Annotated in this window: 59 protein-coding genes, 1 tRNA gene and 1 pseudogene (1 of these 61 cut by a window edge); 6 read left to right on the top strand and 55 right to left on the bottom strand. The window is 34.9% G+C overall.

The window, feature by feature from the left end; translation table 11 throughout:
- Positions 1 to 320 precede the first annotated feature (320 nt).
- The 35 genes and pseudogenes from AC25Y5_RS02305 to AC25Y5_RS02135 all read right to left on the bottom strand — a co-directional run bounded on the left by AC25Y5_RS02305 (position 321) and on the right by AC25Y5_RS02135 (position 35,572).
- A complete protein-coding gene (locus tag AC25Y5_RS02305) occupies positions 321 to 1,103 on the bottom strand; it encodes a dioxygenase family protein (RefSeq protein ID WP_488138895.1) in 783 nt (260 codons plus the stop codon).
- Positions 1,104 to 1,620: 517 nt separating this feature from the next.
- On the bottom strand, positions 1,621 to 1,812 hold the full coding sequence (locus tag AC25Y5_RS02300) for a hypothetical protein (RefSeq protein ID WP_488138894.1): 192 nt from the start codon (positions 1,810 to 1,812) through the stop codon (positions 1,621 to 1,623).
- Between the two features lie 753 nt (positions 1,813 to 2,565).
- Positions 2,566 to 2,721 carry a hypothetical protein gene (locus tag AC25Y5_RS02295; protein WP_488138893.1) on the bottom strand — a complete coding sequence of 52 codons (156 nt, stop codon included), beginning with the start codon at positions 2,719 to 2,721 and terminating at the stop codon, positions 2,566 to 2,568.
- 375 nt (positions 2,722 to 3,096) lie between these two features.
- On the bottom strand, positions 3,097 to 3,297 hold the full coding sequence (locus tag AC25Y5_RS02290) for a cold-shock protein (RefSeq protein ID WP_025783429.1): 201 nt from the start codon (positions 3,295 to 3,297) through the stop codon (positions 3,097 to 3,099).
- Positions 3,298 to 3,832: 535 nt separating this feature from the next.
- A complete protein-coding gene (locus AC25Y5_RS02285) occupies positions 3,833 to 4,384 on the bottom strand; it encodes a tyrosine-type recombinase/integrase (RefSeq protein ID WP_488138892.1) in 552 nt (183 codons plus the stop codon).
- 72 nt (positions 4,385 to 4,456) lie between these two features.
- Positions 4,457 to 5,248, bottom strand: coding sequence for a tyrosine-type recombinase/integrase (locus AC25Y5_RS02280; RefSeq protein WP_488138891.1), 792 nt, complete (start codon positions 5,246 to 5,248; stop codon positions 4,457 to 4,459).
- A 457-nt stretch (positions 5,249 to 5,705) separates the two neighbouring features.
- Positions 5,706 to 5,963, bottom strand: a complete 258-nt coding sequence (locus AC25Y5_RS02275) for a DUF2651 family protein (RefSeq protein WP_488138890.1) — start codon at positions 5,961 to 5,963, stop codon at positions 5,706 to 5,708.
- 729 nt (positions 5,964 to 6,692) lie between these two features.
- Complete coding sequence (locus AC25Y5_RS02270) at positions 6,693 to 6,968, bottom strand: hypothetical protein (RefSeq protein WP_488138889.1); 276 nt, start codon at positions 6,966 to 6,968, stop codon at positions 6,693 to 6,695.
- 435 nt (positions 6,969 to 7,403) lie between these two features.
- Positions 7,404 to 8,152: pseudogene (locus AC25Y5_RS02265) on the bottom strand (isocitrate/isopropylmalate family dehydrogenase); the annotation flags it as partial.
- A 49-nt stretch (positions 8,153 to 8,201) separates the two neighbouring features.
- Entirely contained in the window at positions 8,202 to 8,963 is a 762-nt protein-coding gene (locus AC25Y5_RS02260) for an SDR family oxidoreductase (protein ID WP_488138888.1), read from the bottom strand.
- A 122-nt stretch (positions 8,964 to 9,085) separates the two neighbouring features.
- Entirely contained in the window at positions 9,086 to 9,295 is a 210-nt protein-coding gene (locus AC25Y5_RS02255) for a hypothetical protein (RefSeq protein ID WP_488138927.1), read from the bottom strand.
- Positions 9,237 to 9,503: a nitronate monooxygenase gene (locus AC25Y5_RS02250; protein ID WP_488138887.1), complete on the bottom strand. Its 267-nt coding sequence runs from the start codon at positions 9,501 to 9,503 to the stop codon at positions 9,237 to 9,239. Before AC25Y5_RS02250 ends, AC25Y5_RS02255 begins: the two co-directional genes overlap by 59 nt.
- On the bottom strand, positions 9,467 to 9,859 hold the full coding sequence (locus tag AC25Y5_RS02245) for an NAD(P)H-dependent flavin oxidoreductase (RefSeq protein ID WP_488138926.1): 393 nt from the start codon (positions 9,857 to 9,859) through the stop codon (positions 9,467 to 9,469). Before AC25Y5_RS02245 ends, AC25Y5_RS02250 begins: the two co-directional genes overlap by 37 nt.
- A gap of 472 nt (positions 9,860 to 10,331) precedes the next feature.
- Positions 10,332 to 11,837 carry a tripartite tricarboxylate transporter permease gene (locus AC25Y5_RS02240; RefSeq protein WP_488138886.1) on the bottom strand — a complete coding sequence of 502 codons (1,506 nt, stop codon included), beginning with the start codon at positions 11,835 to 11,837 and terminating at the stop codon, positions 10,332 to 10,334.
- A gap of 62 nt (positions 11,838 to 11,899) precedes the next feature.
- On the bottom strand, positions 11,900 to 12,361 hold the full coding sequence (locus AC25Y5_RS02235) for a tripartite tricarboxylate transporter TctB family protein (RefSeq protein WP_488138885.1): 462 nt from the start codon (positions 12,359 to 12,361) through the stop codon (positions 11,900 to 11,902).
- Between the two features lie 133 nt (positions 12,362 to 12,494).
- Entirely contained in the window at positions 12,495 to 13,511 is a 1,017-nt protein-coding gene (locus AC25Y5_RS02230; RefSeq protein WP_488138884.1) for a Bug family tripartite tricarboxylate transporter substrate binding protein, read from the bottom strand.
- Between the two features lie 78 nt (positions 13,512 to 13,589).
- Complete coding sequence (locus AC25Y5_RS02225; protein ID WP_488138883.1) at positions 13,590 to 15,764, bottom strand: acetate--CoA ligase family protein; 2,175 nt, start codon at positions 15,762 to 15,764, stop codon at positions 13,590 to 13,592.
- 79 nt (positions 15,765 to 15,843) lie between these two features.
- Positions 15,844 to 16,248, bottom strand: a complete 405-nt coding sequence (locus AC25Y5_RS02220) for a MaoC/PaaZ C-terminal domain-containing protein (RefSeq protein ID WP_488138882.1) — start codon at positions 16,246 to 16,248, stop codon at positions 15,844 to 15,846.
- Between the two features lie 12 nt (positions 16,249 to 16,260).
- Positions 16,261 to 17,046 (bottom strand): OB-fold domain-containing protein, encoded by a 786-nt coding sequence (locus AC25Y5_RS02215; RefSeq protein WP_488138881.1) that lies wholly within the window; start codon positions 17,044 to 17,046, stop codon positions 16,261 to 16,263.
- Positions 17,047 to 17,169: 123 nt separating this feature from the next.
- Complete coding sequence (locus tag AC25Y5_RS02210; protein WP_488138880.1) at positions 17,170 to 18,321, bottom strand: thiolase family protein; 1,152 nt, start codon at positions 18,319 to 18,321, stop codon at positions 17,170 to 17,172.
- Between the two features lie 54 nt (positions 18,322 to 18,375).
- Positions 18,376 to 19,548 carry an acyl-CoA dehydrogenase family protein gene (locus AC25Y5_RS02205; protein ID WP_488138879.1) on the bottom strand — a complete coding sequence of 391 codons (1,173 nt, stop codon included), beginning with the start codon at positions 19,546 to 19,548 and terminating at the stop codon, positions 18,376 to 18,378.
- A 99-nt stretch (positions 19,549 to 19,647) separates the two neighbouring features.
- Positions 19,648 to 20,820, bottom strand: a complete 1,173-nt coding sequence (locus AC25Y5_RS02200) for an acyl-CoA dehydrogenase family protein (RefSeq protein WP_488138878.1) — start codon at positions 20,818 to 20,820, stop codon at positions 19,648 to 19,650.
- Positions 20,820 to 22,367, bottom strand: coding sequence for an acyl-CoA synthetase (locus AC25Y5_RS02195; RefSeq protein WP_488138877.1), 1,548 nt, complete (start codon positions 22,365 to 22,367; stop codon positions 20,820 to 20,822). Before AC25Y5_RS02195 ends, AC25Y5_RS02200 begins: the two co-directional genes overlap by 1 nt.
- A 22-nt stretch (positions 22,368 to 22,389) precedes the next feature.
- Positions 22,390 to 23,175, bottom strand: coding sequence for an enoyl-CoA hydratase/isomerase family protein (locus AC25Y5_RS02190; protein ID WP_488138876.1), 786 nt, complete (start codon positions 23,173 to 23,175; stop codon positions 22,390 to 22,392).
- A 14-nt stretch (positions 23,176 to 23,189) separates the two neighbouring features.
- A complete protein-coding gene (lpdA, locus tag AC25Y5_RS02185; protein ID WP_488138875.1) occupies positions 23,190 to 24,896 on the bottom strand; it encodes a dihydrolipoyl dehydrogenase in 1,707 nt (568 codons plus the stop codon).
- Positions 24,897 to 24,913: 17 nt separating this feature from the next.
- Positions 24,914 to 25,924: a dihydrolipoamide acetyltransferase family protein gene (locus AC25Y5_RS02180; RefSeq protein WP_488138874.1), complete on the bottom strand. Its 1,011-nt coding sequence runs from the start codon at positions 25,922 to 25,924 to the stop codon at positions 24,914 to 24,916.
- Positions 25,925 to 25,941: 17 nt separating this feature from the next.
- Positions 25,942 to 26,940 carry an alpha-ketoacid dehydrogenase subunit beta gene (locus AC25Y5_RS02175; RefSeq protein WP_488138873.1) on the bottom strand — a complete coding sequence of 333 codons (999 nt, stop codon included), beginning with the start codon at positions 26,938 to 26,940 and terminating at the stop codon, positions 25,942 to 25,944.
- 14 nt (positions 26,941 to 26,954) lie between these two features.
- Positions 26,955 to 27,917, bottom strand: coding sequence for a thiamine pyrophosphate-dependent dehydrogenase E1 component subunit alpha (locus AC25Y5_RS02170; RefSeq protein ID WP_488138872.1), 963 nt, complete (start codon positions 27,915 to 27,917; stop codon positions 26,955 to 26,957).
- A 30-nt stretch (positions 27,918 to 27,947) separates the two neighbouring features.
- Entirely contained in the window at positions 27,948 to 28,538 is a 591-nt protein-coding gene (locus AC25Y5_RS02165; RefSeq protein ID WP_488138871.1) for a TetR/AcrR family transcriptional regulator, read from the bottom strand.
- A 1,287-nt stretch (positions 28,539 to 29,825) separates the two neighbouring features.
- Positions 29,826 to 29,899 (bottom strand) — tRNA-Arg (locus AC25Y5_RS02160).
- A gap of 548 nt (positions 29,900 to 30,447) precedes the next feature.
- Entirely contained in the window at positions 30,448 to 30,882 is a 435-nt protein-coding gene (locus AC25Y5_RS02155) for a hypothetical protein (RefSeq protein ID WP_488138870.1), read from the bottom strand.
- Between the two features lie 266 nt (positions 30,883 to 31,148).
- A complete protein-coding gene (locus AC25Y5_RS02150) occupies positions 31,149 to 32,705 on the bottom strand; it encodes a P-loop ATPase, Sll1717 family (protein ID WP_488138869.1) in 1,557 nt (518 codons plus the stop codon).
- A gap of 628 nt (positions 32,706 to 33,333) precedes the next feature.
- On the bottom strand, positions 33,334 to 33,978 hold the full coding sequence (locus AC25Y5_RS02145; protein ID WP_488138868.1) for a hypothetical protein: 645 nt from the start codon (positions 33,976 to 33,978) through the stop codon (positions 33,334 to 33,336).
- A gap of 464 nt (positions 33,979 to 34,442) precedes the next feature.
- Positions 34,443 to 35,006, bottom strand: coding sequence for an HNH endonuclease (locus AC25Y5_RS02140; RefSeq protein WP_488138867.1), 564 nt, complete (start codon positions 35,004 to 35,006; stop codon positions 34,443 to 34,445).
- The gene (locus AC25Y5_RS02135) at positions 35,003 to 35,572 is read right to left on the bottom strand and encodes a recombinase family protein (RefSeq protein ID WP_488138866.1); all 570 of its coding nucleotides are present in this window, start codon (positions 35,570 to 35,572) and stop codon (positions 35,003 to 35,005) included. The genes AC25Y5_RS02140 and AC25Y5_RS02135 overlap by 4 nt, the downstream gene beginning before the upstream one ends.
- A 605-nt stretch (positions 35,573 to 36,177) precedes the next feature.
- Between AC25Y5_RS02135 and AC25Y5_RS02130 the strand changes: the two genes are divergently transcribed.
- The 5 genes from AC25Y5_RS02130 to AC25Y5_RS02110 all read left to right on the top strand — a co-directional run bounded on the left by AC25Y5_RS02130 (position 36,178) and on the right by AC25Y5_RS02110 (position 39,689).
- Complete coding sequence (locus AC25Y5_RS02130) at positions 36,178 to 36,453, top strand: DUF3986 family protein (RefSeq protein WP_488138865.1); 276 nt, start codon at positions 36,178 to 36,180, stop codon at positions 36,451 to 36,453.
- Positions 36,454 to 36,600: 147 nt separating this feature from the next.
- Positions 36,601 to 36,747 carry a hypothetical protein gene (locus AC25Y5_RS02125; protein ID WP_172372269.1) on the top strand — a complete coding sequence of 49 codons (147 nt, stop codon included), beginning with the start codon at positions 36,601 to 36,603 and terminating at the stop codon, positions 36,745 to 36,747.
- Positions 36,748 to 37,560: 813 nt separating this feature from the next.
- A complete protein-coding gene (locus AC25Y5_RS02120; RefSeq protein WP_488138864.1) occupies positions 37,561 to 37,878 on the top strand; it encodes a hypothetical protein in 318 nt (105 codons plus the stop codon).
- Positions 37,879 to 38,403: 525 nt separating this feature from the next.
- Entirely contained in the window at positions 38,404 to 38,958 is a 555-nt protein-coding gene (locus tag AC25Y5_RS02115; protein ID WP_488138863.1) for a hypothetical protein, read from the top strand.
- 542 nt (positions 38,959 to 39,500) lie between these two features.
- Positions 39,501 to 39,689, top strand: coding sequence for a hypothetical protein (locus tag AC25Y5_RS02110; protein ID WP_488138862.1), 189 nt, complete (start codon positions 39,501 to 39,503; stop codon positions 39,687 to 39,689).
- A gap of 92 nt (positions 39,690 to 39,781) precedes the next feature.
- On the opposite strand, the gene AC25Y5_RS02105 is transcribed toward AC25Y5_RS02110, so the two are convergent.
- Complete coding sequence (locus AC25Y5_RS02105; RefSeq protein ID WP_488138861.1) at positions 39,782 to 40,015, bottom strand: hypothetical protein; 234 nt, start codon at positions 40,013 to 40,015, stop codon at positions 39,782 to 39,784.
- Between the two features lie 355 nt (positions 40,016 to 40,370).
- Here AC25Y5_RS02105 and AC25Y5_RS02100 point away from each other — a divergent pair, with 355 nt between their 5' ends.
- The gene (locus AC25Y5_RS02100; RefSeq protein ID WP_488138860.1) at positions 40,371 to 40,535 is read left to right on the top strand and encodes a Spo0E family sporulation regulatory protein-aspartic acid phosphatase; all 165 of its coding nucleotides are present in this window, start codon (positions 40,371 to 40,373) and stop codon (positions 40,533 to 40,535) included.
- Between the two features lie 195 nt (positions 40,536 to 40,730).
- On the opposite strand, the gene AC25Y5_RS02095 is transcribed toward AC25Y5_RS02100, so the two are convergent.
- The 19 genes from AC25Y5_RS02095 to AC25Y5_RS02005 all read right to left on the bottom strand — a co-directional run.
- A complete protein-coding gene (locus AC25Y5_RS02095; RefSeq protein WP_488138859.1) occupies positions 40,731 to 41,513 on the bottom strand; it encodes a hypothetical protein in 783 nt (260 codons plus the stop codon).
- Positions 41,514 to 41,880: 367 nt separating this feature from the next.
- Positions 41,881 to 42,285, bottom strand: a complete 405-nt coding sequence (locus AC25Y5_RS02090; RefSeq protein ID WP_488138858.1) for a hypothetical protein — start codon at positions 42,283 to 42,285, stop codon at positions 41,881 to 41,883.
- 421 nt (positions 42,286 to 42,706) lie between these two features.
- A complete protein-coding gene (locus AC25Y5_RS02085) occupies positions 42,707 to 43,837 on the bottom strand; it encodes an HNH endonuclease (RefSeq protein ID WP_488138857.1) in 1,131 nt (376 codons plus the stop codon).
- Positions 43,838 to 44,304: 467 nt separating this feature from the next.
- Positions 44,305 to 45,786 carry a TOTE conflict system archaeo-eukaryotic primase domain-containing protein gene (locus tag AC25Y5_RS02080; RefSeq protein ID WP_488138856.1) on the bottom strand — a complete coding sequence of 494 codons (1,482 nt, stop codon included), beginning with the start codon at positions 45,784 to 45,786 and terminating at the stop codon, positions 44,305 to 44,307.
- Between the two features lie 199 nt (positions 45,787 to 45,985).
- The gene (locus AC25Y5_RS02075) at positions 45,986 to 46,783 is read right to left on the bottom strand and encodes a hypothetical protein (RefSeq protein WP_488138855.1); all 798 of its coding nucleotides are present in this window, start codon (positions 46,781 to 46,783) and stop codon (positions 45,986 to 45,988) included.
- A gap of 789 nt (positions 46,784 to 47,572) precedes the next feature.
- Complete coding sequence (locus AC25Y5_RS02070; protein ID WP_488138854.1) at positions 47,573 to 48,142, bottom strand: hypothetical protein; 570 nt, start codon at positions 48,140 to 48,142, stop codon at positions 47,573 to 47,575.
- Positions 48,143 to 48,271: 129 nt separating this feature from the next.
- Positions 48,272 to 48,733 (bottom strand): DUF2691 family protein, encoded by a 462-nt coding sequence (locus tag AC25Y5_RS02065; protein WP_488138853.1) that lies wholly within the window; start codon positions 48,731 to 48,733, stop codon positions 48,272 to 48,274.
- An 89-nt stretch (positions 48,734 to 48,822) separates the two neighbouring features.
- Positions 48,823 to 49,593, bottom strand: a complete 771-nt coding sequence (locus tag AC25Y5_RS02060; RefSeq protein WP_488138852.1) for an alpha/beta hydrolase — start codon at positions 49,591 to 49,593, stop codon at positions 48,823 to 48,825.
- A gap of 132 nt (positions 49,594 to 49,725) precedes the next feature.
- Positions 49,726 to 50,019 carry a barstar family protein gene (locus AC25Y5_RS02055; RefSeq protein WP_488138925.1) on the bottom strand — a complete coding sequence of 98 codons (294 nt, stop codon included), beginning with the start codon at positions 50,017 to 50,019 and terminating at the stop codon, positions 49,726 to 49,728.
- 212 nt (positions 50,020 to 50,231) lie between these two features.
- Positions 50,232 to 50,627 (bottom strand): hypothetical protein, encoded by a 396-nt coding sequence (locus tag AC25Y5_RS02050; RefSeq protein WP_488138851.1) that lies wholly within the window; start codon positions 50,625 to 50,627, stop codon positions 50,232 to 50,234.
- A gap of 122 nt (positions 50,628 to 50,749) precedes the next feature.
- Complete coding sequence (locus AC25Y5_RS02045; protein WP_488138850.1) at positions 50,750 to 50,962, bottom strand: hypothetical protein; 213 nt, start codon at positions 50,960 to 50,962, stop codon at positions 50,750 to 50,752.
- A 208-nt stretch (positions 50,963 to 51,170) separates the two neighbouring features.
- Complete coding sequence (locus AC25Y5_RS02040; RefSeq protein ID WP_488138849.1) at positions 51,171 to 51,365, bottom strand: hypothetical protein; 195 nt, start codon at positions 51,363 to 51,365, stop codon at positions 51,171 to 51,173.
- 533 nt (positions 51,366 to 51,898) lie between these two features.
- Positions 51,899 to 52,216: a colicin immunity domain-containing protein gene (locus AC25Y5_RS02035; RefSeq protein WP_488138848.1), complete on the bottom strand. Its 318-nt coding sequence runs from the start codon at positions 52,214 to 52,216 to the stop codon at positions 51,899 to 51,901.
- Positions 52,217 to 52,490: 274 nt separating this feature from the next.
- Complete coding sequence (locus AC25Y5_RS02030; protein ID WP_488138847.1) at positions 52,491 to 52,793, bottom strand: hypothetical protein; 303 nt, start codon at positions 52,791 to 52,793, stop codon at positions 52,491 to 52,493.
- A gap of 121 nt (positions 52,794 to 52,914) precedes the next feature.
- Complete coding sequence (locus tag AC25Y5_RS02025) at positions 52,915 to 53,730, bottom strand: hypothetical protein (RefSeq protein WP_488138846.1); 816 nt, start codon at positions 53,728 to 53,730, stop codon at positions 52,915 to 52,917.
- A 58-nt stretch (positions 53,731 to 53,788) separates the two neighbouring features.
- Positions 53,789 to 54,172 carry a hypothetical protein gene (locus tag AC25Y5_RS02020; RefSeq protein WP_488138845.1) on the bottom strand — a complete coding sequence of 128 codons (384 nt, stop codon included), beginning with the start codon at positions 54,170 to 54,172 and terminating at the stop codon, positions 53,789 to 53,791.
- A gap of 925 nt (positions 54,173 to 55,097) precedes the next feature.
- Entirely contained in the window at positions 55,098 to 56,072 is a 975-nt protein-coding gene (locus AC25Y5_RS02015; protein ID WP_488138844.1) for a tyrosine-type recombinase/integrase, read from the bottom strand.
- A 624-nt stretch (positions 56,073 to 56,696) separates the two neighbouring features.
- The gene (locus AC25Y5_RS02010) at positions 56,697 to 57,191 is read right to left on the bottom strand and encodes a metallophosphoesterase (RefSeq protein WP_488138843.1); all 495 of its coding nucleotides are present in this window, start codon (positions 57,189 to 57,191) and stop codon (positions 56,697 to 56,699) included.
- On the bottom strand, positions 57,188 to 57,671 hold the 3' portion of the coding sequence (locus AC25Y5_RS02005; RefSeq protein WP_488138842.1) for an XTP/dITP diphosphatase. Its footprint extends 131 nt past the window's final position; the window shows 484 of its 615 coding nt (coding positions 132–615); its start codon lies beyond the right edge, outside the window — the gene reads right to left on this strand; it ends in the stop codon at positions 57,188 to 57,190. Before AC25Y5_RS02005 ends, AC25Y5_RS02010 begins: the two co-directional genes overlap by 4 nt.

The following is a 57,671-nucleotide window of genomic DNA, read 5'->3' as shown; positions in this document are numbered from 1 at the left end:
ATCTTTAGGTCTGAGTAACATCTATTCATAGACACATTAGTACTAAACTGGATTTTTATAAGTCACTTGTAAACTACTTGTCACTAAAGGTATTGGGATACTGTAAGTTTCAATTGACCAAACTTTAAATAAAACTCGTATATAACTTCCCCATTATCCAGCACACAGCGATAGTTAAACTGATCCAGTTTTGACGGAAAACTACAAGCGTACTGAATACTGCGGAATATGCAAGTATTCCTAAGCTGCTGGTTTTATAATTTCCTGAGCGCAAAAAATTTCAGAGGCATAGTACAATGCCCCTGAATCAGAATTCCATCTTATTCCGTGCGCATAACGAAGTTTAAAGAAGCCTCTACATGACTACCTTTATCTTCAAACTTTGTCAGAAGATCTAAGCGAACACCATCCGCCACGTCATTTTCAAGCCATTCATCATCCTCCGAGAACACTTGAGTAATAAGCGTTTCGTGGCCGTCTGCTTCAAACATTAAATGAAGATGTGCAGGTCGCATCGGATGCTTGTCCGTGTATTCCAAGAATTCTCCCGTTGGACCATTCGTTGGAATCGGGTAAGGTAATGGAACAATGGATTTTACTTCAAAATCGCCATTTTTATCTGTAAAGAAATGGCCTCTTAAATTATATTTTGGTGCATCAGAGTCAAAAGCCGAATACTTCGCAGATGCATCGTTTTGCCACATTTCAATACGTGTATTCGCAAGCTTTTTGCCATTAACATTACTGACATTCCCTTTAAAATATAGGACTTCTCCTGCTTCGTCAGGACGCTGTGTCAAAACAACTGGCATTCCTGGTTCCGCTACTAGTAAAGGGGATCCTTCGATGAAGTAAGGACCCAAGAGAGAAGGTTGAGTTCCGGGCTTCTCTGTATACATTGCTCTTAGTACATGGGTTTCTAAGAATACATCCGCATAAAGCGGAAGTTCTCCGGCTCGTCCGAGTCGATCGGCCCAGTTTACAAAATTTGTATACTCTTCGTGATCTAATTTGGCTTCTTCAAAAAAGCCTTGGATATGTTTGATAAATAAATCGAAAACCTCTACTACGCGTTCATTTTTTTTAGTCGCTTCTTTTTGCATTATTAAACTCCCCCTAAATAAATTGTCTGAATAACATTTTTCACTCGTATTCTCGCAAAAGCTGTCAGCATAAAATTGGTGAAGATTGCAGCTCCCAATTTAAAAAATGCTTTCATGATATATTTTGAGACCTTAGAAAAGTCCGAATATTCACTTTGCAATTATATCATAATCTTACAACCAACGTAAATCAATATACGTTTAGGTCTAACTAACTGATTTAGTTCGACCCATTAGTATCAAGAAAATCTTTACCAAAATGATAGATCACATTTCCAGCTACTTAACTCTGAATAAAAAGATGCATTAATCCACATTCTCCACTACTACTGAAATACCTTGTCCGACACCTATACACATAGCAGCTAAGCCTAATTTTCATTATGCCACATTTCAACTCTTGTATTTGCAAGTTTTTGACCGTTTACACTACTAATATTTTCTTTGAAAATTAATACTTCGGCTTTTTCATCTGGACGTTGTGTCAATACCAAAGGATGTCCCTGTTGACCTTCAATTAGAGGCGATCCTTCAACAAAATATGACCCAGAGATGGTTGTGTTCCAGGCTTATCAGTATACATTGCTCTTAATACGTGCATTTCAAGAAAAACATCAGCATAAAGTGGGAGTTCACCCGCCCGTCCTAATCGATCCGCCCAATTGACGAAATTTATATACTCTTCATGATTTAAGTTTGATTCTTTCAAAAAACTTTGAACATGATTGATAATAAATTAAAGACATCTTCTACTCGCTCATTTTTTTTAGTAAGTTGTTGTTAAATTATAAATTCCCCCCTTGATGATGAATTAAAAGATTTTTTACAGTAGGTTGTTAATTTTCATGATGAAGCCTCCCTAGTCTTGTATCTTGTAACTACTTTGAAGTTTTATGCCAATATTTTAGAGTGAATCCAGATTTTCAAGCGCACTAACCACGGTCGGGAATATCTTCAGTTTTGAATCCTCTCCCGAGAACGTATGGAATATTACGAGCAATTAAAAATATTAAAAATGAATCGTTAAGAATCAGTTGTCCAATACAAAGAGTTTGTTCGTAAATAAATCATCCGAACGGGCTGCGTCGGCCTGCCTCTCACGTCAAAAATATCAGATAAATCAACTGCGACGGAAAGCGCCTGCTTTTTTTTGACACAAAAAAGCCTCCTAACTACGTAGTGGAATCGGTGATAATACGGATGTTGACCGTATCACTGACCGTATTACTCTACGAGTTAAAAGGCGTTCATATCGGGCTGTATCGCCCTATTCTGGAATGTCCCAGGAGGATGTGTAAATGTGTTGATAAACCTTGTGGCTATCACATTTCTAAATACCATGTGTTGTGTTTGATAAGAAACCAAGATTTACAACACTCTAATATGCGAGACAGAAAATCAATTACATTTTCCGTTAATCACCATCCTGATTTAACCAAGTATTCAGCCATCCAATTTCCTCTTACTGTAAACTCTGTTCTTCCTTCTTTTCTCTATCTACTACATTGTGCCAATTTGCTTCTTCCCATTCTAAGTGGGCTTCCCACTCACGCATTACTTTAATTGCCTTTTCTGTTTCTAATTGCTGTCTAAATTTGAATGGTATTATTTTCCCCATATTTACCATCACTTCCGATCTAATCTGTTCCTTCTATAATAAAGGTTTCAACCGGAAGAATCAAAAAAGCCTAAACTGGTTAAGTCTGGGCAAACTTGATATTACATCTGAATTTCGCTTCTTATATATTTCTATTCCTTCGTTCAGTAACGCACCCGTTTGTTGAATATCGATATGTTATTTTTCCCACCTTTTGGACATTGCATATCCAGAAGGGTAAAACGGTACATCTTTTTTACAAACGTTACTTTATTTTAAGCTTACACTTAAAATAAGCGCAGATTATCGATCAAAGTGACACAGATTACTAATAATAAAAACTAATTTAACCTCATAAAAAAAGACCCTACATGTAGGGTCTTTTTCTAGCTGCTATTAAGCTTTTTGAACGTTTGTAGCTTGTAGGCCACGTTGCCCTTGTTCAATTTCAAACGTTACACTTTGACCTTCGTCTAAAGATTTGAAACCTTCGCTTTGGATTGCTGAGAAATGTACGAATACGTCTTCTCCTGCTTCACGCTCGATGAATCCAAAACCTTTTTCTGCATTAAACCATTTAACTGTACCTTGTTCCATTATTGTTGCCTCCTAGTGCGGTTATCCACACAATGTGTTACTACCCTTGCTCAAATACCTTAGACGAAAAACAAAATTCTCAATCTGAAAAAGAACAAAAATAACTCTTTCTAAGAATAACAGATATATGATGAAATAGATAGCAAATCGATTATATAGTGACCTACGTAGACGAAAGTTCGACTCATTGAGATTATTTGTAATTTCTGTAGCTACCGAATAATAATTCTGTATACCCCTTATTACCATATTGAATAGCCAAACATTTTCAGGTGATTGGTGTTTCTGAATCGTCTTTATTGCTTGTTTTAGCTTTATCTGTGCATTTTCGAGTGACTTCTTTGTCATGTGTTATCGAGCAACATAAAGAGTTCTTTTATTCGTCTGCTTCCGAGGGGTAGCCGGATCGCCCCGCCGAACACACGAATAAACGCTATTAATACGCATTGATTAAGCGTTTAATAGCGGCTTTGTTTCGTAAGCTTATATTCGTTCATGAACACACATAGACATGCTGTAATCGCCCTGTTTGCGGTCAGAACAAGCCTAGACCACGGACAGACTCGCGTATCTCTTCATCACGTATTCCTATGTAACGACGTGTGATTCGCTGCGATGAATGATTAAGTATTTCCGATAATGTCACGATGTCTTTCGTCTTCTTATAGTAGAAATAGCCGAATGTTTTACGTAGAGAATGCGTTCCGATAAAATCCCAGCCTAGCAAATCAGCGGCCTTAGCGAGCGCCCTATATCCTTGTGTAGTCGATATGTGCCCACCCTTGGCCGACGCGAATAGGTAGCCCTCCGACGGCTGTCCGTCTAGGTAGTCGGTTATCTCCGGCATGATGTCATCAAGATAGACCTCGCGCATCTTCTTCGTCTTACCTTCCTTGACGAGAACGGTACTACGCCCCTTAACATCTTCGATACGCATCTGTACGATATCGCCTATTCGTAGCCCCGTTGTTATTCCGAGTTTGAAAAGAAGAACGTTGCGATCCGCTGTCAACGGTGAAGCTAGAATTATTGCCTTGATGAATTTCTCGATATCCTCGGTCGTTCTAATCGGCTGTACTTTTTGCATGAATTTCGCTCCTCTTTAGATGTACGGTTATGCCTTTTTATTGACTATACCATACATCAAAATGGAACGCAACTACGTCCGCTTATAATAATTCAGACGCTTCGCTATTGCGTTGGACTTCGGCGCATTAGGATTAATAATACCCTCGCCCTGCTGCGTGATAAATACGTAATCATTAACTACGCCCTTCTCTTCTCGGATGATCCGATTCTGCTCGAATAGTACCTCGAGTATTTTCTGTATCCGTCCGTCAAATGGAAGTAGAATGACTTTGCGATTCTTTAATAACGCACCTTCAATCCGCAGCAAACGATTCTCTAAGTCTATATGGCGTTCTTCAAGCGCAGACAAAGTGGCAAGCCTTATTCCAGTCTGATAGATTAATAGAATAGCCGAAGCGTCCCTCAAGTCGAGCAATCGTAAAATATTAAAAACGTCTTCTTCCGTAGCACCTTCTTTTACTTCTTCATCCACGCGTATTTGTATATTCTTCCAAAACATATCCGCCAACCATCCGTTATTAAAGCATTTCCCTAAGAACGCACAAAGACATTTTAATCGGATACGCTTCGTGGCCGGCTTAACGTTCATGGATGCTAGCCAATCGTAGATAGAATCTGCGTCAATAGCGAGCAGATACTCAACGTCCGTCTTAACGATATAGTCCATTACATACGTTTCATAATCGTGGATAGTACGTTCACGCAACCCACTGGCGCGCATTTGGCGAATAATGATTTCTAGCGCCTTTTCAATTGATAACGCGGATTTACGATTTATCGTTGATGCGGTCTCGATACCCTCCACGTCAAACATTTCGGGTAAATCCACGTCAACCGTCAAACCTTTCCGCTTTTTAGACAACAAAAAAACCTCCTAACGTAGAGTTAGAAGGCAGGCGTCCATAATTCGCAGTGTGACCGCTCATAGACCGCTTCTTTAACTTCGCTAGAAGGTTGATACGACGCGCTTTACAGGCGCTTTTTTAATGTCCCAGGAGGACGTTTTTAAGAGCCTTTAAATCCTTATACACCAGTGTTTCTTCTATTCAATGTGTATAAATTGCGTACAGACTTAATATTCATTAAATGTCATTTGAATGGAGGATGAATTTTCAATGTCGGGATGCTTTAGTAACTCCATCATCCAATAGCATCTAGAAATGAGTTAAAATCGAATTCCAAGCCATGTTCAAACATGCAGCCAGCTGTTTTGAATTATATGAAGAAAACTTCTGAATCAAGTTCCTGCAAGCGTTAATCTATTTTCCGGCTATTCTTGATCAACTCCTGTATTAATCATTTTTCTTCACCCATTCATTTCATACCCTTTTTATTAACTTCATAATGATACTTATGGTGACTGATAATATTGTTAAATTTATCACCCAAATGAAAAAGGTCTCATTAAAAAAAGTAAAAGTTAGTGCGGTGAAAACAATAAGGGTTAGTAATGGAATTACGAACCATTTTTTTATTATTATAAAACCAACAATTGAGATAACTGCAACAATTACAGAACAGATTAATAAAATCAAATGAAATTCCAACAGTCTCACCCCCTTTATACATTCTAGCATTATATTCATCCCTGTAAGTTCACGCTCTAAAACAACAATATTTACGAAAGCAGCCTAAATTAAATGCTTCAGTATGATTCAAAGGACCTCTGTGGTTTTTGTTATTTTCATGTGATTTTTAAAGTTAGTCTAAAATCACCTTCTCAATCGAGTAGGTGGCTGTTTATTTTCTGTAAGACCTGTTCAGTTTGTCCGCTTGCTAATTGTTGTTGTTCATCATTTCGCTCCTTACATGTTAATCGCCGGGGGGTCCGGAAATTTATTCGAATTTGCTTTATACTACGTTTGTATTCAAAAGGCCTTTAAGAGAATAGAAATTACTGTGATTATTTGGCGGTAAATAAGAAGGAGGTCTCTTCTATCTGTAAGAAATCGGAAGATAGAGGGGAGGGGGATTCTATGATTTTAGGATTTATCGCAATATAATTCAGCAAAATCGCCATGGTTCAATATAGCGACTAACGGTAAAGTTGATATCGATATAGAACAAGGGGCTATCCAAAAAGTCGCATAGACTTCCGAAGGAATGTACAAAATGGTGGATGAATGGTTAAGTTCCGTGTGAGTTTTTGTTATTTATTTTAGATCACATGAAAATGCAAAACGGTCATCTTCTCAATTAGAGTTGATGACTGTTTTTTTCTTCATTTTTTCATTCTTTAACTTCTCTACAAGCTAGTTACTTTTTTCATGTCTTTGGTTTCTTCTATATGAAGGCTCGATTGAAAACTAGCATATTGAACTTGTTCGAATAACTGGTACTGGCTCAAAGCTTTTTTTACCACTAGAAGTGATTAGATATTCAGTACTTATTTCCCCATCTATTTCAATTTTCTCCCCTACACTGTAATTAGCTAAACCTTCACTGATAATCGGAATGAGTTTAATTACGTCTCCCTTAAATTTTATACTTTCATCGCTTATAATAAATAAAATATTCATAGTCTTTTGTAGCGTATTATCAAGATAAGATCTTTTAGTATAAATTTCGCCTCGTACTCTCATGATTTATCACTCCTATTATTGGCAGATTGTTATAAAAGAGAGTTGTCCCCTATTCGTAACCATATCACCGTCCTAAAACCGGAATCTTGCAATATTTCTTCTCAAAGTTTGACAACATTTTTCCCTTAACGCATACAATACTTTTGCCGTACTGACCGCTAATGTCCTCATTAAATTGCTTTATAAAAGTTCGAATGATAATATTTTTCATGCTATCTTTTTCTGGTTTTCCGGAAAACTCATCTTGATTGGACAATGCTTCTGGTGTAGCACTAATAAACACCTTATTAGATAACCTGAAAAACTATACCTGTATGCGGTGTGGGATAAGATGTATGAATCATGTAAATAAAACACATGGTCATGATGAGAGTAAAACGTAATATAGTCTAACCACTCCCAACTATATTCTTTAGCTATCCCTATCTGAATAGCTTCTGTGGAAAGTAGTTCGACAAATCGATTCCCTAATTGTGAAGTTGAAGCTGCCCCACCTAAATCTGATGTAAGACTATCTTTTTCTACTAGAATTTCTTATATTCTAGATAAAATGGCTTCACCCCATTTATCTCCTCCAAAGAAGTCCATCATTTGACTAATCGACTAGATTGCAGCAATTGGACTCGCAATCCCTTTTCCAGAAATATCTGGAGCGAATCCGTATATCGGTTCAAACATCGAAGGATATTCGCACCCGTCGCTAAGCCCATTCCACCTGTAATTGCGGCACCAATATCTGTCAAAATACCTCCAAAAAGATTGGAAGTAACGACGACTTCAAAACGTTCAGGCTCTGTAACAAAGTAGAAACCAGCCGCACCTGCATACTCGCCTTCACTGTTTTCACGAGTAAACAGAAAACTGATTTCCTTCAACGGCGTGATTATTGGGAACAATAGCGTAATCTGTCAGACATTAAGATACTAATCAAATTCTTTACTAATTCTGAGTAATAGATCCCATAATGAGATATGATCAGGTACTCCTGGATAACCTACAGCACCCAGGTAGATGGCATCGAACTCCCTAAGTTGTTCGATACCGTCATCCGCCATCATCTTACCGTGTTCCAAATAATACTCGCATCCCCATGGAAACTCTGTGAAAGAAAAAGAGATTGTTGGATCTACTTTCTCAATGTCTTTTAATACTTTTACACCTTCAAAAACGACTTCTGGACCTATTCAATCTCCTGGTTTTAGAGCAATATTAAATGTTTTTATAACTTCCTCCTTATGCTTTTGGACCGCCCGCAACATATAGTACTTGACCTGATAAAAAAGAAGATTTTTTGCTTGCAAAGAAACATACTGCATGAGCGACATCCTTTGGTACCCCTACACGTTTCACAGGTATCTGTCTGCTTTTTACTTCTGTTAATTGTTCAAAGTTAATGCCATTTCTTTCAGCAACAGATCTCGTCATCTCTGTCGCAATGAATCCCGGAGCAACCGCGTTAACGGTAATATTATATCGACCTAGTTCCAATGCTAATGTTTTTGTAAACTCTTGAATTCCAGCTTTCGCAGCTGCATTTTTAGCTTGTCCTCGATTTCCTAAAGCGGATGCCGAGGATAAATTAACAATGCGACCGTAAGCGTTTTTCACCATGATTTCTTGAGCATATTTACTGCAAAGGAAAGCCCCTTTCAAATGGACATCCATCACTTGCTCCCAATCATTCGTACTCATCTTATATATCAAATTATCTCGGATGATTCCAGCGTTATTAACTAAAATATCCACTTTTTCATGAGTTTCTTTTATGGAATTAAATACTTTCGCCACATCAAATTCATTTGTAATATCTATATTAAACTTTTCGAAAGAGATATGTAATTCTGTAAATTCATTACAAACTTCATTTAAGGCAGAAATGTCTGAATCCAAGAGACAAACGAGTGCTCCGGCAAGACCTAATTCTTTCGCTATTTCTAGACCTATACCTCTTCCTGCTCCAGTAATAACAGCAATTTGATTGTCGAAATTAGTCAAACGTTAACACCTATTTCTCAATTATTTTTATTGGATAAATGAAGTAAACGACATTCATAATCTCCTACAATCTCTTCCATGATTTCAGCGACACTCTTTATTTCATCAATAAGATCAATCGTTCATCCGAACGCAATAACACCGCTTTTCAGACTTCCTGTTTCGATGAGTTCTTTGTAAGATTCTCCGCTTATATATGGAAATATTTCATCAAAAGATGCACCTCGCGCATCGATATCTGCAAGTCCAATCGTATGCTCTGTTTTCATTACTCTAGCTGTTTTTGCTATTGATTTCTTTATCAGTACCGTGACGGTTTCTTGCAGTTTCAATAAATAATCTTTCACATTTTGATGAAGTTTTTTTAGACATAAGAAATCGAGTTCCCTTTTGGACGCCTTCTGCACCTAGTGCGAGTGCTGCTAACACAGATCTTCCGCTTGAGAATCCACCAGGTGCAATGACCGGGAATGAGAGTGATTGTCTTGCCTTTTGAACAAGCGTTAAACTTGTTGTATCTTCTTTCCATGTCCACCACATTCATAACCATTAACAACGACTGCGTCGCATCCTAATATTTCAGACTTTTTGGCAAAACGAACGGAAGGAGCAACGTGGATTACTTTAATTCTGTTTGCATTTAACTGTTTCATATATTGTTCAGGATTATTTCCAGATGTGTATACGACTGAAATGCCAGCTTCAATAGCCCCTTCAATAAATTCATCCATTGCTTTTCGAATCCCAATATCGACCCAAAAAAGTTTATTTGTAAGCCTTCTTGTCGTTTTAATATCTTCCATCATTTCTTCTTTCGAGTTGTAACTACCTGCAGTGATCAAACCTATTCCACCCGCATTCGAAACGGCAGAAACTAAAGTGGAAGTGCCTAGAATTTGCAGAAAAAGGAGATAATAAGTTCAAAATAATAGATGCAGGAAAAATCACGATTTATATGAAAGAAGAGTTACTATAGTACGAATATTTGCTGGTATTATACCCGGTGTACTTCTTCAGTCGGAATGCCAAAGACAAAACGGTCTGGATGAGGTAAACCTTAAATATTGATCTTTTAATTAGAGGGGATTCCCCACCATGCTAAGGGCAATAGAGAATACCTGATTCTTTCATTTAGGCACCCACATCCCCTGCTGTAAAGTAAATATAGTATTAAGATACAACCTTATAAGATTATAATGAAAAGGTTTCGAACCAGTACTGAACCTAGATAAGTACTGTTTGACAGATTCCCTTTCTTGGTTTAAAAGCTTGTGTACTTCGTGATATTCAAGGGAGTTCCGAAAAGTTTGTTGAAACCATAATAACCATAAATGAATAAAATCTTGAAATCTGAATACAAATTTCCAACTACATCTCAATATCATTGGCAAGTAAATACCTTTTCTTACGTCTCGATGATATTATGCTAATAATAAAAATGAGTATACAAACGGTGACAATTACACCTGAAATCGGACGAGTAAAAAAGATCATGAACCCATTTTGAGAGGTTGCCAATGATTGAAATAATGCCGCCTCCATTTGCGAACCTAAAACAAAAGTTAAAATTGTAGCTGCTATTGGAATATCCAGTTTTTTCATTAAAAAACCAATAATTCCAAACAGTATCATTACTCCAACATCCCACAAACTATTCTTTATGCTGTAAACACCAACTATAGAAATAATAAGTATTAGTGGATATAAAAGCTTATAAGGGACCAACGCTATTTTTGCCCAAACTTTTGCTAAAGGTAAATTAAATATCAATAATATTATATTACCAATAAACATACTTGCAATAATGGCCCAAACAAAATTTGGATCATTTTTAAAAAGAGCTGGACCAGGCGTTAGGCCATGCATAATAAATGCACCAAATAGAACTGCTATTGTAGGTGATGTTGGAAGTCCCAATGTAAATAATGGAATCATGGCAGCACCACTATGCGCATTATTTGCTGCTTCGGGCCCAGCTACCCCTTCTATGGCCCCTTTTCCAAAACGAGTAGGGTCCTTTGCCATTTTCTTTTCCGTAGAATAGGATATTAGTGAGGAAATTACCGCATTTGCACCCGGAATTAATCCAAGAAAAAATCCTATCCCAGTTCCTCTACCAATTGACATCAAGGTTGGATTCCATTCCTCTTTTTCTGGTAAAAGCTTCTTAATTTTTGCAGGTTTTTCTGTTTTCGTTTTACTTTCCGCATTAATAAGAATCTCGGAAATACCGAAAAGGCCCATAGCTATTACAGCAAAATCAAGCCCTTCCATTAACTCGGGTTGTCCAAAGTTAAATCTTAATGCACCCGATACCGGATCCATTCCTATCAAAGATAAAATTAAACCAAAAATGGCTGCAATCAATCCACGTATCAAAGACGATCCCATCAATCCAACCAACATCATTAAGCCTAGCAGCATTAGTGAAAAAAATTCTGGGGGACCAAACTTCAATGCAAATTCAGCTAGTACTGGAGCAACAAATGTCAAACCTATTAGTGCAAAGATTCCCCCTATGAATGATCCGATGGCAGCAACCCCTAAAGCAGTGCCTGCACGTCCTTGTTTGGCTAACGGATGTCCATCTAAACAGGTAATTACAGAAGCAGACTCTCCAGGAGTATTAATTAAAACAGATGTGATAGTCCCTCCATACATGGCTCCATAGTAGATTCCAGATAGCATGATTATCGCCGAAACTGGTTCCATTCCAAAAGTAAGAGGAATCAATATTGCTGTCCCGGCAACTGGTCCTAACCCGGGAAGTACGCCAACCAACATACCTACGGAAACTCCAATAAAGCAGTACATTAAATTCCAACCGGTGAGAGCACTTTCAAAGCCATTAAACAATGAAACCAATGCATCCAAATTTATTCCCCCTTTGCACATCTATGACATTTACTAAATATTATTTATAACTATTTCCTTTACTAAAATCCCAATATATTTAAAGGTAACGGAATACTTAGGGCTGAACCAAATACCAAAAATAAGATTAGTGATACTCCTAATGAAATACTGAGATTTGAGTACCATTTATACTCTTTAAATAATAAAACAAACAAAAACAGTGTAGCAGAGATCACAAACCCTAAAAAAGGAAGCAGGATTAGTATTCCAATCATCGAAACTAGAATAAACAAGATTTTCTTTAAGCCATCTTTTGAAGAAGTTGATTTATCGTCCTCTTCATCTTTTTTAGCCGCCTTTAAAGATTCAAAAATATAGAAGACAGATAAGACAAATAAAATGCCACTTAACCATGTTGGAAAAAAACCTGGTCCTGGACCAAAATCTCCTGAGTAGGGAAACGCAAGTGATTGATAGAGAAAAACGAGGGAAAATATCAGTATCACAATTGCTGCCCAAAAACCTCCATTAAGTTTTCTCATTAGACTGCACCTACCTCTCTTAACAAAACGACTAATTTTTCTTTCCAAAAATAATCGATAGATATTCTTTATTTAAGCATCAATAGAAGGAAAATATCCCTTCTATTGATGTTCTATTAATTAATACTCTGTCTCACTCGATTAATCCAGATTTCTTCATTATTTCCCCTGAAAGTTGATGGCTTTCTTCAATAATCTCCTTAAATTCTTCTGGTCCAGCATAAGATAAATCAGTATATAAAGCATTAAACTTCTTTATTACTTCTTCGTCTTCCATAGCCTGTTTAAACGCATCATGGACAATAGTTATAATCTCTTTAGGTGTCCCTTTTGGTGCTAATAGGCCAATAAATGAATCAATACCCGTATCAAGCCCCTCATCAGCCAATAGTGGTAAATCTTCAAAGTCTTCCGTTTTATTAGTTCCAAAGATGGCAAGTGGCCGCACTTTCCCAGCCTCTATCTGTGGTATAGCATCATATGTCTGAAGGCTAACTCCCTTTACATGCCCTCCTAATAGAGATGTCATTGTTGGAGTGCTGCCGTCGAAATGTGCAATCTTCATTTCCGTATCCAAAGCCTGATTTACTGCTTCTATGTTAATATGTGTAATTCCGCCTACTCCATTTGAACCGAAAGTAAATTTACCAGGATTTTGTTTAATATAATCAATCAATTCCTCATATGTCTGCCAAGGTGCATCATCTTTTACAAGTAATAAACTTGGCACGGAAGTAAATTGAATGATTGGTTCAAAATCCTCTATACTATATGGAGTTTTTTCATAGTGTGTCTGCAAAGCAAGGTTTGATATCGATGCAAATCCTAAAGTATAGCCATCAGGTTCTGCTTGTGCCACGGCAGATAATCCAATTGTTCCTGCTCCTCCTGGTTTATTCTCTATTATTACTTCAACGTTTTTTGGAAGATACTTCAATACAGCATCAGCTAAAGTACGTGCTTGGGTATCAGTTCCTCCACCTGGTGCATATGCAACAATTATTTTGATCATCTTTTTAGGATAGTCCCCCCCAGAACTAGCTGATGCTTCATTCGCACTGCTAGTAGATGTTGTATTTCCACACCCAGTTAATAGCAGTAATATAGAGAGTAAACTAGCAAGCATAAAACACAATTTTTTCCTATTCAAAAAAATCACCCCTACTGATATTTTTTTTTGAAACGGTACACCTGAATGTACTTCATATATTCATCTTCTCGTTTTTACCTAGATGTTGAGATAAATAGGATTCTTTGTGCTGTCATTTAATCTATTAAGTTCTTCATACGATTTTTTCGTTATTGCCAGACCATCTAAAATCCAATATTGTCCTGTTTCAAGATTAATAGCCAGTGGATTAATTTCTAATTCAACCATTTCCTCCTCATGCTTTAAGAAGAAGTTGCTTAAATTAAGTATGATATCGGCTAAGTAGCTAATATCAATTTTTGGTTTTCCACGATATCCTTCAAGTAATATACTGCTTTTTAGGCTTTTAATTTTTTTGATTATTGTTTCCTTACTGACTGGAAGATATAAAGTGGTTATATCCTTTAATACCTCTACATAAATTCCGCCGCTTCCCAATGTCAAAGTAGATCCCAGAATTTGGTCTCTTTGAAATCCAATAATAAGTTCTTGGTCAAATTTCACCATTTCTTGAACTAAAATACCTTGCGTCTTAATTCCTAACTGCTCACTTTTTTCAAATAATTGCTGGATTCCCTGATTCAATCGTTTCTCGTTTCCAATATTTAGAAGAAGCCCTCCATGCTCACTCTTGTGCAACAGCTCACTACTTTGTATTTTTAATACCACTGGATAATTAATCCCGCTATCGCGCATCTGGATTAGGGCATCTTTGATATTATGAATCAGTACTTCTTTTGGGAATGGGACATCATAATTCTTTAATAAGTTTTTCGTTTCGTATTCTGTTAATTCATATACTGTATCTTGATTTTCTAGACTATTATTATTTGATGAATTTTCAATTCCTAACAAAAATGGTATATCTGTAAGAAGAGACTTTTGACGGTCACATCCATTAAACAATTGCGTTAAAGTTTCTATTACATCGGGTATATCTTCATAAACAGGAATATTAATAGATTCAAATCTTTCAATAATTTCCCTTGTAGCTCCAATCCATACCACAGAAACATGTTTTTTCTTCATTATGTTCGATTTTTTAATAGAATTGAATAATTCATTGCTAATACTTTTCATTAGACCTATAAATATTACTATATTATTAATTTTGCTATCGTTTTCTAAAATATTTAGAGTATTTGCAAATATAGTCTGATCACTAAGAACATGACCGGTTATATCCATTGGATTTTGAACAGTGGCAAATGAAGGTAATGTCTTTTTGAGCTTATCAATTGACTCATTATCAAAATCAAGAACTCTCATTCCAAGATTAGCAGCCTCATCCGCCAATAAAACTCCTGCTCCGCCAGAAACTGAAATAATACCTAATGTATTGTCTTTAGGGAACCCTTGATATAATAGCGACTTACTAACTCTAATCATTTCGCTTAGACTACGGACACGAATAACACCAAGTTGTTCAAATAATGCCTGATATTTAGAGTCTACACCAGTCATCGAACCTGTATGTGATGAAGCAGCCTTGCTTCCAGCTTCAGATGATCCAGCCTTTATCAGGACAATCGGTTTACCTACCTTTGCAGCTTTTAGTACTGATTTTTTAAACAAGTCTCCATCTTTAATATCTTCCAGATACACCCCAATAACTTTAGTATCTGGATCATCAACAAAATAATCAATGAAATGAGATGTGTCTAAGGTTACCTCATTTCCAGTGGAGACCCATTTACTTAATCCAACACCGCTTTTCTGAATTAGATCTAGGAAATAGGCTGCTAAAGCACCGCTTTGAGATACAAATCCAAATCCTCCTTTTACTAGCTGAAGTGACTCCATAGCTGTTGTAAAAGAAGCTACTAAACCTGTTGAAGCATTAATCATGCCCAGACAATTTGGACCCAATATCGCTAAGTTATGTTCTATTGCTAACTTTTTTAGATTACTTTGAAGTTGACATCCCTTTTCGTTTGCTTCTGCAAAGCCAGAACTGAATACTACATAGGAATGAACCCCATATTTGATACACTTTTTGATTTCTGTTTCAACTCGATCTGCTGGTACAGCAAGAACTGCTAACTCAACGATGTCGTTAATTTGGCTTATATCTGAAAAACAAGGTATACCCATAACTTCAGTATATTTAGGATTGATAGGAAAAACTTTTCCTGTGAATTTTTGATCTTGCAAATATTTAATTGGTCTTCCACCAATCTTAACTGGATCAGAGGTAGCTCCTATAACTGCTATTGATTTTGCTTCAAATAACTTTTTAATTATATTGGTCATTTATATAACACCCTTTTAAGTTATTGTTCATCAAATAGTTTTGAGCATGTAATGGAAATCTAGTTGTATCTTCTACTTATTATGAAACTAACTCTACATCTCCTTTTACCACTTCCTCATCGCTAGAGTTACTAATTCCAACAGTCAGATAATACTTTTGACGATCCGTGTGGTCAGCTAAAGGTTCCATTTTCTCAATGCGAATAACAGCTTGGATTGTCTCATTTACTTTCACCGGTTTTTGAAAACGAATATTCATTTTTAAAGCATTTAATGATTCTACCCCAAAAGTCTCTATTATTAATTCCCACAATAAATTAAGTGAGAGCATACCATGGGAGATAATACTGCCAAATTGGGTAGTTTCCGCAAAAGCTTCATCTACATGAATTGGGTTAAAATCATTTGACATTTGTGCATAGCTCAAGATTCGTTTCTTAGTGACATGGAGTTTATTAGATAATATCAATGCTCCCTGATTCAATTGTTAATCCTCCTACTCAGCCCATAAGATTTTCATTCGGCCTTCAACCAACAGGGTACCATCCTCTGAAGTTGATTCCGTTTTGATGGTTACCCATTTCCGGTCATTTTTAATTACTTTATCTTCTATCAAAAGTTTAGTTATGACAGTCTCCCCAACCTGAATGGGTTTATGATAGTGAAAAGTTTGGCTCCCGTGAACATTTCCTGGCGGTCTACCGCATAGTGTTGTATCGTATGTTTTCATAACGATGACTCCACACATTCCCGCTGGAACCGTTCTATATACTTTTTTCTCAATTGTGAAACCTGCGTAAATCTCTTGCCATTGATTCACCTTTTCGACACTACATATATATTCCTCCTGACCATATACTTTCCCTAGTTTTAATCTATCGAAAGTTAACATCAACTTAAACTGAGGAATAACAGTGTCTTCCGATCTTTTTTCGAAATCTATTATTACACGGTCACCGATTTTGACATCTCTCTCTGTTCCGACAATATTACTCATCATCCGAAAACCTTCATCTAAATCTATTAACGCTAATATATATGGAACATCCTCTTTGAATGCTGGACTGGGAGCTCTATGGACATGAGTAAAAGTTCGAATTGCACCTTTACCCTTTGATTCTCGATACTCTAAATTCTTGCTTCCACAGTGCTTGCATTGACTTCGCGGATAAAATTGGACTTCATTACAACTTAAACAGTGTTGATATATTAATTTTCCTTCCCTGCAGCTATCCCAATATTCAGATGACTCAGCAGTAATATAAGGTAGTGGTTTTTGCATAGTAACACCCCATAGGTTTTTAAAATACTTATTTTAATATTAGTTTGTTAATCTGATGCTTGAAACTGTGATAACCATTATTCTACTCATTTAGACACTCTCAAGATTTTCACTTTCATTCATTTACTCATTCCCTAAAATTAATGAACAATGAGCAGAAAGAATACCCCCATCTCCATGTACAAACGCCGTTTTTGCAAGAGGGACTTGTCTTCCGTGTGCCTCGCCTCTTAATTGCCTCACTGCTTCAATTGCATGCCATAGTCCGCCAGCTGCTCCGGAATGTCCATATGATAATAATCCACCATGAGTATTAAGCGGTATTCTACCGTTTAGCCCAATTTCTCCATTAGCAATATGGTAACCAGCCTCACCTTTACCAAAGAATCCAATAGATTCTAGTTCAATAAGCAACGTAATTGTAAAAGAATCATAAATCTCTGCGACATCGATATCGCCGATAGAAATTCCTGCTTGTTCAAATGCAAGCTTAGAAGATTGCTTGCACCCAAAATCAGTCAGTGAAGGGGCTTGACTAATATGTTCATGTGTGTGACCTTGACCAGCACCCATGACTTTCACCGGTCTTTTTTGTAAATTTCTTGCAACTTCTTTAGAAGCCACTATTATTGCCCCTCCACCATCCGATACTAAACAGCAATCTAACATGTGTAATGGACTAGAAATCATCTTAGAGTTTAATACTTCTTCCACAGTTATAGGCTCTTTTTTATGAGCATTTGGGTGAAGTGCTGCATGATTACGCATCGTTACGGCAATTTGTGCCAGAGTCTCCGATGAAACATTATAGTAATCCATATAGTTCGTTGCTACTAATGCATATAAGGATGGTACGGTGATTCCATATGGTGCTTCATATGCAGGATGTCCAATACCAGATAATGCTTGAACAGCTCCATCTCTGGTTAGTCCCGTTAGCCTGTTATCTCCAGTGACAATTAATACCGTTTCACATTGTCCAGATTGTATTAATGCTTGAGCATGCATAATCAAGGCGCACCCAGTGGCTCCTCCCAATTGGACCGCAGCCGTATACTTTGGAGAGATACCGTAGTATTCACAAAAAACAGAACTTAACATTAGATGGGGTTCTACTAACGAATAAGCAGTTAGCACACCATCAATTTCCTCTTTCTTTAATCCTGCATCTTCTAATGCCTTTGTAGATGCTTCTGCATGTAATTGCATAGTACTAGATCCTTGCAATTTACCTACAGGTGTATCCCCTACTCCAACTATATATGAACTTTTCATTACCACACCTCTTTTAATAGTATGAACTTTAGACACTACCTCCTTTAAAATTAATCACCTGTTTTTCTGTATTTTGCTTTTATTAACCAAACCTATTTGCTTGGCAATGATATTTTTTTGAATTTCAGATGTACCTTCTCCAACCGTATATACAAGAGCATCCCGTAAAATTCTTCCTACCGGATATTCTCGCATCATTCCATATCCGCCATGTATTTGAATGGCTTCTCGGGCAGTTCTCACGGCAACTTCCGATGCAAATAGTTTTGCCATTGAAGCCTCTTTGTCACTTTTCATTCCTTTATCCAGCAGCCAGGCAGCCTGGTAAACTAGTAGTCTTGCAGCCTGCACCTCGGTATACATATCAGCGATTTTATGATTTATAGCTTGGAAATTCGCGATGGGCTCCCCAAATTGAATTCTTTCTTTTGCATATTGACTAGCATTTTCCAAGGCTGCTTGTGCCATCCCAACACAATTTGCCGCAACCCCAATTCGGCCTTCACTTAAGGTGCTCATTACCCCGCTAAAATTACCTTCCATGCCACCAATTAAGTTTTCAACTGGCACTTCGCAATCATCGAAGAATAACTCCGCAGTTTCAGAAGATCGTATTCCTTCTTTTTTCAACTTTCTTGAGATATTAAATCCTTTAGCATCTGTATCCACAATGAATAGACTTATACCCTTATAGCCCATTTCAGGATTTGTATATGCAGCCACTATTACGAAATCTGCAAACGTTGCGTTCGTAATAAATGTTTTGCTACCTCGGATTATATATTTATCTCCCTTTCTTACCGCAGTAGTCTTCATTGATTTTACATCAGAACCTGCACTGGGTTCTGTTAACCCAAATGCCGCTATTTTTTCGCCTTTAATAGCGGGTCGTAAATACTTTTCCTTTTGTTCTTCGGTCCCATAAGCATAAATAGGATATGTTCCTAAATGGGAATGAGCTGACCACGCGGTTGCAAATCCTTGTGAAACTCTAGATAGCTCTTCACGGAAGATGCATTCCGTAATTTTGTCAACCTCTAATCCTCCATATTCAACTGGATAGCGGATACACAGGTAATTATCCCTGCCCATTTTTTTAAATAACTCAACTGGAAAAACCTCTGTTTCTTCTGCATCATCGACTAATGGAGCTACCTCACGTTCAAAATATTTCCGAATCGTTTCTTTAAACATTTGTTGTTCATCTGTAGACTCAAAGGACCACATGGTTAATTCCCCCTATTCGCGTATTTCTACTGCTAAAAGTTAGTTCTTAATCATTTCCTCTTTCAAGTACTTATTTAGAATGATTAAATTCCCACAAAATCAATAGGATCTTGGCATTCCCAAATTATGCTGAGCGATATAGTTTAAAATCATTTCTTCTGAAACTGGTGCAATTTTAAAGAGGCGAACATCTCTCCATAATCGTTCAACATGGTATTCTTTTGCATAACCAAAGCCTCCCAGTACTTGCATCGCTCGATCACAAAGTCCAAAAGCTGATTTACCAGCAATTAATTTTGCTGTATTAGCTTCTGCCCCATTCGGAAGTGATTGATCATATAGCCAAGCAGCCTTGTAGTTCATTAATTGAGCAACATTAATTTCCGCACTAAGCTCTGCAAGAGGAAATTGAATTCCTTGGTAGGCACCAATTGGCGTATTGTTAAAAACAATTCTCTCTTTTGAATAATCCACTGCTAATTTAAGCGCCAGTTCACCTGTACCTACTAGACCAGCAGTTGTGACAATTCGTTCGGCGTTAAGAGTATCAACAAGATAACGCCAGCCTTTTCCTTCTTCGCCAAGTAAATTATCTTTATGAACGATTAAATTTTCGATAAACACTTCATCAGATTGGACACAATGTGTCCCGACTTTTTCAATAGGTTGCGTAATAATCGCCGGATCTTTTGCATCGACTAAAAACAAACTAATTCCATCTGTTTTCCTCTGAACTTCTTCCTTTTTCGTTGTCCTTGCCACAAGCAGCATCTTGTCAGCTACATTCACGCCTGAAATCCAAGTTTTCTGACCATTAATGATATAATGATCGCCCTCTTTTCTCGCGAAGGTAGTAATCTCAAGAGAATTGCTTCCAGCATTCGGTTCTGTAAGGGCCATACAGAAATTCATCTCACCAGAAGCAATCTTAGGTAAGTATTCTCGTTTTTGAACTTCACTCCCATGACGTTCAATCGTTATGCCCCCGAATATAGGTGTTAGCATAAATAACTGACCAACGGTTGAACCTGCACCTGCTTTTGCCAGTTCCTCAATTACCATCGCCATTTCAACTAGACCTAAACCAACGCCTCCATATTCTTCGGAGATCGCTATACCTATATAACCGTTTTTTCCTAGTTCACTCCATAATTCATGAACAAACTCATGCTTTGCATCTTTTTCCCGCCAGTATTCTAAGCCAAACTTGTTGGCAATTTTTCTAACTCCTTCTTTTAACATTAATTGATCTTGAGTGATTTCAAAGTTCATTATGCTTGCTGCCTCCTATTTTCTCTTAATTGTCTTTTTAATACTTTTCCTGAAGGGTTTCTCGGTAATTCATCCACAAATTCAATTTCTTGTGGAACTTTATATTTTGCTAGCTTTTCCTCGCAAAATGAGAGGAGTTGCATTTCTGTTATGTTCTTGCCTTCCTTTGCAACAATATAAGCTTTTGGAACTTCTCCCCATTTTGGATGAGGGATCCCAATAACGGCAGCTTCTAACACGGTTGGATGCTCGTATAGAACCCTTTCCACCTCAAGTGAAGCGATATTTTCTCCTCCACTAACGATCATATCCTTCTTCCGATCAGTGATGAATAAATAGCCTTCTTCGTCCACATGGCCCATATCTCCTGTATGAAACCATCCGTTTCGAATCGCTTTTTTGGTCGACTCTTCGTCTCGCCAATATCCTTTTGTCACCTTTGGTCCTCGGAAGATAATCTCTCCAATTTCACCTGTCGGAACTTTGTTCCCGCCGGTATCGACAACACTCATATCCAAGTGGATGCAAGGTTTTCCCACAGATCCAAGCTTTTCAAATGTTTTAGAGCGTGGTAGGAAGGTGTCACCAGAAACGGTTTCTGTTAACCCATAGGCATCGCAGAACCAGGCATTTGGAAACAACTTTTGAACCTTTTCAACTAATGGTTCTGGCATCCTTTCTCCACCCGCAATGATAAAACGAATCGAATCAAGATTATATTGATGGGCTTGTTCAAACTGAAGTAACATATTAATCATAGCTGGTGCTAACCAAATGTTGGTTGGCTTCTCTTTCTCAATTGCGGCGAGTACTTTCTCGGGATCAAATTTCCTTAAGATTAAGACACTTCCTCCTCGATGCAGTACACCAGTGGAAGGAAGGTCCAATCCACCTACATGGTAAAGGGGACCAACGATTAACGTTTTATCCTCTGGCCCAATGTTAAAGTTCCATATGTGGCCAATATTTTTCCAGTATAAGTTTTCAAAAGAAATTGTTACTCCTTTTGGTCGAGAAGTTGTTCCGGATGTATACATTAATCGATGTAAGTCGTCTAATTCTACATGTGCGTCTAGAACTTTTGAACCTAGATTGGAATCTATTACTTTCTGATAGGATTTCCATGACTCTACCTCTTTCATCGATAAGGAAACATAATGTTGAAGTTCTGGTAAATTCCCTCTAATACTATCAATCTCATTGTGGAAGTCATCTTCACTGATAAGGGCTTTAGCGCCAGCATTTCCTAAGATATAAGCAAGTTCATCTGCAGCTAAGCGAAAATTGAGCGGCACAAAGATTGCACCGATGCGATTGACTGCGAAAATAATCTCAAAATATTCAGAACAATTGTAAAGTAAAATCCCGACTCGATCTCCATGTTCGATGCCAAGAGAGAGAAGCCCTTGTGCTAACGCATTCACTCGATCATTCAACTCTTTGTAGGTAATTCGTTTATTTTCATAAACGATTACCTCTTTATAAGGATTTTCGTCTGCCCATTTGTTAACAACAGATGAGAAGTTGATATTTCCCTCAATACTCAATGTGCACTCCCTCCAAAGACAATTATCTTCCCAAATAATTTGGTTTCCTTTTTTCTAAAAATGCACTTAAACCTTCCACACGATCCTCTGTACTAAAGTTAACAAGCCATGCTTCTGCTTCTAAACTTAATGCATTATCAAGGGAGATTTCACTGCCTTGGTTAATCGCTTTTTTAGACTGGATCACAGCTATTGGACTATTTGCCAAAATGCTTTCAGCTAGTTCAACACAGCTACTCATAAGTTCATCATGTGGGACAACTCGGTTCACAATCCCTAATTCTTTTGCTTCTTGGGCAGAAATGCGTCTTCCCGTAAAGACTAACTCTTTCGCAACACCTTTCCCAACTAACCTTACTAATCTTTGAGTTCCTCCCCAGCCTGGATAAAGTCCGATACAAACCTCCGGGAGACCTAATTTCGCCTTATTTGAAGCGATGCGAATATCACAAGCTAATGCTAACTCGCTTCCGCCTCCTAATGCATACCCATTAATCGCAGCAATGACTACTTTGTTGCTGTTTTCTATTTTGCTTAATACGCCTTGTCCTTTATAAACAAATCTCTCACCTTCGACTAAACTCATACGTTTCATTGCATCAATATCTCCGCCAGCAACGAATGCTTTCTCTCCACCGCCAGTAATAATGACAACACGAATCTTTTCATCTTTTTCAATTGAATTGAAAATGGTTTCTAACTCTTCTAAAACCTCATCATCAATCGCATTTAACACATCTGGACGATCAATTGTGATGGTGGCAATTCCAGACTCGATTTGGGTGCGAACATATCTTACTTTTTCCATACATATCTTCCTTTCTATACATGAATTCCTTTGCCCATACTTGCTAAAGTAGCTTCTAGCAAACCTTCAGATAAAGTAGGGTGCGGATGGATTGTAGCTGCTATTTCCTCAGTTGTCGCCTCAAGATTTATAGCAAGTACTCCTTCAGAAATTAATTCAGACGCATTCGGTCCCACAATATGAATCCCAAGAATTTGATTGTATTTTTTCTCGCGAAGGACTTTTACAAACCCTTCTGCTTTTCCATTTGTTAATGCACGCCCATTGCTGTTAAAATAGTACGTACCAGTCTGATAATCTATATTTTTTGTGTTCGCCTCTTTCTCCGTAAGACCAACAGACGCGATTTCAGGGGACGTGTAAATACAACGTGGAATCGATTCGTAATTTATTTTTTTTTGATATCCCATGCAATTTTCAGCTGCAACCATCCCTTGCGCTGAAGCAACATGTGCTAGATTTTCTTTTGCTGTTATGTCCCCAATTGCGAAAATTGATGGGATACTTGTACGAAGTGAATCATCGACCTTGACTCCCCCATTTTCTTCTTCAAGTCCTATTTCCTGTAGCGTTTCTAGTCTGGCTTTCCTACCTGTTGCAACAAGAATCTCTTTTACAACTATTTCTTTGTAATGACCGTTGTGTTCGATGTATAAAGTCTTATCGGAATTCTCTTCATTAATTTCTTTTACTTGCGAAGAGATAAGGATTTCGACACCATCTTTTTCAAGAGATTTTTTCAGAAATTGAGCAACGTCATGATCCGTACCTGGAAGAATTTCGTTTTCACTCTCAATCAGTACGACTTTTACACCTAATGGAGCATATATACCAGCAAATTCACAACCAATGGCCCCAGCACCAATAATCGCAATACTTTCAGGTAATTCCGTCAATGAAAGTGCCTCTATGCTTGTCAATGGATTGGCATTTTTTAGACCTGGAATGTTCGGAATATTGGCCTCTGAACCTGTAGCTAAAATAATATTATTGCTAGTAATGGTTTCTATTTCACCATTGCTCTTGGTGACCTTCACCTTACTTGGAGAGACTACCTCACCTACCCCATTCAAAACGATGACCTTGCTTTTCTTCAGCAAATGACTTATTCCTTTTTGAAGTTGTTGGATGAGCATTTCCTTTTTCTTCATCAGTTTTGAAAAATCTATCGTTGGTGGAGGATAATAGACACCAAATTCTGATGAAAGATGATGGATTTTGGTAAGTTCTGCTCCTTTGAGTAATGTTTTAGTGGGAATGCACCCTGCATTTAAACAAACTCCACCCAGCTCATTCTGTTCAACTAAAACGACTTTTCCTCCTAATTGTGCAATACGGATAGCTGCAACATACCCCCCAGGACCACCACCAATTACAACAGCATCGTAGCTAGGTGAAGCGCTTTCATTTGAAGGACTCTCTAACACTTCATTAGCTGAATGAAGGTCTGTGTTTTCATGTTCATCCTTCTTCGAATGGGCGGTAAGCAAAGTGGCTAATCTTTCGCCAACGAGAACTTCCTCACCTTCTTGCTTTATAATCCTAACAATTATTCCATCTTCTGGTGACTCTACTTCCACTGTCATTTTTTCTGTCATTAATTCTGCAATGGTGTCATTTTTCTTAACTTTTTCACCTTCTGCAACTAACCATGAGGTGACAGTTGCCTCCGTCATCGTTAGACCTGCCTTAGGAACAATAATATCCATTTCCATTTTCATTTTCATATCTCCTAGTTTTATAGTGACAGAATATCTTCTGGATTTTCAATGAAATTTTTAATTTCCCCCAAAAACTCTGCTGCCGGTGCCCCATCCATAACACGATGGTCAAATGAAAGGGATAAAACCATCGTTTTTCCAATACGAATTTGACTGTTTTCTACAATAATGTCTTCAACCATTCTACCAACACCCAGAATGGCACTTTCAGGTTGGTTGATCACGGGTGTAAAGGCATCCACCTCATACATCCCTAAATTACTAATAGTAAATCTACTATTTTCAGTATCAGTTAGCTTCAGCTTTCCTGCTCGGGCTCTGTTTACTTGATCTTTTACGTCAATAGAGATTTGCTCAAGCGTTTTATAATCGGCATTTTGAATGACTGAAACAATTAACCCTTCCTCCTGTGCTATGGCAATCCCAATATTGATATCATTATGATAAGTGAGCATCTCTTCTTCTAACGAAACATTGATCTTAGGATGCTGGAGCAGGCTAGCGGCAACAATTTTTATAAGTAAATCTGTAAAACTAATTTTGACGTTGTTTTTTTCCATATAAAGATTTCGGTAGTTAACTAGATGCGTTGCTTCGGTTTTTACTGTCAGTGTTACGTGAGGAGCATTTCTTTTACTAGCAGTCATCCTTTTGGCAATCACTTTTCGAATTCCTGATAATGGGATTTTCTTTTGTTCAGTGATGATATTTGAATGATGGACTTGTTTTAAAATATCATCACTGACAATTTTCCCTTCTATACCGGTCCCTGTTACTTTTTCATAATCAAATTTTTCAATATTGGAAATATTTAAAGCGAGTGGAGTTATCTTTCTACGTTGTTTCTTAGGTGTAGTTAATACATTTGTATGACTATTCATTTTTTCCATATAATAAATGAGATCTTCCTCAATAATTCGTCCATTTGGACCACTTCCGTCAAATTGATCTAGAACAACCCCTAATTTCTTCGCATAGGCTCTTGCTCTAGGGGAGGCAAAGGAAGTTTTATCTATTAACAAGGTCAATATTCCCTCCTCCTTTATTAATGGCTGGCGATTGAAAATTGGCGCCCAACACAAATTTTTTCAACTGCCTTGATGATATCGTTTTCATTTGGCAAATAATAGTCTTCGAGTGGCTTACTATATGGCACTGGTGTAAATGGTGCTGCAACTCGTTGGATCGGCGCATCCAAATAATCAAAGACCTCTTCTTGAACTATGGCAGCAATTTCTGCACCTACGCCGCCAATTTTAACTGCTTCATGTACAATGATTAGTCGGCCTGTCTTTTTAACGGATTGTTTAATTGTTTCTGTGTCTAAAGGTGAGATTGTTCGTGGGTCAATTATCTCAGGTGATATACCTTTATCTTCCAGAAATTTTACAGCTGCCAATGCTTTATTAACCATTTGCCCTAGAGCAACAATGGTAACATCATTTCCTTCTTTGACAACTTTCGCTTTCCCAATCGGAATCGTATAATCTTCTTCTGGTACTTCACCTTTCATCCCATACAATGCTTTATTTTCAATGAAGACCACAGGATTATTATCGCGAATCGCTGCTTTCAACAAACCTTTTGCATCATATGGATTCGAAGGCATCACCACTTTTATACCAGGAATATGAAATAAAAGCGCTTCTAAACTTTGAGAATGCTGAGGACCGGCGTTTACACCTGCTCCACATTGGGTCCTAATCACTAATGGCAATTTCATTTGTCCCCCAGACATATATCTCATCTTGGCGGCTTGATTGATAATTTGATCGAAACATACGGCAATAAAATCCATAAACATGATTTCAATGACCGGTCTCATTCCTGTAGAAGAGGCACCAATTGCCATTCCGACTATTGCCGATTCACTTATGGGTGTGTCTACGACACGAGCCGGACCAAATTCATCCATTAATCCACGTGTAATGCCAAAGGAGCCACCAGCATCCCCCACATCTTCTCCAGCAATAAAAACAGTCGAATCTTTCTGCATTTCTTCTCGTAGTGCATTATTAATAGCTTTGTTATATCGAATGAGCATAATTCCACCTCCTATTATACGTATACATCTTCTAATGTCGACAATACATTTGGTAAAGCACTTTCGCGAGAAAACTTTTCTGCTTCATCAAGTTCACTTCTGACACCTTCTTCAATGGAATCTAGTAAACTTTCCTCGATATGATATTCAGAAGTTAGGATAGAACGATAATTTTTAATGGGGTCGTTCTTCTTCCATTCTTCAATTTCACCCTCTGGTCGGTAAAGTTGTGGATCGCCTTCAAAATGGCCACTCCAGCGATTGGTTAAGCATTCAACAAGGAAAGGTCCTTCTCCATTTCTTGTTCGATTTATGATTGTTTTCATAGTTTGATAGACTTCTAAAACATCGTTCCCATTTATTAGAAAACTCTCAATACCATAGGCTGCTCCTCTTTCAACAACAGTTTTTACTGGTAGATGCGTTTCTCGAGGGGTAAATTCTGCATACTGATTACTTTCACAAACAAAGATAATCGGTAGTTTGAGCACGGCGGCCATGTTAACAGCTTCGTGAAAATAGCCAATTCCTGTAGCCCCTTCTCCAAAAAAAGGTACAACGACTTGACCATTGTTATTTGTTTTGGCTGTAAATCCTGCACCAACCGCTATCGGCATACCTGCTCCGACAATCCCGTTTGCTCCTAGAATCCCTAGTTCAACATCTACTACATGCATCGAACCTCCTTTACCTTTACAATAGCCAGTTTCTTTTCCAAATAGCTCGGCCATCATCTTTTTTATATCCGCACCTTTTGCAATACAATGTCCATGTCCCCGATGTGTGCTAGTAATATAATCTTCATTTGATAGACTTTCACAAATTCCAGATGCAACTGCTTCTTGACCTATATAAAGGTGCAAAAATCCTGGAATCAGCCCATCTGCAAACAAACTAGAAACTCTTTCTTCAAACCCGCGAATCTTGACCATTGTTTGATAAAGGGACAATAACTCTTCATTCGGTATATGACTCAATCCTTCTTCCCCCTTTTATAGATTTAATTTTTAATTTAGGATCCCATTTTTGATAATGTTCAAGTAAATTCTTGCTAGTTCGTCCATTGATTTTTCGCCATTTGGATTATACCAATGATACATAAAGTTACTAGCACCTAAGATAAAGAAACTTGCAATTCTACCATTTTCAACATTAAAAACGCCATTTATTCTTCCTTCTTCTAAAACGTTAATAAAAATGCTTTCATAATCATCCCGTTTATTCAACACAATCTTATAATTCTCGGGTGATAAGTTATTGTACTCTTTATAAAAAATGGTGATATCATCCTTATAATCATGAATTATTTCTAAGTGTGCTTTTAATAATTTCACTAATTTGTCTTCCGTTGATAACAATTCTTCTTCTATTAACTTCAACTTCGCAAACCCTTCCGAAATAAATCTTTCGTGGAGCAAAAATAGTATTTCTTCTTTACTTTTTAGATAATGATATAATCCCCCTTTCGTAATGCCTGCTGCATCTGCAATATCTTGAATAGATGTTCGATGAAACCCTTTTTTCACAAAATGCGTGAGCGCAGCATCTAATATTTCTACTTTTCTATCTTGGCCTTTGCTCTGCAATACATTTGACATATTAGAAAACCACCTTAACTTTATTCACTGAATACTTTCTACCAACCGGCTGTCCGGTTTTTATATAAGTTCATCATACTGGTTGTCCGTTTTATTGTCAATATTATTTTTATATTATTTAGAATATTGTAAACAGATAACTTTATGGAATAAATTGGAAACTATTTGTTGGTTATATGTCTCGTGATGGATGCACGATTATTAAGGTTGGCAGAATCAAAAAACTTACGAGCACAATATAAAAATCAGTGGAATCAATGGGGATTAGAGGCATTCTTAACATGATTGATTAAGGACCACTTGAACAATATTAATTAAATTGAAGCGGTGATCGATATGATTCAACCAAGTGCTTTTGTAACATTCTTGAAAGATAATAGAATAATATTGAGAAGTCAAACACATCTATTGCGAGGAAAATCTAAACAATCTATCGAGGCTGTTATTATGTTAACCCCCGCTTTAGCTACTTTAAAATTATATTCAGAATGGAAAAATTTCCCTAAATCCAGTATAAGTATATCTTACTTGGGACATTCAAAACTTTGGACCAACTAAAACGTTGGTCTACTGAACTTAGTAATACTAAGGTTACCTAAAGAAACAATTTGAAATAACACTTCATAATGAAAAAATGTTAACAGCTGATATAAAAATACACCACTATTATCTGAAGTATTTATTACCATCCAGGAACATCTCAAAGATGCAATAACTTATAGTAGTAAAACTATTGATGAAATTGACTTACTTCTTGAGGATGACTACCTTCTAGTTTCTTTAATAGAAATGCTAAAGCATATTTTTTATAACTTTACTGATACCGAACTAAGAGTAATTTTCTTAAAGTATTTCGAAGAAGTTGCAGTTATCTTTGGGAAGAATAATGAAATTCACATTAGCTCTCATTTCTCTCCATTTTACTCATTATAAAATGCAACTGGTTAAGTAACCGAACGAATTAAATAGGAATCATTTTGGACTGATTAGAAAATCGGAAGTTAGTATGCTAAATTTCCTTTTACAAAATCAGCATTCATAAAATCCCTTGTAATCAAGAATTTCAAAGCATATGTATTCAGTTTTCCAACCATCTAGGAATTCCTCGTTGCTTAAATTATCGAATTCCACATTTTAATAATGGTCAAAAACCGAAAATTTAAACATTAAATTTCATCTATCGTTATCTAACGATTTCTTTAATACAAAAAGCCGCTACAAGCGTTGTTAATACAACATTTGTAACGGTTTTTTAATTTCTAAAATTCTTCTAATTTATCTTGATTATGTTCCAGGAGGGATTCGAACCCCCGACCGACGGCTTAGAAGGCCGTTGCTCTATCCAGCTGAGCTACTGAGACGTGCGTTTAAGTGCGATTTTAGGGATTCGGTCAAATTACGTTTTTAGACCGAAACTATCTTTGAACCAATTATAACATTATACAAGCCTATTGCAAAGCTCAGTTCGTTTCGTTAGCAACCTCACCTCGTGTGGCTGTCAGAGGTCCTATATATATATATATATATATAGGAAGAGACCCTTGCCTCAAAGGAAGGCTCATGGGGTGTTCATACAGCTCCACAGATTACTTATTCGGCTTACATGAACTACAACTTATAACTGTTATTGTATCTTGTTCCAACACTCATCTCAAAATAAAAATCGAGATAAATACTTAGTTTAACCCGCTTCTTTGCTACTCTTATTCAATTACTCCCTCAAGGCTTGAGCTTACTCTGTACACTCATTGGAACTCAGTTGCTCAATTGAACAATTCCTCAATTGACTTCACACGAACGCTCACAAGCCATTTTGTGACCTCGCATTAGCCTTCTACTAACCTTACATCTGCTCACTTAAAATAATTATTTCACATTACAATATCTTAACTATTCTTTTTATGTACAGTTAATATCCGAAATATTCTTGGAGGGCTTTTTTAGTTTTTCGTTTAGGTACACCTTTAGCACGACAAAAAGCATTTATTAAAAAATCTGTTTGATTTCCTGAATTAATAAATTCTTCATACTTTCTAATACTACTTAGCTTCCCCTGATTAGCACCTAAATCATATAGGTCACAAGAGTCACAAAACCATTTTTCCATATTATATGCTCCATTATATAGAGATAGTCTAGTAGGCGTATTAATACCCTTACATTCCCCACTACATCTGGCTTCACTAAATGGTTTTTCATTCAGTGTATTCAATGAATTAATCATAAATTGGTATTCTTTATTACTGTCCATACCTTTACTCTTCATCCAATTAAAATAATCAGGATGGGTTAATAGCACCCAACTAACAGGCTTCCCCTTGTGTTTGCCAAAAGACATATCCATAAATACCCTCCTATTTATTTAAAATTTCAACTTATTCATCATTATAATATACATAATTCAAAAAACAATATAAACAAATAGTTTACACCGCTCAATCACCGAAGGTTACACTCACGATAATGCCATCTAAAAAGAGCCTAACAAAAGTTAGACTCCATTAACTTTGATAAATTTGTGTTACTAACTCCTCCTTTGTAATACATCAAAATAATTGGTACATATACTCGAATTTAAATAGTGGTTACATCGCATTAAACACTGGATGTTCATAATTCTTGTACTTGAATTAGATTTTGGCAATTAGGACAGTTAAATTCATTTATATCAAAGTCATTTTTTTTATTAAAAACTATCGGTTGCTTACATTCACTACATTTGAAAATATTATTAGTTACAAATTCACTTAAGGGTTGATTAAAACAAACATACCTTGCAACTCTTAAATCATTTATTATATACATATTTACTGGTAGTTTGCTTTTACTAACTTTAAACCTGTTTGGAAGAGTTATAACTATTCCTGACCTAGTCCATGGCATAATTATACTTCTTATCTTATTTTCATTTTCTTTAAAAATGTCATTAGCTAACAAAGGTATAGTAAAAGTGGTTCTTTTAATTCTTTTTAATCGTGATTGTTGGATTGAATCCGTCACAATTTCCTTAAACTTATTTTCACAAAACTTATCAATTCCTTCGTATACTGATTCCGTTGAAGGAATTGAATCTATACTATCGCAATTATTTATATGAACATCAAATATGATTCTTAATATATTTATTAAATCCCTTGGAGAGTTTTGCGAAAATTTAAATATTAAATTCAACGTAATAGAATCACAATTTAAAATTTCTTGAAGGTTGGTCACCTTAGTATTACTTAAAACGTCTAATCTACGATTTATCATCGTTCTTATTTGCTTCTCATTCCACTCAAGTTTAAAATCTTCAATTCTATCAAGTCTAATATCATCAACCCAGTGTTCTGCTAATTTGTCCCATAAAAAAAACTTGAAAACAATAATTGGTCTTTCCAACAATCTTAAATCTCTTAATAGAGATTTAATTAGCGTATATGAAGCCAATGAATCATTTGTCGTTAAGTTACTTTCATCTACCTTATCAACTAGTATATATACCGAAGTAATATCAAGTTTACTAAATAAATTTTCAATAAAAATCACATCATCAATTTGAGGCAGGTTATCAGATTTCCGTAAAGGGTTGTTAAAATCTAAATCAACACTTCCCAATTCTTGCGTTTTTAATATTAGATTTACTACAGAGTTTATTGGTTTAGAGGCAGTTAACCAAATATCATACAATCTCCCCTTAAATCCTTTTATAGATTGTATTGATATCGATATTTCATTAGGAGTAATGTCACTTAAATACTTTGGAATCAACTCTAGAATTTTCCTTCTTTCATATTCGTCAAATTCAAGACTACGTTGATTCGAATGCATTTTCGATAGAAATGCCACTAGTAAATGTCTAATTATTTTTCTTAGATGGTGTTCTAGTTTAATTTCTGTGACATTCGATAATCCATCTATTGGAAAATCGTCATAAACAATTGAAATTATGCTCTCATGATGTTCTTCAGCAAGATGCTCCATTTTTTTCTTTTGAGCTGTTTTTCCAAAGCCTCTTGGAGCTATTACAATAGAAGACTTTGGCGCTTCGAAATCTCCAACTAAGGAGGCAAAATAAGGAGGATTTACGAAATACTCATGGAGATGTTCTTCGTTTTCTGCATTAGTAGAAGAAAAAGGGTCACTAATAAAACCTAAATTCTTAAAATATTGACCTTTAGTAAACATTTCATTTCCCCTATTCAAATATTTTTTATTTTATAATAAATTTTAAAACATCTAGACTAAAGTTGTTTTTAGCTTAATATTCCAATTATATCATTACTATTAACTATTAACTATTAACTATAAATATAACCTCAAATAAACAAAATGGAACAGTTCACATTCCACCCTGTTTTTCATCATTTAATGAAAAGATATTCCCTCTTACAAAAGACTTACACTATAACAGGCAAGTATCTTAAAAGTGTACCAACATTTCAAGTTCCTTTTCATAAAAGTAGGTAATATATATAGAACTTTACTTTTCATTAATATTCTCAATTTAATGAGCTACTTAATAAATTTCATTGATGATGAAGAGATTAAATAAATTAGTCTTCTTATGGGTCTAAATCGAACAAATCAAATATGTCATATAAAATATTTTCAAGTTCGAACCCTTAGATTCTCGAGCTTATCCATGTTTATGACGTGGAGATATTAAAAAATATCTGCCAAGGAGATATTTGATTTAGAATAAGATTTTGCTTTACAAAAATAAAGGACTGATTGAATGAAAATCAGTCCTTTATATAATACATGATGTGAATTTAGGCTAAGTCGACTTTTTAATAGTGCGTTTGTTAATGATTTATTTCTTTAGTTTTTGAATCGAAGGGGTAAAATGACTATCAAAACGATAAATAGAACATGGTTCCCCATCATACAAAAACCTTTCTAATTTTAGAATACTCGATAAAACTCGATACAGATTCTGATACCTAGCACTAATCATCATACTAATAGACTGTTCTTCTGTTAGGTAATAAACTTTAACATTGGGCTCTTTGTCATTTTTCTTTCTATAAATTCTGTGATGTCCATCAATTAAAAGCATTTTATCATTGGAAAATCCCCACGGAACTGCCAATAAAGGTTTTTCCAAAGCTACCTCTGGAAAATTAAGTGACTTTTCTACATCAATATTTCGTACTGTTTCTTTACTTAACAAAGAAAAAATTGAATCGGTCAAAACAGTTGTTTCCTTAGTTTCACTCTGCAGTATCAAAGATTCCAATCTATCAATATCCCATACAATATAAAAATAACCATAATCGTTTATAACATCCTGTTGAAAGGTTTCATGTTCTCCTGGGCTGGTCCATTTAGAACTAGAGTTGTCAATTACATATAAATATTCTTTATAAACTTCTTCCAAAAAATCAGTATTAAATTTACGCTTAAGAGTATCTAATAATTTAAAATACCCCACTACATTTAGTAACTTTCCTTGCATAATAACACCTCATACTCCATAGGATAATTTACATAATATAATTAATCTGTACTACCAACCATAAACCCTCTTGCCATTCTAACACCCCTCTAACATTTGTTCTTCAAATAACATTACCATTAATCATTTGAGTTAAATTTCTTTTTCAACTTTATTATGTAATTTATAAACATACTGAAAATTTCACTACAAATTGCAGGAGCGCTACAGCTATAGCCTTTTAGCATCTTTACCTAATCTTTTTTGGTAATTAGCACCCCCCCACTCAAGGAGCAAGTGAGACCCATAACGGATGCCTACAACACTTTCTCATATTCCCCAATCATTTTGTAGAAGATGTTCTTTTTTACTCTAGTTTTGTTCAAGTGTCTGACTTTGGTGTTTAGATATGGTCCTCAAATCTAATATGAGTCTGCCTAGATGCTTTCCTTGTACATTTATGTGTGATGGTTTTATTAAGAATATTACAGTGATTTTGATTGTATAGTTTCAATTTGATTCATGAATAGTTGGTATATTCCTTTCAAATCTTGATGCTCATTTGCATGACATGATAAGCATAAAGTTAAAAGGTTTTCATACTCATGAGATTTACATTTACTATATGGGATAACATGATGTAAATGTAGATGTTCTGTTGAACCACATTTAGCACAACAACGCTTATCTCTTTCTAACACTGCATCCTTTATAAATGTAGGAATGGAAGGTCTGCTATTACGAATGCTTAACATACTTTGTGGTAACAGATAATATAAACTCTCCACTTCTGTTGCTTTGATTATGCTATACAGTTCTTCGAGTGGATATATACTGTATAACTTTTCTTTAATTGTTGGTGTCATCTTTATACCTTTAGTTAATTCATCAATGATAAATGAAACCTTATTTGTTCTGTCTGTTACAATCTTTTTCTTTGTATGATTGTTGGTGCATTCTTCACATGTGCTATGTCTCTTGTAAGGGAATAGAGTATTGCAGTGTTCACACTTGGCATGTGGAACACCACTAATTAAGTATGTCCTCATAACCCTGCTTTCCTTTTGTTAATGGCTCTGTATAGACTACCTTGTGATACACCTGTTGTCTTGATGATGTCCTTGACACTCCACTCATTAGTATCATACAACCTCAATGCAGATGTGATAACATCGCTGTCTACTGTTGGTCTGCCAAGCTTCTTACCTCTAGCCTTTGCAGATGCTAATCCTTCCTTAACTCTTTCAACAGTAATGTTTCTTTCAAGTTCTGCAATCACCATCATCATCTGCAACATGGCTTTACCTGTTGGTGTAGATGTGTCCATGCTTTCCTTTAGTGAAACAAACTTCACACCCATATTGCTGAATTGTTCAACCACTGTGAGTATGTCTAGTGTCTTCCTACCAAGCCTACTGATTGACTCCACAATAACTGTATCGCCTTCCCTTACTGTTTCAAGAAGTTGATTGAGTCCGTCTCTGTCCTTCTTAGTTCCTGTATACTTCTCTGTGATAAGTTGGTCATATCCATATTCTTCAAGCGCATCTGTCTGTCTATGTAATTCCTGCTGTAAAGTGGATACTCTAGCATAAGCAATCCTTTTGTTCGTCATATTCCCATCTCCAATCCAATAACCTATTACCAATATTATAACATTTTGGTAATACTTTTGGCAATGGTTATTGGTAATCTTATTGGAAATAGTTTTTGGTAACTAGAGAATGCAGTCATATCAACGGCTTATAATTGTCAGATAAGTTGTGTTAAATACAGGTGATTCTGGTAACTTAGATAACTACTTTAATGGATAGATAAAAGTGGAATTTTAACCATTAGTTATTCATTCATTAGTTATTCTTCGTCTTCTTCTTCATCATTGAATCCAGTTAGGTTGATTTCTATGTCAATAGAGCCATCTACTTCAACTCTGTCAGTAAACATTCTGAATGACTTACCTAACAGGTAAAAGGTAAGTTTAAAGGTGATAATCAATGAACAAGATTCTCAGGCACTTAGAACTGCTCGTCTCGTTGAAATAACAGGTAAACAAACTTTTCACACTTACACCTCTCTACACCAATATTTGTAAATGTGTTAGACTATACCAAACAACTGATTATTCCGTTATTCAACTAACGAAGCAGTTTAGTGAAATAAGGATTGTTGATTCTAACTGCCGAATTTTTAATTTAAATTGCCATATAAAAGAGGTGCTAAATGGATATTTTGTATGATGATGAATATCATCTGCATTTAGGTTATTACGAGGATAACCGAGATTATGAGTCAATAGCTTTTAAGAGACAATCTGAGGATATATGGGATATATTCTTTGATTTTAAACAGTATGGATTTAAAAAAAATACCCCAGAAAACGAATTAACATTAGAACCATTTGGAACAAGAATTTTTTCCATTCGTAATAAAGAATTAGATTATCATTTTGGAGTACAGAGGTTTAAGCAATGGTTATCCTTAAATAAAATAATTTAAATTGTTCAACTAACGGGTGCTTCTTAGAGAGCTCTTTTTTCTTCTTCAACTAGCTGGGCAGGTTACTTCAAGAAGGATTAATGCTCGTTTATGTGGAATTTATTAGGTAATGAAAGATAACTAAATTTTAACAAGGGGGGATATGAAATGCAAAAATGCAAAAACTGTGGTGGAAATTCATTTGTAAAAGTACCAGAGTTTGAAAAAGAACTAACTGTCTGTTTGGATTGTGGGGAGGTAGTTTCAATAAGGTTCGTAAACCCAAGTATATTAAAGAAATATATATTAAAGTAGACAGATTTGGTTTTAGAATTTTAATTGTCTTACTTTAATAGAAATGAGATTATAACCAGAGTTTATTCAACAAACGGGTGCTTTACTTCAAGAAGGAGTAAAGCCTTTTTTCATATTGAACTAAAGGGGCAGTTTAGTTTAACAAAGAGCTATAAAATGGGAGGAAGTAAATGTATATTGTGCTTATCGGTTTTTTTATACTTTTTCTTATATCAACAACCACGGGACTTCTGATGATGTTTAAGCTGAGAAAGAAAAATAAATATAACGTTGTAATTGGAACTATTGCTTTGGGAACAGGATTTTTTTGTTTAATAGCCTGCATTTTGTTTTATTTGGATGATATATAAGGACGTTGTTCCTGAAAGAAGCACACGTAAGTGTATAAACCTAATTTATGGGTATGATTTACAAGGTTAAGTCATACAGAAATTCAAATTTGCTTTATTGAACTAACGGGGTGCTTTAGTTCAAGAAGAATAGGACTTGCGTGTATGATTAGTTTTCATATATGCAAGTCCTTTTGTTATGCGCTTCACACATAGATAAGCGATAGAGTGATGACTTTTCCGCCTGCTACTGATTCTCAATGTTCCCCAATGACTTAATAACTGCCTATTGCGGTCATTGGATGCTATCGTGTCTTCTGCCGTAACAGGTAAACAAACTTGCCACACTTACACATTCATCTTGCACCAATATTTGTAAAGATGTTACACTATGACAATTGGCTGATTATTCAGTCGCTAAACTACTGGCAGGATAGTTGAAGTGTACATACAAAACGATTATTGTCTTACAAGGGGGAGAATAGTGAATATTCTACTGTTTTTTATTGGACCATTGATAGTGGCTTTATTTGTTAGTACGATATCATCGGCAATATATAAGGACGTAGAAAAAAAGGATAAAGGATTTGTACTAAACCCTTATAGATTAACGTACAGAAGAAGGTTGATACGTGGCTTGTGGGAGATTCCATTAGTATCCCTAATATATCTTGTTCTATATTGGTTTACTGATTTAACATCTAATGAATACAAAATCCTTGGATTCATTTTCTTATTTCTAGTCTTACTAGACATCGTTTATAATTATGTGAAATGGAAAAACAATGAGAAGAAAGTATAAATTATGTGAAGGAATGTACTTATAAGTAAAGGGTGCTTTGGTTCAAGAAGAATAGGACTTGCGAGTATGATTGTTTTTCATATTTGCTAGTGCTTTTGTTATGCTCTCACACATAGTAAAAAGCGATAGAGTGATGGCTCTACCGCCTGCTACTGGTTCTGAATGTTCCCCTATGACTTAATGACTGTCTGTTGCGTTCATTGGATGTGCTATCGCCTCACCTGCTGAAACAGGTATATAAACTTGCTACACCTACACATCTCTCTACACCAATATTTGTAAATGTGTTAAACTATACCGAAAAGCTGATTATTCCGTTATTAAACTAACGGGGCAGTTTAGTTCAATAAGCAGATAACCGATTTTTGTTAATCCAAACGGAAAATTAACTGATAATTGAAACTTATATACATTTCGAACGTATGATAGTAAAGGGCAGGTTAGTTCAATAAGAATATTGTGTAACTTTTCCAAAAAAAAATACGTCTATGTATTAAAGGAGTGGGATAAATGGAGGGTTTATCTGTGAAGAAATGGATTTCTATTTTAATTAGCGTAATGGTTTTAGTTGCTTGTAGTGATGCAGAACCATCAACAAATAAAGAAGTAACAGGAAATAGTCCAGCAGATACCGAACCAACAGAAGTATCAATTACTGAGCCATCTGAAGAAACTGAGGTAATTGAGCCAGAAACAGAAGTAAGTGAATTAACACCATTAACTTTAGAGGATTTTAACAATCGTTATGAACAAGACACGGAATATAATGAACCGATTATAGGTGGCAAATTTGAGTTGAAAGATGGCTCTATTATTTACGCAGATTGGTATTTTTATTTAGAGGGTGAAACCTTTGATTATGCAATTGGTACGTTTATGGATGGTCAACTTGTTCAAGCTCAACTGGAATTAAAAGATGGTGTAACGAAAGAAGATGTGTTATCTGAGTTAAGTTTATCTAAAGAAGTAGATTATGAATTAGATGATGGATTAAAAGAGAATGCAATTATTGTAGATGTGGTTATTGACGAGCGTTTCAATGATGCAAATATTAGTCGTCTTCCCAATGAGTGGGATTAAAAGATGATGTTAAAGTCTGTTAAGGGTTATTTGTAGTAGAGTAGTAGTCTATAATTGAAATATTTTTATTCAACTAACAGGTAGTTTAGTTTAATAAGAATGGGACTTGCATGTATGATTAATTTTCATATATGCAAGTCCTTTTGTTATGCTTTCATACATAGAGTAGTGGTTACTCCACCGCCTTTTATACATTGCCATTCAGTCCCTTAGGATTCTTTAGGCAACAGGAAATCATAAACCACATGGCTGTTATTCAAATACCAATCTTCTATATCATCTCTCTACACCAATATTTGTAAATATGTTAGACTATACCAAACAACTGATTATTCCGTTATTCAACTAACGAAGCAGTTTAGTTCAATATAAATAACGGGTGTTCTGAAAATAACTTTTTGAAATAAAGAAAGAAAAAGAAGCAGTTACATTGAAATAGCGATTATCGTACCGATAGGCAACCGAAAAATCACTATTATCATTTCAATATAGCCTATAGTTAGGAACGTATTAAAAATAGATATAAGGGAGGGGAAAGAAGAATGGATGTTTCGAAAATGAAATGTAAAGACTGTGGAGGAAATTCGTTTGTACAAGCAATGGATTTCGTAAATCTTCGTCCAGTAGATAAAAAAATGAGTATTGGTTCTGAGAGAATCTTTACAGTTTGTTTGGATTGCGGGGAAGTTGTTTCAATAAAAGTGAAAAATGCTGAAAATTTAATAAAATGATTTTTCGATATTATTCAACTAACGGGTGCTTTACTTCAAGAAGGAGTAAAGCCTTTTTTTATTAAACAAAAAGCCTCTTAAAAGTAAGAGGTTTAAACAATTGCATTTTCATTTATTAAAAGTTGTAGGGCTTCTGCTGATTCTTCAAGATTGTCAGATAACCTGACCGTATTATTTTTAAGATTGGTTATCTCTATAATCCTTGTATGTTTTAAGCATCGTACTGTCATTATTGGTTGTTTATTAGAACTAAATGTATGTGTAATCTCAACATCGTTGTACTCACAAAGAGTTTTAAACATTTTTATTAGACTTTCTTTTGACATTTTAGTGTCTCCTCCCTAATAGTGGAAGAAGACTAAGGAAAGTCTAAAGGTTTCCAAAAATTGTACTCTATTCCATTAAGTACAACATATATAAAGGAGGTAAATACTTCCGTGAACTGGTGTTATGTTAACTTGGTGTGTATGGCGCATACAAGATTGATCTCATTTAGCGAATCCAATTTCTTCTTCAACTAACTGGCAGGTTAGCGCAAGAAGTCATTTTAATACATGGGTGTTACTACTGGCATAGGTTTTATTATAGGTTACACATAATGGTTTTTTTTCATTTTTAGGGGTATACATAAAGAATGTGTTAAAACTAGGAAATACCCCTAGTTTTTATTGGAGGATTTTTATGAAAAGTTTACTAGGTAAAAGGAAATTGAAGTTTGTAATTGAGTTCAAAAGAAAAGATATGTATACAAAAGCGAAGAGTTTAGGACTCGCACATCCCGAAGTAGTCAAATGTAGTCAAGAACTAGATGTATTACTTAATAAGTATAATCCTCAGCGCCAATAGCGTTAGGTTTAATTTTAGGAGGATACTTAAGTATAAAAAAACGAAAAAAAATAAAGAAGTTTAGAGAGTGTATTATTCAACTAACGGGTGCTTTCGTTCAAGAAGTATAGGACTTGCGTTTATGATTAAATTTTCATATATGCAAGTCCTTTTGTTATGCCTTCACACATAGAAAAAAGCGATAGAGTGATGACTCTACCGCCTGTTATCGATTTTGATTGAACTCAATTGTTCAAATGTGATATCATTTTTTTTCATAAATTCTAAAACATCATTAATATTTCTAAGATTTGGGTACTTCTGTAGCATTTTATGAACCCAACTTTCATCTTCATAAATAATTTCAGCGACCTCCACAGCAAACTTTTCTAAATGAGTAATATAGTTTTCTATAAACTTTTCTCCGAGTATAATATGATTGTTCTCTTCCTCTACCTCAAAATCATATTGTGATATCAACTTTTTAATTTCCTTTGTGGCTTCTCCTTTATGATGAACGAATCTATTCCTAATCCGATTCATATCATCAACGTATTTAATTCCTTCTAAATACGTTAACTTTTCGTACCCATTATTTACTAAAGCTATTCTTGCCCTGTTTAAATCGGTCTCCCGCTTAATGTCTTTAAACTGACGTTTAAGATTCGCATCCAAATGAACAGGATATGTAAAGATATTTTCTATAAAGGAACATAGCGTAATTAACAAAGATGGTCTAATTAAATTCTGAAAATATTTATATTTCTTTTCCTCACTAAATTGGTGGAGATTAAGTAGTTTCTCTTTAGGTTCTTGGTTTCTTTCGAAAGTAATTTGTCCCCTTTTATTGCTACCTCCAGTTTCTTCTAACTTTTCGTTGAAAGTGTTTTCGATGAAAAGATTTAATTGCCTGAAGTATTGTAAGTTATCTAATCTTGGATAGGAATCTATAGCCCTTAGTAAATTTAAACTAGCCATTGCTTCATGAAAGTCCTCCATAAAAATCCCCCCATTTTCTTATCTATGATACTCACATTGTATATTATATCCATATAAAAAACACACCAAATTAATGATGTGCTAGTAAGAAATCATAAATCACATGGCTGTTATGCAAATACCAATCTTCAATATCATCACGGCACACCAATATTTGTAAATGTGTTAGACTATACCAAACAACTGATTATTCAGTTCTTCAACTAACGTGGCAGTTTAGTTGAATAACGAATGGTATATTGGGCTGTTAGGAGACAGCCTATATTGTTATACAATAAAATTCGCAAGATAGTTCAGCGAAAGAGGCAAGACCGGATTGTCTGTACTTCTCTGCTACTTGCAAAATATAAATACCATTTTCGAACTTTTATGCTCCTGAGTTTATACAGATGTGGTAGGCAAGACAACTTAAGGATGGTGTCGGCGCTATTATTATAAAATCGGGACACCCTGGCAAAATATATGCAAGAGTAGGTATTCCATTATTCGTAGTCCAAACTAACACAGGGCAACAGGGTTGTAGCATTTCAGTTACAGTATCTATTACAAACGGGACAGCAAACTCTTCAACCGTTGCTAAATGAAAACCACCCCCAAACGTACCTTCACAACTATTAGGATTTGTATTGTCTGTTGTATCATTAAAATTCATCAACTGGTTAACGAAACCAATTTGCCATCCATTATTTGCATTAAAGACGTCTCCACTAACATCTTGTCTACGTTGTTCACATTCAGGTGATTCCTTGCGTGTTGTGGTAGGCGGACACATATCACACTTACACTTACACTTACACTTACACTTACACTTACACTTACACTTACATTTAGGCTTCCTTAATAAATCCTCTAAGCTTGGACAACAATTTCTTAATCCCATTACGTCACCTTCTCTAATTTATTATATTTCAATACATTATATGTCCAAATCTTTATGTTGATTGGACATACATGACAGCCATAAGCAAATCCTTCTCTTTTGTGATGTCATGCGTCTTTTGTAACACACAAAGGTTTTTCACTAGACAATATTCTAAACATATTTTGCATGAATAATTTAGTTGTAAAGTCGTAATTGTGATATTAGTTGTTTAAAACCTCACTTTTATACAGAAAAAACCCCATATTTTATATGGAGTTAAGCTTTTAAACTTTACAGTTTGTATTCCCAATTAATATTTGAATTGCATCTACTACTTATAAAAGGAAATTAAAACATCCTCATTGACACTAATTTCACAAGTATCTATTCCTTTTTTTCTTTTACTGTAAAGGAGTTTCAGAATCTGTAATTTTTCCTTTAAAATTGAATGATGTAATTTCTTATGACAGGACACACATAAGCTTACTATATTCGCTTCAACATCAATACTAGAATTGAAATTGTCTTGATATTCCATAGGTATTAGATGATGTGCTTCAACATAGTTCATACCTGTAACCTTAGAAGTGAAGTCTTTATGATTATTATCTACCTCACAAAGATGTTTTGCTATGATTATCGCATTTCTACCTCTTTGACCATTTCTTCGATAAGCTTTAATAGCTCCTTTACTCCCCTTTAATGGCTTTGGTTCAGGCTTATCATTAACTATTACTTTCTTGCTCCATCCTGATGATTCTTGTACTTCTTTCTGATATATAGAATCCTCTATCTCTGGCTCTACATACACATCCTCATTGTAATCGTCGATTGGTGAAGGTAACACTTCTAGTGATGTGTAATTTTCAGGTAATTTCAATTCTGGTTTATCCAGTTTTTGCGCATTACTATCTAGGCTATTCTTTTCATATTCTAATTTATTAGATAAGTTATTAGACTCATATAATTTAAATGCTTCAACCAAAAAGGATGTGAAATAATTCTCAGAAATAGGATTAAAAGTTAATATTTCTTTATTCAGAATCGATAAGTTTAATATCTTACCCTTCGATAACACCTCATAGTATAAATTGCTATTATCAACAGGGAAACCCCACTTTTCGGCGAATTTCTTTCTCTCATTATGCCTTCCACCCGGCCACAGGGAAATCTCGCACTTTATTTGTATTTTTAAGCCTATAGGCTCGCCCTTTTTAGTTGTTGAATGGATATTAATCCATACTTTAGGGTCATCTTTCCAATTGACACTCCCATTTCTTTTTGCACCTTTTCCATGATGCATTTTGTACACGCCTTTATATTTATCAGAAATAACATATCTCGTTTGATATATATTAGCAGGTCCACTTACAGAAGTAACTGAATGATTTCTTTCAAGAAAATCTAATATCTCCTGCTTTTTATCTTCAATAAGGCTATCATTCACTATTATATCGTTCATTATATTATCCTCCTTGTGTCTAATAAGCTTAATTTCTACAGACCATCCCTCATCATTTTGGAAGTCTGCAAGATAAAAATCTTTCTTTTATATAGATTGTACGTTTTTACCTATAATAGGTTATTAATATATACGGTTGCATTAGCAATGCCAGATAACTAAATAGAATCACTAGAGCAATATTACCAAGCAATAAAACCAATGATTCTAAAAGAAACTGATATGAAATGTCATAGTCATAAAAACAAAATGTAACTTCCCTATCATGAAGAGTAAGAAGGCATTGTCGAACGCCCTCTCACTTATGTAGTTCATGATTGTGCAAATCTTGATTAGCATTACGTTTCATTCCATATGAGTAATTGTGTTTTATTTAATCTTAGACTTATGATAAATCAAAGATTTCTCTTGTACGTTTTTACCTATAATAGGTTATTAATATATACGGTTGCATTAGCAATGCCATATTAGCTAATTAGCTTTACAAGACTCTCATAATGTCTTCTAGGTAGCATTCTCTTTAAAGTCTTTTTATCATAGAAGTGCAAAATACAAGAATTAAATGAATCAGTATAATTCAAACCACTGTATACTACTCTGAATGAAGCATCCTCTTCTTTTACACACTCAATATTCATATTATAGATGTTTGGTTTTTTTTCCTTTTTAATTACCTTGCCATTCTCATCTTTTACTTTGCGATTACGTTCGATAATTTCCAAAATACCACTTTGTTCAAGTTTATTTATTAGATTTCTTGTCGTTTTTTCAACTAAACCACTTGCATGGCTCATTTGCATATATGTCATATAAAAATTTCCATTCTTCATTGCATATCTTTTACTATGTATGAGTAAGCAATAGGTCAACAGTTTTTCATTTTTACTTTTCAATTGCAATATCTGTCTCATTTCCTCATATGTAACAAATAAATCCTTTTCTTCTATCGTTAAACTTATCTCATTTTCATATATGTACTTGACGATTGATTGTATATCTTTAATTCCATCGTCCCATTTAGTTGTATAGTTCCTTGTATCTTGCTCGCCCATCCATTCAACTAATGCCTTGTAACATTCTTCATTGGTCAAGCCTTGAAAACGGAAATATTTGCCTAATTTATACAATGAATTATGTCTCATGCCTGTTGTAGTTAATCCTGTATGTAACAATTTTTCAATTACTTCAATCGTTTCCTGTTCACCTATGTTTTCCCTATATATTTTTAAGGGTGTATACTTGCTTTCAATAAATCCTCTTACTTCTTCAACCTCTCTAACTTCTTTTTCTTCAACCACATCTCGTTCGCGCTCTAAGATATTGTAAATAATTCCAACATCCATTTGTTTAATCTTTAGAATATATTCCTTACTCTGAATAGGCTTTAATCCTTTGTCATAATTTACATACCAACAACAAGATTTACGCTTATTTTTAAAATTAATACCTAATGGGATTTTCACACCTTGCTTCATTGCGTTAGGTCTATATTCTACTTGTCCATAGTCAATGTTCAGCAAGTCCCCTGCATTCACTACTAATAGGTATAATTCATAAGCATCTCCATTTTTGATTGGATTATTGAAATACAATTCTACGTGATAGCCTTTATTTCCGCTTAAAGATATATGTATATCATCATCTGGAATCCCAATTTCTATTAAACAATTAACTAAACGATAAACAGTCCATTTAGCTTGTTCCTTGTCTTTAACATCAACATCAAAGCATATAAATTTCGTATGATTTGTAGAAGAAAAAACACCTAATGTTGCTTTTTCATCTAAATGTCTTTGGATTACATAATCGTTAAGAGAAAATACCTTTTCGTTATTATACTTGTTAAACGTTTGATAATTACCATGTTCAGATAGAATCAAATACTGATACCTTGCCATAATAAACAGCTCATTTATTTTTTCTATTATATCCTTATCTTTATTAACCATATTACTCCTCTATTCTCTTAAAAAGAGTAAAGAGGTAATTCCATATGTATTTAATTAATTGCGTTATATATTTTCAATAATTTCATGTTTTATATTTGATGTTCTAGGAACACCCCTTTAACCTTCAGTAAATTGAATTTATTTATTTATTCTAACTTTAACTTCAATTCTGTTATTTTCATGTTATCAAGCACTAAATTCATGCTGTAATCACTTGGCTTCCATCAATCCAGATACCATAACTATCAAAGCTATATTGATTATTACTTATTATGTATTCTTTTCCTGTATCGTAATCTACAAGTATTTTCTTCATAGTAACAATACCTTTATAAAGTGGGGAATCCTGTTTTTCCAACATGCCATTAAGAGTTTGTATAAGTATAGAGTAACCATTACCTACGCTAAGTATCTTCCCACTATCCTTAAAGAGATTTATAGTGCTATATGCAGGAATACTTAATTCTTTCATAACATCCTTCGTAGACTCGTAATCTGTTATTCTCACAACCTTAAAACCCTTGATAAATACCACTTTACACTTTATAGAAATAGCCTTGAATGCATTTTCTTTATGAGATAATACTTGAATATTTTCCATTGTATAATGACCGCCTTTTTCAATATTTGACTCTATGCGGTCTATAGTTGGGCGTGAATTTGGTAATCTGCCACCTTCATTGTATTTCTCGCTTAGTTTTACCCATTTACTCCAAAACTCTGTATTATTCATTAAGGCTTCCTTCATATTTATAGGCTTTTTCCAGTCACACTTAACTCCTTTATATGCTTCTTTTTTATCACTTCTCACCCTTTCCGAAACCGCTCTGCAAGACCTATGTAATAAATGCTCGGCTAATTCAATACCTGTATAACCGTCAATTTTAGTTCTTTTTATATAGCTCCTACATTCATTACAAATATTCCCTTGATGATAATACTCCTCTCTCTTAACATAATGATTTCTCTTGCTACAATAAAACTTCTGTTGGTTCATACTAATGATTCTCCTTACTTTTTTTCTCCCTTTCTCGTTAATCTGTTGACAAAGGATTAAACACCCTGTACAATAAAGATAAGGTAATACAACTCTGCCAACACACTAGAAGTGGGAGTTCTATAAATATACCACCAATTGCTAATTTTGTCAAGTTCATATCTTACGATATAAAACTACTATCAATATATTGATAGTAGTTTTTTTAGTTCTTCCTAATCAAAGTTAAATAGCAATATGTCCACCCAAAACTCTTTTCATTTGTACTCCTTCCTAGATTTTGCTTATTCTATTTCAAAATCTTCGCTCACCACTCTCCATAGCAAAAGGACTTCCCATTGTTGCAGAGAAGTCCTTAGAAGCATGTAACTATATGATTGTGGATTGCCCCCTATCCCACGCACGTGAGAAACATCTCAATTAAGGGGTATTAGGAGTATTTATTTTACTTTCATACGGTGTATTAATTAACAAGAGTGGTTAGATGTAAGTATCTTAAACTTTATCTCCAAATTCGATTCCTCGCCCCTAAATATTCATAGTTACTTTTATGTATAGATATAACAAAGTCATTTAATCTTCTTCACATAAAATTAGAGCCTTACCACATTGGTCTATGTAGTAAGACTATTTAAAGTTGTTATATACAAATCATGGAATTAAAGCTGTTTCAAAAATCGATAATAAAACTATTTAATTCGGTTTCCGAATCTTTAAGTAAAGCACCCGTTAGTTTAAGTACATTTATTCACAAACTTTGCTCTTTATTTGATTGTTAACTGCAATGCTCTATTTTAAAACTGTCTCAGCTGGGGTAAATGCTTCCCATTTATTATATTTCGTTGTTATTGATGAAATAAACCAATACTCTCTAAATGGTTCTAGATTCTTTTCCACAATAATAATCTTCTGCCCATTTACTAAATTCTGTGTAGATGTCTTTACATCGTAATTAACGGTATACCGCATTTTGGATTCACTAAGCTTTTCTTCTTTGGTGAAACGAAAGTTACTAACCCAAGGGCTTGACTGCCCTGTTACCCAGCGTGTTTCCTCAAATTTACTCCTTGATTTTTCTTGAAGCGAAGGGGACAACATCGTATATTGAACGGCACCACTTCGATTATTCACGCCTAATATCCACAATTCAACTGCTTGTTTCGGTTCGCCTACGTGCAGACCACCTATAAAAGACTCTAACTGGAGTTCTAAAGGGGTGTATTGTCTTACTTCAGTAGATTTTTCCTCAAAAGAGGGAGGAGTATTGTTCAGTTGTGCATTTACTGTTCCATAGTACACCCCACAAATTAGTATACTAAATAAAACCAATAGAAGAGGTTTGCTTTTATCCAATTTCATCACCCTAAATTATATTTAGGTTTAGTTTATCCTGCTCAGTTACAATCATACCTTGTTCAACTAACCTGCTTCGTTAGTTTAAGTACATAACTTCACAATCTGCTGGTCAAACGATGCCTAAATTATGTATTAAAAAGCTATCAACGTTGTACTTGTATCATTTCCATCTGTAATATACTCTATATTTTTGTAACCAGCAGTTACTGCCTTAGAGAAAATATGCTTAATAGTTATTTGGTCTTTTGAATAAATCATTACATATGAGGAATCGACCAATAGGAGTACAAATGTACATTCACTTTCAACAAATTCTTGATAAGTTGCAATTTCTCTCACATCTGAATTTTTCGGAAATCCTTTTAAATCAACAAATATAAGATAATAATCTTCTCTTGAAATTTCCTTATATAGTCCTTCCTCATTTAACACGCTGATATTTGGAAATAGGGGGTCCCCTAATGTATTATTTTCAATAAAATATGATTCTCCACCACCAATTTTCCAAGTTAATCCTTTTAAATTGATGCCATCTAATATCTCAAACAAATATTTCCCGTAAGCATTTGGAATTTCAAAAGATATACCTCTCACTCGTAATCCCCATTTCTCTTTTTTTAATTAACCTGCCCCGTTAGTTGAACAAGATGATAAGTATTATGATTACTTTTAAGGGACTATTTCTATTTTACTGACGTTAAAAATGTAAATAATTCAGGGACTCTTTCTCTAAAAGACAAATAGTTATGTTCCGCATCTTTAACAATTTCAAACTTTGCATTTGGTATTTTTTCTTTTAAGATTTCATAAATGACTTTATTTGAAGCTAAAAATTCCTTATTTATTATTTCTTCATCTCCAGCTTCCTTAGTTCCGCAGTCTAAGTATAAACTTTCAATTAGTGACAAATCAGAACACTGTATTAACTTTTCAATTTCCTTCTGGTTACGATAAAAAGCTGAAGATAAAACCGCTACGCTTCTGAAAACTTGAGGATAACGACACATAGCGTAAGTGGAAATAAGTCCTCCTAAGGAAATTCCCGCCATTGCAGTACGGTTTTTTAATGTACGATATTTATTGTCTATGAATGGCTTTAGTTCATTTACTATAAAATCTACATATTGTATCCCTTTTCCACCAGCTAAACTTTCCTTACCTAATATTTTCTTGCTATATTCCCCGCTTATCCAAGGACAATATTCATTTATTCTTTCTTCTCTATTTTGGTCTATTCCGACAACGATAACTTCCAATTCATTTTCATCTAAATAATTTTCAAGTTTTAAAGACGTGCCACCAATTGCATCATTATCCTGAAAAACATTTTGCCCATCGTGCATATACAACACTGGGTAACTCTGATTTTCCTTGGTGTAATTTTTAGGTAGATATATTCTAATCAGTCTTTCTTGTTCGAATGAAGTTATATATAAATGAAATATTTCTAACATAACTATTCCACCTTTCGCTATCATTTCTATATTTTAAGTCATTCATAATTTTTGTTATCCCTTATATACTTGATAACCTAATCTAGTTCAATAAGTAAAAAGGCTTTACTCCTTCTTGAAGTAAAGCACCCGTTAGTTGAATAAGAAATCACATTTTGCTAGATAAATCTCTTCATTGAAATCACTTAGACATTCTTTCATTATTTTTGCATCAAATGGTAAGTTTCTTTCTAAGAATCCCCATCCAACGAATTGGATTTGCATTGGTAGTTCAACAAGTCCTGTAATTGCATCCCAAAAAGCATCCCAATTTTCACCGTAAAAATTGGGGAAACCAAGCATATCTTTTAATAGCAAATGTAATTCTGTTGAAGATTTAATATTTGTTACATCAATCTTCACAGTGGGCTTTCGTTCGTTTATCAGATGGAACACCTCAATCAATTTATAGTGTGCTGTATTTTATCATTATTTCTTAATATATTTCTGTTCCTAATTCAACTAACCTGCTTCGTTAGTTAAATAAGGTGTAGTGAATATAAACGGGGTTATATTTACTGGTTTTTTGCAACACAAAAGGGAACTCTTTGAGTTCCTTTACTTGAACTAAGCACCCGTTAGTTTAATAAGAATCAAAATCACACCAGCATTTTAGCCGTTTTTCTCTTTAAAAAAACTAGGTCCAGAAAAACAAGTCCAAGAGATAAACCTAGGGAGGTAGAAACTATGTTATACAAATCAAACTCTAATGATTTAAAGATATAGTCAGCAATATAAGTAAACCCACTTAAAAAAACAAAATAAGCAATAAATTTATACAGTCTTTTTCTTATTTCAATCCATTTTAATTTTCTCATATTGATAATTACCGCAATCATGAAATAAAAAAAAGAGAGAAAAAGAAAAATGATATAGCCGATTACAAATGCAAGAGAAAAAGAACTATCAATGTCCTTATATACAATGAATAATGTAGTAATTGTGCCTACTACAAACAGTACATAAATGATATAAGTTAAAATATTTTTCTTCATTTTACACCCCACTGATTTTCAATACCTTAACTTTTCATTAAGTATCTCAGTAAAATCCAAATTTGTTTATGAGTAATTTTTACCTTCTTCAGCTAACCTGCCCCGTTAGTTGAAGTAGAAAATCACTCATTTTTCTTAAAATAAATAGCTAATAATATGACTAATATGATTTCTGTAACAAAAACGAACCATAAAGCTGGTTGGATATGTTCTAATGGTGTTCCTCCTACTGAACCCACAGCAAGTTTACTTAACCAAACGTATTCACCCCAGATAATAATTGCAAGTAGTTGTGTAAATAACGCCACAATAACCAAAGGTATAAATTTTTTCAAACTCATTCCCCCTTATCTATAAATTTTATGTATAGGCTTCAGAAATCCACGTTTCATTCCTCATTTTTAGCTATCATTACTCAACTAAACGCCCCGTTAGTTCAATAAGAAAAAGCCACCCTAACAGGCAACCACTTGTTGAACTGATGCACCCATTAGTTGAAGTACAACCTAGTGTACATTTTATACAATGTGAAGAACCTTCTTTTTATTTAGCATGGTTATTTCGATTGTCTCTTCTAAAAAACACGTCTGTCATCAGCAATAATATACACCCTACTAGAATTACGCCGGCAATGATTGTTCCTCGCGTGTCCTCGCCCCATCTAGTCAAGATTGTATAGACTTGAAAGACACTCAAGAGAATGAGTCCGACTTTTAAGGGTAATGTTTTTGTTTTCATGTTTATCACCTATTCCTAGTTTTCTATCTCTAATGCAGGCTTTTGATATTCAACTAACCTGCTTCTTTAGTTCAATAAGAAAAAAGGCTTTAATCCTTCTTGAAGTAAAGCTACCCGTTAGTTTAAAAAGAACACTAAAAGAATTGCCCCAGTAACCCTATAAAAAAGATGGATAATATAAAAGTTGGTATTGAAATTAATATCTTATTTCGTATCCTAATACTCTCGAATTGTCTATATACTTTAATTACTACCGGATAAACGATGATTATGATAAGTAAGTTTATACATATTGCTATTAAATCAACAGAAGTAAATGGTTTACCTATGTAGTTATCAATGGGAATGTTGATAACAAAAAGTGCTGAAAATAAAATGAATTGATAAGTACAAAATTTTACATAATTCAAAGGTGACTACCCCTATTCGATGGCTATTATCCTTTATGGATACTTTTATATTTAGTATATTTCATCAGGAAATTTTTCCATATCCCCTTATTGAAGTAAAGTACCCGTTAGTTCAACAAAATTTTAAGGGTTATTCAATAAACTATTTAATTTAACCCATGCATCACTTACTTCTTTTCTTAGTTGTTGTTCGGAAATTTCAAAGGCAGTTTCTTGTCCAGGAAGACATTCGTGCCAATAACAATCAACTGCTTCAAAAACTCCGTTTAAGATTTCGAATAGCGTGTTACCCATTCTTTCTGTCTCGTTTTTAAATGTATATAGATAGTCACGTTCAAAATCTTCAACAGTAATTATTTCATTTATAAAATCCTCCATTAACCTTTTATACTTATAAGCAAACATTTCTTTACCTCTTTTATAGATTTTTTTTGAACCCATTCTAACGAGATTCCTTTTCCAAGTAAACTGCTCCGTTAGTTGAAGAAGAAAAGTGACGCTTATTCAACAATCGCGCTCGATTGTGGCATAAAAAAATCCTGCATATTAACATAACACAGAATTTTTAATCAAAATTTATTTTAAATGATTAATCTTTTTGGCTGTTTTCGTATAGATTGTTGCTTTTTTGACCATACATTTCGACGGCGTGTGGCTTTCAAATTTCCAACTGTTGAGAGAATAAATAATTATTGTACATTATTTTCCATAATAATCAAAATCCATGCTTCTTTTTGTTAAATTGGAGTATAACAAGGTACAAGATAGAAATAGTCACTAGAAAAGAAAATGGATTCATCCCTTCTGCTTCCTGTCCTTTCCAAATCTCCATATACACGAATTTTCCACTCTTGAAAAGCAATAACCCGATTACAATAGCAAATGTTTGGGACATAGTTTTTGCTTTTATAAGTTGCTTTCTTTCATCGCCTTGTTTAGCTAACGAGGATAATAAAAGACCTATTAGCACAACCGCTAATAAAATAATTCCGAGACCCAACATTGATAGCCAATCCAAAAAAATCACCCCTCTCCATATTTATTCTATCAATATAAATATTTCCATGTAAATTCACGCATGAAGAGCAACAATACTTACGAAAACAACCATCTTTTTTATTAAATATTACAAATATTTATTACATAGGAATTTGTAGTTGCCCCAGATAAGAAATTAAACGTTGAGCATTAAGAGCAAGTGTTGTACCTTCTGCTGAAAGTTCATTAACAAATTTGAGTTTCTCCAAAGTTCTACGTATCAAACTTTTTCTGGGTTGTTCCCCATTTTGCGTGGTGTCAGCAATATCCGTTAAATCATCTAAAATATCTTCTTGTAGTTCAACTTCACCAATTGGATTCGCCTTTAATTCTGCAATAATTGTTTGAATAATTCCTAGTAATTCATCATTGCTAGTTGCAGTGTTATTTTGAGTTGCTTGTACATCTCCGTGTTTAGCCATAATTAATTGTCCATTTGGACCTTGATTAATTACAATACCACCTTGCTTTTCGTTTAATCCCATTTCGATTTCCAGCTCCCTTAAATACCTATTTATACGACTATATAGAATTTGAGTAACTTCCCGGCTGAATTCTCGAATCATATCGCGAGATTTATTTGACGTTCCATATCCAAATGTAACTGATGAATATCTAATATTGTTATCGCTAACATATTGTAGAAGTTGATAAATAAAAGCCACTTCTTCGCTGTCATCAAGCGGAATCTCGAATTTGGTATTAAAACCCACATTTTTCACTAGTTCTTTTATGTCAAAGGATGTTTTATTATGTTTCGCAATAAAATCATAAACTAAAGGCTCGTTATTAATAAAATGTAAAAACTTCTTTAAAGTTCTATCAGCCTCTACATCATTTGTAGCGTTTAATAAAGTAGATGAAACGTCTCTAAATTTCAAGCTAGTAATGTTAAAGGCTTTATGGTCAATAATCATAGTTATGAAACACCTCCGCAATAAGGGCAATATGGTTTTATTGAATACGAAATTGGATTTATTTTAATAACCCTATCACAGCAGTTCGTCTTAAATAGTTCAAGGTCATCTTTTTCGTACAAGGTTGGTGAACTGTTTTTTTTAATGGTGTGGTCTTTATACGAACATTTTTAGAACTTTTTTTACTTAATCCTTTAAACATATCGTTTAAATGATTTTTAACTAGATTCATCGCTTCAATTTCTGCTGATTCTATTAAATCATCAGAGCAAAATGCATTAATTTCATCATTTAAGCCACAACTTGGACAATACATTATATCGCCTTCAAATGATTCAAACTCATTCATTTCTAACTTAAACCGTTCGTGACAGTGAGGGCAATTAAATGATACACAGTTATCTTCATCACTTGATTTTGAAATAGATGTATAATGTTCCATTTTATTTCCTCCTTTTGGTGATTACATCTTTTTTAGTTGAGTAGTTCAATAAACATATTAAGTATAGCTATTTAGTAACATAGGAATTACTTTTCTATCTTGCACTCAATCTCTCACTTCTACAAATAACCTTTATTCTTGTTGAACTATTCTGCCCCTTTAGTTGAAGATTCGGTAACCGAAATTCGCTTTAACGATTGGATACATTTTCTATTATTGTAACTTAAATAGTAATAACCCACACTATTTTTTTTAGTATCTCGGCTATTATTTATAAACGACTTTATTGTTTTTTAATAACTTTATGTATCTGTAAACACCTTATTTGTAACTGCTCCAACAAGCCATCATAAACAATAGAAAATAAAAATAGAATCCAATCTAACGAAAACATATGAAATAAATGCGATAAATCCAAAACAGTTTGTAAAAAACGCACTATTTTAGAGCATAAATCATTTCTTTGTTTTTAGTATTAAATAATCACTTTAAACCCCTTATAATCCATGACATCATTTTTAATATGAATTATCAATGTTCAAACGGTAAACTCTAGTACTCTTCCTAAGACTTATCTATGATTACTTCAATATTCTTCTTATCTAAATATGCACGTGGGAAACATCTCAATTAAGGTGTATTAAGAGTATTTATTTTACTTTCATACGGTGTTTTAATTAATAAGAGTGCGGGGATTGTATAGCTATAGGGCTTCTGTGACAATGGATGTCTTCTATTGGGCATAAGTACCCCGCACATCCACAATAATCTTGTTCTTTTAAAGTATGCTTCTCCGCTAAATACTCATAAGAAGACAAAAAGAATCCCATCTAATAAAAGACAGGACTCTTTAAACTCAAGCATTTCCATTGCTAGTATTAAATTTCTTCCTCTTTGCTAAATCTATTTATATTACTGTTACTAATTATAGGTATTCCCTTAAATCAGATGCGACCTCTTCCACATCTAAATCTAAGTACTGAGTAGTCACAGCGAGGTCTGAGTGTCCAAGTGCTTTTGAAATTAGCGCAATGCTTGCACCCTTGTCTAATAGACTCTTAGCGTACCCTCTCCGTATGGCGTGTGCATTGATATTCTCAAGTCCGAACCGTTTAGAGTACTTAGTAAGTTGCTTAGAGATAGCGTTATTAGTTGATTTAGTATTTAGAGATGTACCTTTACGAGAAACAAAGATATTTTTATTGGCTGTCTTGTAATGAGCTCTGATTTTACAATTTTGCTTAATCAAAATCTTGTATAAACTAATTAATTTTTCATCAATAGGCAGTTTAAGCACTTGATGATTCTTTAATATCGTCCCATCTAACACAAGTAGTTTACTGTCAAAGTCAATATGTCGTTCTTCTAACTGTCCCAAAGTGTTTATTCTAATCCCTGTCTTATACATAGTGATAATCGCTGTAGCATCTCTTAAACCTGTAAATGTACTCATATCAATCAATGATAATAAAAGTTGTATATCGTTAGCTTTGGCTCCCTTTTTGACTTTCTTATCTACCTTAATATTAATGGAATGCCAAAACTTAGTCTTATACCAACCATTGTTAAAACATTTGCTGAGGAACGATTTTAGAGCTTTTAAACGTGTTAGCTTCGTTTGATTAGATACCTTCATCGAATCTAGCCATACATAGATTATCTCTATGTTTATTTCATCTAGATACTCAATATTAGTGCACTTTAAGAAGCCATGAACAATCGTTTCATAGTCTTTCATTGTACGTGGTCTATAACCACTTGTTAGCATTTGTTGAAGTATAATACGAAGTGCACTTTCAACATTTTTTGAATGAATGACTTTCTCCTTTGGCTGTTGCTGAATAATTTCGATTTCGCTCAGACCAAAATCCACATCAAATAATCCTGTCTTTTTCGTCATAATAAAAAATCCTCCATTCAGTTGAATTGGAAGATAATTTCGTGTCTTATTATACGTAAATGTTAGGGTACAAAAAAGGGATTCTGCACCAGTGACCGAAGCCCTGACCGAATCCCTAATCTGTCTCAAACCCTATCACATCAAGGCTTGAACTGCGCATTAATTATGTCCCAGGAGGGATTCGAACCCCCGACCGACGGCTTAGCTTACCACTATGGTTTTCACCACCAGCGAAATACTGTTTGTAGTCTGGACTATAACTTCACCATTTCAGGTGCGACACGTTTAGTCTCTACGGAACCTCACGATAATCATATGATTATACTTTAGATTTTCTACCCCCGGTTGAACCGGACCTTCGAATATCCTTGATCTTGATTATGTAAATAAAGATCGTAAGTTTCCTCGGTATTGCCATCAGCATTATCTGTTAAGGTTTCACCGATACGGTGTCGTCCACTCTACGAGTTCTCTTTCCTCGTAAAGGCTCCTATTGTTGTTGAAGGCCGTTGCTCTATCCAGCTGAGCTACTGAGACGTGCGTTTAAGTGTTTGCTTGTTTCTTAAGGACAAGCTTTAGTATAGATAAGTTTCAAACAAAAGTCAACATTAATTTTAAATATTTTTAAATACTTTTAAACTCTATGAAATCGACTGTTTCATGCACCATATTTTTAAAGGATATTTGCATTGTTTCATTCCATTCTACGACTGCGTACGTCGCGACTTTTCCACCGCGGGGCTGCATTGTGCTTCCCGGATTCAAGAACAAAATGCCGTCTTTTTGCTCGGCACCATAAAGGTGTGAATGGCCAAACAGAACTATATCCGCTCCACACTCTTTTGCATAATAATAAAGCTTCATCAGTGAGTGGTTTACGTTGTGCTCATGACCATGGACAAGCAATACGGTTTTACTTCGCACCTCGACAATTAAAGACATAGGAAACTTAGCATCATGATCACAATTCCCACGGACCTTGTGCATTGTATGCAAAACGGGATCATTAAATGCAAGTTCGCTGTCTCCGCAATGAAATAGTGCATCCGCGGGTAGTGCAGAAACGGCTTTCACCGTTTCCTTATCTCCATGCGAATCACTCATGACTATAATTTTCATATTGAATCTCCTAAGAAAGACATATATTGAGGTAATTTAGACTTTAACTGAGCCAGCGCTGCTCCACGATGTGAAATTCCACTTTTTTCTTCAGCTGACAACTCTGCCATCGTCCGGTTTAATGCCGGCAGGAAAAAGATTGGATCGTAACCGAAACCATTAGACCCTTGCCGCCTTGTGTGGATAAATCCTTCGCAGCTACCCGAAAATGTTTCTGTTTTCAAACCAGGTCCAGCCACCGCGAGCACACAGCGGAATCTAGCACTACGATCGCCCTCAGAAGCCGTTTTTAGCTCATTAAGTACTTTGTCTATATTAGCGTCATCATTTTTCTCCAGCCCCGCAAATCGAGCTGAGTACACACCTGGTGCTCCGTCTAGAAAATCAATTTCAAGTCCGCTATCGTCAGCAATGACAACTTTACCAAGCAAACGTGCCACTGTTTCCGCTTTTAAAATTGCATTCTCCTCGAACGTAACA

Source organism: Sporosarcina sp. Y1011 (assembly GCF_057669885.1).
This window is presented reverse-complemented; position numbering and strand designations above follow the sequence as displayed.

Coding starts and splice junctions, on each gene's coding strand:
- AC25Y5_RS02305 (WP_488138895.1), bottom strand. CDS start 1,103: ATGCAAAAAGAAGCGACTAAAAAAAATGAACGCGTAGTAGAGGTTTTC.
- AC25Y5_RS02295 (WP_488138893.1), bottom strand. CDS start 2,721: ATGGGGAAAATAATACCATTCAAATTTAGACAGCAATTAGAAACAGAA.
- AC25Y5_RS02290 (WP_025783429.1), bottom strand. CDS start 3,297: ATGGAACAAGGTACAGTTAAATGGTTTAATGCAGAAAAAGGTTTTGGA.
- AC25Y5_RS02285 (WP_488138892.1), bottom strand. CDS start 4,384: ATGCAAAAAGTACAGCCGATTAGAACGACCGAGGATATCGAGAAATTC.
- AC25Y5_RS02275 (WP_488138890.1), bottom strand. CDS start 5,963: ATGCTAGAATGTATAAAGGGGGTGAGACTGTTGGAATTTCATTTGATT.
- AC25Y5_RS02270 (WP_488138889.1), bottom strand. CDS start 6,968: ATGAGAGTACGAGGCGAAATTTATACTAAAAGATCTTATCTTGATAAT.
- AC25Y5_RS02250 (WP_488138887.1), bottom strand. CDS start 9,503: ATGTGGTGGACATGGAAAGAAGATACAACAAGTTTAACGCTTGTTCAA.
- AC25Y5_RS02235 (WP_488138885.1), bottom strand. CDS start 12,361: ATGAGAAAACTTAATGGAGGTTTTTGGGCAGCAATTGTGATACTGATA.
- AC25Y5_RS02225 (WP_488138883.1), bottom strand. CDS start 15,764: ATGACCAATATAATTAAAAAGTTATTTGAAGCAAAATCAATAGCAGTT.
- AC25Y5_RS02215 (WP_488138881.1), bottom strand. CDS start 17,046: ATGCAAAAACCACTACCTTATATTACTGCTGAGTCATCTGAATATTGG.
- AC25Y5_RS02210 (WP_488138880.1), bottom strand. CDS start 18,321: ATGAAAAGTTCATATATAGTTGGAGTAGGGGATACACCTGTAGGTAAA.
- AC25Y5_RS02205 (WP_488138879.1), bottom strand. CDS start 19,548: ATGTGGTCCTTTGAGTCTACAGATGAACAACAAATGTTTAAAGAAACG.
- AC25Y5_RS02200 (WP_488138878.1), bottom strand. CDS start 20,820: ATGAACTTTGAAATCACTCAAGATCAATTAATGTTAAAAGAAGGAGTT.
- AC25Y5_RS02190 (WP_488138876.1), bottom strand. CDS start 23,175: ATGGAAAAAGTAAGATATGTTCGCACCCAAATCGAGTCTGGAATTGCC.
- lpdA (WP_488138875.1), bottom strand. CDS start 24,896: ATGAAAATGGAAATGGATATTATTGTTCCTAAGGCAGGTCTAACGATG.
- AC25Y5_RS02175 (WP_488138873.1), bottom strand. CDS start 26,940: ATGCTCATTCGATATAACAAAGCTATTAATAATGCACTACGAGAAGAA.
- AC25Y5_RS02165 (WP_488138871.1), bottom strand. CDS start 28,538: ATGTCAAATGTATTGCAGAGCAAAGGCCAAGATAGAAAAGTAGAAATA.
- AC25Y5_RS02155 (WP_488138870.1), bottom strand. CDS start 30,882: ATGGATATGTCTTTTGGCAAACACAAGGGGAAGCCTGTTAGTTGGGTG.
- AC25Y5_RS02150 (WP_488138869.1), bottom strand. CDS start 32,705: ATGTTTACTAAAGGTCAATATTTTAAGAATTTAGGTTTTATTAGTGAC.
- AC25Y5_RS02145 (WP_488138868.1), bottom strand. CDS start 33,978: ATGCAAGGAAAGTTACTAAATGTAGTGGGGTATTTTAAATTATTAGAT.
- AC25Y5_RS02140 (WP_488138867.1), bottom strand. CDS start 35,006: ATGAGGACATACTTAATTAGTGGTGTTCCACATGCCAAGTGTGAACAC.
- AC25Y5_RS02135 (WP_488138866.1), bottom strand. CDS start 35,572: ATGACGAACAAAAGGATTGCTTATGCTAGAGTATCCACTTTACAGCAG.
- AC25Y5_RS02130 (WP_488138865.1), top strand. CDS start 36,178: ATGGATATTTTGTATGATGATGAATATCATCTGCATTTAGGTTATTAC.
- AC25Y5_RS02125 (WP_172372269.1), top strand. CDS start 36,601: ATGCAAAAATGCAAAAACTGTGGTGGAAATTCATTTGTAAAAGTACCA.
- AC25Y5_RS02110 (WP_488138862.1), top strand. CDS start 39,501: ATGGATGTTTCGAAAATGAAATGTAAAGACTGTGGAGGAAATTCGTTT.
- AC25Y5_RS02105 (WP_488138861.1), bottom strand. CDS start 40,015: ATGTCAAAAGAAAGTCTAATAAAAATGTTTAAAACTCTTTGTGAGTAC.
- AC25Y5_RS02100 (WP_488138860.1), top strand. CDS start 40,371: ATGAAAAGTTTACTAGGTAAAAGGAAATTGAAGTTTGTAATTGAGTTC.
- AC25Y5_RS02095 (WP_488138859.1), bottom strand. CDS start 41,513: ATGGAGGACTTTCATGAAGCAATGGCTAGTTTAAATTTACTAAGGGCT.
- AC25Y5_RS02090 (WP_488138858.1), bottom strand. CDS start 42,285: ATGTGTCCGCCTACCACAACACGCAAGGAATCACCTGAATGTGAACAA.
- AC25Y5_RS02085 (WP_488138857.1), bottom strand. CDS start 43,837: ATGAACGATATAATAGTGAATGATAGCCTTATTGAAGATAAAAAGCAG.
- AC25Y5_RS02080 (WP_488138856.1), bottom strand. CDS start 45,786: ATGGTTAATAAAGATAAGGATATAATAGAAAAAATAAATGAGCTGTTT.
- AC25Y5_RS02075 (WP_488138855.1), bottom strand. CDS start 46,783: ATGAACCAACAGAAGTTTTATTGTAGCAAGAGAAATCATTATGTTAAG.
- AC25Y5_RS02070 (WP_488138854.1), bottom strand. CDS start 48,142: ATGAAATTGGATAAAAGCAAACCTCTTCTATTGGTTTTATTTAGTATA.
- AC25Y5_RS02060 (WP_488138852.1), bottom strand. CDS start 49,593: ATGTTAGAAATATTTCATTTATATATAACTTCATTCGAACAAGAAAGA.
- AC25Y5_RS02050 (WP_488138851.1), bottom strand. CDS start 50,627: ATGAAGAAAAATATTTTAACTTATATCATTTATGTACTGTTTGTAGTA.
- AC25Y5_RS02040 (WP_488138849.1), bottom strand. CDS start 51,365: ATGAAAACAAAAACATTACCCTTAAAAGTCGGACTCATTCTCTTGAGT.
- AC25Y5_RS02035 (WP_488138848.1), bottom strand. CDS start 52,216: ATGGGTTCAAAAAAAATCTATAAAAGAGGTAAAGAAATGTTTGCTTAT.
- AC25Y5_RS02025 (WP_488138846.1), bottom strand. CDS start 53,730: ATGATTATTGACCATAAAGCCTTTAACATTACTAGCTTGAAATTTAGA.
- AC25Y5_RS02020 (WP_488138845.1), bottom strand. CDS start 54,172: ATGGAACATTATACATCTATTTCAAAATCAAGTGATGAAGATAACTGT.
- AC25Y5_RS02015 (WP_488138844.1), bottom strand. CDS start 56,072: ATGACGAAAAAGACAGGATTATTTGATGTGGATTTTGGTCTGAGCGAA.
- AC25Y5_RS02010 (WP_488138843.1), bottom strand. CDS start 57,191: ATGAAAATTATAGTCATGAGTGATTCGCATGGAGATAAGGAAACGGTG.